Origin of the sequence: Alteromonas sp. Cnat3-28 (genome assembly GCF_022348265.1) — a bacterium.
GTDB lineage: Bacteria > Pseudomonadota > Gammaproteobacteria > Enterobacterales > Alteromonadaceae > Alteromonas > Alteromonas macleodii.
This window is the reverse complement of sequence record NZ_JAKREY010000015.1, coordinates 1-57,671: the sequence shown is the minus strand read 5'-3', so window position 1 is coordinate 57,671 and position 57,671 is coordinate 1. Positions and strand designations below refer to the sequence as shown.

The 57,671-nt window shown below is 44.1% G+C and carries 50 protein-coding genes (1 of these 50 running past the window's edge); 26 read left to right on the top strand and 24 right to left on the bottom strand.

Features of this window, described 5'->3' with window-relative positions:
- The 4 genes from MHM87_RS14920 to MHM87_RS14905 all read left to right on the top strand — a co-directional run.
- A protein-coding gene (locus MHM87_RS14920) for a histidine phosphatase family protein (protein ID WP_014949763.1) crosses the window boundary here: on the top strand, nt 1-221 show its 3' portion. The gene continues 466 nt to the left of window position 1, outside the view; 221 of the gene's 687 nt are visible here — the last part of the coding sequence; its start codon lies beyond the left edge, outside the window; the stop codon is at nt 219-221.
- Nucleotides 222-232: 11 nt separating this feature from the next.
- Nucleotides 233-1,468 carry an acyl-CoA dehydrogenase family protein gene (locus MHM87_RS14915; RefSeq protein ID WP_239259878.1) on the top strand — a complete coding sequence of 412 codons (1,236 nt, stop codon included), beginning with the start codon at nt 233-235 and terminating at the stop codon, nt 1,466-1,468.
- A gap of 49 nt (nt 1,469-1,517) precedes the next feature.
- On the top strand, nt 1,518-2,576 hold the full coding sequence (locus MHM87_RS14910) for a phosphotransferase family protein (RefSeq protein WP_239259875.1): 1,059 nt from the start codon (nt 1,518-1,520) through the stop codon (nt 2,574-2,576).
- A gap of 74 nt (nt 2,577-2,650) precedes the next feature.
- Entirely contained in the window at nt 2,651-3,625 is a 975-nt protein-coding gene (locus MHM87_RS14905) for an NADPH:quinone oxidoreductase family protein (RefSeq protein ID WP_014949760.1), read from the top strand.
- Between the two features lie 78 nt (nt 3,626-3,703).
- Here MHM87_RS14905 and MHM87_RS14900 read toward each other — a convergent pair whose 3' ends face one another.
- The 4 genes from MHM87_RS14900 to MHM87_RS14885 all read right to left on the bottom strand — a co-directional run bounded on the left by MHM87_RS14900 (nt 3,704) and on the right by MHM87_RS14885 (nt 6,091).
- On the bottom strand, nt 3,704-4,432 hold the full coding sequence (locus MHM87_RS14900; protein ID WP_239259872.1) for a hypothetical protein: 729 nt from the start codon (nt 4,430-4,432) through the stop codon (nt 3,704-3,706).
- Entirely contained in the window at nt 4,429-4,713 is a 285-nt protein-coding gene (locus MHM87_RS14895; protein WP_239259870.1) for a hypothetical protein, read from the bottom strand. Before MHM87_RS14895 ends, MHM87_RS14900 begins: the two co-directional genes overlap by 4 nt.
- An 88-nt stretch (nt 4,714-4,801) precedes the next feature.
- The gene (locus MHM87_RS14890; protein ID WP_275443743.1) at nt 4,802-5,443 is read right to left on the bottom strand and encodes a YchJ family metal-binding protein; all 642 of its coding nucleotides are present in this window, start codon (nt 5,441-5,443) and stop codon (nt 4,802-4,804) included.
- Nucleotides 5,444-5,680: 237 nt separating this feature from the next.
- Nucleotides 5,681-6,091 carry a hypothetical protein gene (locus tag MHM87_RS14885; RefSeq protein WP_014949757.1) on the bottom strand — a complete coding sequence of 137 codons (411 nt, stop codon included), beginning with the start codon at nt 6,089-6,091 and terminating at the stop codon, nt 5,681-5,683.
- Between the two features lie 328 nt (nt 6,092-6,419).
- Between MHM87_RS14885 and MHM87_RS14880 the strand changes: the two genes are divergently transcribed.
- A complete protein-coding gene (locus tag MHM87_RS14880) occupies nt 6,420-6,818 on the top strand; it encodes a YqaA family protein (protein WP_239259941.1) in 399 nt (132 codons plus the stop codon).
- Nucleotides 6,819-6,840: 22 nt separating this feature from the next.
- On the opposite strand, the gene MHM87_RS14875 is transcribed toward MHM87_RS14880, so the two are convergent.
- The 5 genes from MHM87_RS14875 to MHM87_RS14855 all read right to left on the bottom strand — a co-directional run bounded on the left by MHM87_RS14875 (nt 6,841) and on the right by MHM87_RS14855 (nt 11,999).
- Nucleotides 6,841-7,500 (bottom strand): protein-methionine-sulfoxide reductase heme-binding subunit MsrQ, encoded by a 660-nt coding sequence (locus tag MHM87_RS14875; RefSeq protein WP_239259866.1) that lies wholly within the window; start codon nt 7,498-7,500, stop codon nt 6,841-6,843.
- Between the two features lie 97 nt (nt 7,501-7,597).
- Complete coding sequence (msrP, locus tag MHM87_RS14870) at nt 7,598-8,605, bottom strand: protein-methionine-sulfoxide reductase catalytic subunit MsrP (protein ID WP_239259864.1); 1,008 nt, start codon at nt 8,603-8,605, stop codon at nt 7,598-7,600.
- 152 nt (nt 8,606-8,757) lie between these two features.
- On the bottom strand, nt 8,758-10,101 hold the full coding sequence (locus MHM87_RS14865) for an anti-phage deoxyguanosine triphosphatase (RefSeq protein ID WP_187446797.1): 1,344 nt from the start codon (nt 10,099-10,101) through the stop codon (nt 8,758-8,760).
- Nucleotides 10,102-10,177: 76 nt separating this feature from the next.
- The gene (yfbR, locus tag MHM87_RS14860) at nt 10,178-10,777 is read right to left on the bottom strand and encodes a 5'-deoxynucleotidase (RefSeq protein ID WP_012519109.1); all 600 of its coding nucleotides are present in this window, start codon (nt 10,775-10,777) and stop codon (nt 10,178-10,180) included.
- Between the two features lies 1 nt (nt 10,778).
- Nucleotides 10,779-11,999, bottom strand: coding sequence for a pyridoxal phosphate-dependent aminotransferase (locus MHM87_RS14855; protein WP_014998627.1), 1,221 nt, complete (start codon nt 11,997-11,999; stop codon nt 10,779-10,781).
- 272 nt (nt 12,000-12,271) lie between these two features.
- Here MHM87_RS14855 and MHM87_RS14850 point away from each other — a divergent pair, with 272 nt between their 5' ends.
- Nucleotides 12,272-13,066 (top strand): DUF2189 domain-containing protein, encoded by a 795-nt coding sequence (locus MHM87_RS14850; protein ID WP_239259862.1) that lies wholly within the window; start codon nt 12,272-12,274, stop codon nt 13,064-13,066.
- Nucleotides 13,067-13,483: 417 nt separating this feature from the next.
- Nucleotides 13,484-13,828 carry a DUF3718 domain-containing protein gene (locus MHM87_RS14845; protein WP_239259860.1) on the top strand — a complete coding sequence of 115 codons (345 nt, stop codon included), beginning with the start codon at nt 13,484-13,486 and terminating at the stop codon, nt 13,826-13,828.
- Nucleotides 13,829-13,954: 126 nt separating this feature from the next.
- Here the strand turns inward: MHM87_RS14845 and MHM87_RS14840 are convergent, their stop codons facing one another.
- The 5 genes from MHM87_RS14840 to MHM87_RS14820 all read right to left on the bottom strand — a co-directional run bounded on the left by MHM87_RS14840 (nt 13,955) and on the right by MHM87_RS14820 (nt 23,247).
- Nucleotides 13,955-17,134, bottom strand: a complete 3,180-nt coding sequence (locus MHM87_RS14840) for an efflux RND transporter permease subunit (protein WP_239259858.1) — start codon at nt 17,132-17,134, stop codon at nt 13,955-13,957.
- Nucleotides 17,131-20,514 carry an efflux RND transporter permease subunit gene (locus tag MHM87_RS14835; protein ID WP_239259856.1) on the bottom strand — a complete coding sequence of 1,128 codons (3,384 nt, stop codon included), beginning with the start codon at nt 20,512-20,514 and terminating at the stop codon, nt 17,131-17,133. Before MHM87_RS14835 ends, MHM87_RS14840 begins: the two co-directional genes overlap by 4 nt.
- Nucleotides 20,515-20,539: 25 nt before the next feature.
- Nucleotides 20,540-21,673 (bottom strand): efflux RND transporter periplasmic adaptor subunit, encoded by a 1,134-nt coding sequence (locus MHM87_RS14830; protein WP_239259853.1) that lies wholly within the window; start codon nt 21,671-21,673, stop codon nt 20,540-20,542.
- A 213-nt stretch (nt 21,674-21,886) separates the two neighbouring features.
- Complete coding sequence (locus MHM87_RS14825) at nt 21,887-22,279, bottom strand: OsmC family protein (protein ID WP_014949747.1); 393 nt, start codon at nt 22,277-22,279, stop codon at nt 21,887-21,889.
- An 83-nt stretch (nt 22,280-22,362) separates the two neighbouring features.
- The gene (locus MHM87_RS14820) at nt 22,363-23,247 is read right to left on the bottom strand and encodes a S1-like domain-containing RNA-binding protein (protein ID WP_061485999.1); all 885 of its coding nucleotides are present in this window, start codon (nt 23,245-23,247) and stop codon (nt 22,363-22,365) included.
- A gap of 65 nt (nt 23,248-23,312) precedes the next feature.
- On the opposite strand from MHM87_RS14820, the gene MHM87_RS14815 reads away from it, so the two are divergent.
- The 4 genes from MHM87_RS14815 (at nt 23,313) to MHM87_RS14800 (ending at nt 26,733) form a co-directional block, all read left to right on the top strand.
- Nucleotides 23,313-24,050, top strand: coding sequence for a 5-oxoprolinase subunit PxpA (locus MHM87_RS14815; RefSeq protein WP_239259851.1), 738 nt, complete (start codon nt 23,313-23,315; stop codon nt 24,048-24,050).
- Nucleotides 24,051-24,185: 135 nt separating this feature from the next.
- Nucleotides 24,186-24,926, top strand: a complete 741-nt coding sequence (locus tag MHM87_RS14810; protein WP_239259849.1) for an allophanate hydrolase subunit 1 — start codon at nt 24,186-24,188, stop codon at nt 24,924-24,926.
- On the top strand, nt 24,923-25,870 hold the full coding sequence (locus MHM87_RS14805) for a biotin-dependent carboxyltransferase family protein (RefSeq protein WP_239259847.1): 948 nt from the start codon (nt 24,923-24,925) through the stop codon (nt 25,868-25,870). The genes MHM87_RS14810 and MHM87_RS14805 overlap by 4 nt, the downstream gene beginning before the upstream one ends.
- Nucleotides 25,867-26,733, top strand: coding sequence for a D-amino acid aminotransferase (locus tag MHM87_RS14800; protein WP_014976741.1), 867 nt, complete (start codon nt 25,867-25,869; stop codon nt 26,731-26,733). Before MHM87_RS14805 ends, MHM87_RS14800 begins: the two co-directional genes overlap by 4 nt.
- Nucleotides 26,734-26,783: 50 nt before the next feature.
- Here the strand turns inward: MHM87_RS14800 and fur are convergent, their stop codons facing one another.
- Nucleotides 26,784-27,212, bottom strand: coding sequence for a ferric iron uptake transcriptional regulator (gene fur / locus MHM87_RS14795; RefSeq protein WP_014949741.1), 429 nt, complete (start codon nt 27,210-27,212; stop codon nt 26,784-26,786).
- 315 nt (nt 27,213-27,527) lie between these two features.
- Between fur and MHM87_RS14790 the strand changes: the two genes are divergently transcribed.
- Nucleotides 27,528-29,534, top strand: a complete 2,007-nt coding sequence (locus tag MHM87_RS14790) for a methyl-accepting chemotaxis protein (protein ID WP_239259845.1) — start codon at nt 27,528-27,530, stop codon at nt 29,532-29,534.
- Here the strand turns inward: MHM87_RS14790 and MHM87_RS14785 are convergent.
- On the bottom strand, nt 29,531-31,627 hold the full coding sequence (locus MHM87_RS14785; protein WP_239259843.1) for a TonB-dependent receptor: 2,097 nt from the start codon (nt 31,625-31,627) through the stop codon (nt 29,531-29,533). The genes MHM87_RS14790 and MHM87_RS14785 overlap by 4 nt on opposite strands.
- Before the next feature lie 120 nt (nt 31,628-31,747).
- On the opposite strand from MHM87_RS14785, the gene MHM87_RS14780 reads away from it, so the two are divergent.
- The 4 genes from MHM87_RS14780 to MHM87_RS14765 all read left to right on the top strand — a co-directional run bounded on the left by MHM87_RS14780 (nt 31,748) and on the right by MHM87_RS14765 (nt 35,803).
- A complete protein-coding gene (locus MHM87_RS14780; RefSeq protein ID WP_239259841.1) occupies nt 31,748-32,770 on the top strand; it encodes a hypothetical protein in 1,023 nt (340 codons plus the stop codon).
- 197 nt (nt 32,771-32,967) lie between these two features.
- Nucleotides 32,968-33,306: a hypothetical protein gene (locus MHM87_RS14775; RefSeq protein WP_239259839.1), complete on the top strand. Its 339-nt coding sequence runs from the start codon at nt 32,968-32,970 to the stop codon at nt 33,304-33,306.
- A gap of 27 nt (nt 33,307-33,333) precedes the next feature.
- The gene (locus MHM87_RS14770) at nt 33,334-35,148 is read left to right on the top strand and encodes a hypothetical protein (protein ID WP_171338280.1); all 1,815 of its coding nucleotides are present in this window, start codon (nt 33,334-33,336) and stop codon (nt 35,146-35,148) included.
- A 19-nt stretch (nt 35,149-35,167) separates the two neighbouring features.
- Entirely contained in the window at nt 35,168-35,803 is a 636-nt protein-coding gene (locus tag MHM87_RS14765) for a hypothetical protein (RefSeq protein WP_239259837.1), read from the top strand.
- An 85-nt stretch (nt 35,804-35,888) separates the two neighbouring features.
- Here MHM87_RS14765 and fldA read toward each other — a convergent pair whose 3' ends face one another.
- The 5 genes from fldA to MHM87_RS14740 all read right to left on the bottom strand — a co-directional run bounded on the left by fldA (nt 35,889) and on the right by MHM87_RS14740 (nt 39,815).
- Nucleotides 35,889-36,413, bottom strand: coding sequence for a flavodoxin FldA (fldA, locus tag MHM87_RS14760; protein WP_014998614.1), 525 nt, complete (start codon nt 36,411-36,413; stop codon nt 35,889-35,891).
- A 26-nt stretch (nt 36,414-36,439) separates the two neighbouring features.
- A complete protein-coding gene (locus MHM87_RS14755) occupies nt 36,440-36,658 on the bottom strand; it encodes a DUF2788 domain-containing protein (RefSeq protein ID WP_012519093.1) in 219 nt (72 codons plus the stop codon).
- A gap of 124 nt (nt 36,659-36,782) precedes the next feature.
- Complete coding sequence (locus tag MHM87_RS14750; protein WP_239259835.1) at nt 36,783-37,562, bottom strand: alpha/beta fold hydrolase; 780 nt, start codon at nt 37,560-37,562, stop codon at nt 36,783-36,785.
- 82 nt (nt 37,563-37,644) lie between these two features.
- Nucleotides 37,645-38,043 (bottom strand): H-NS family nucleoid-associated regulatory protein, encoded by a 399-nt coding sequence (locus MHM87_RS14745; RefSeq protein ID WP_014949737.1) that lies wholly within the window; start codon nt 38,041-38,043, stop codon nt 37,645-37,647.
- A gap of 122 nt (nt 38,044-38,165) precedes the next feature.
- The gene (locus MHM87_RS14740; RefSeq protein WP_239259833.1) at nt 38,166-39,815 is read right to left on the bottom strand and encodes an electron transfer flavoprotein-ubiquinone oxidoreductase; all 1,650 of its coding nucleotides are present in this window, start codon (nt 39,813-39,815) and stop codon (nt 38,166-38,168) included.
- 370 nt (nt 39,816-40,185) lie between these two features.
- On the opposite strand from MHM87_RS14740, the gene MHM87_RS14735 reads away from it, so the two are divergent.
- Together MHM87_RS14735 and MHM87_RS14730 are read left to right on the top strand one after the other, a co-directional pair.
- Nucleotides 40,186-40,938, top strand: coding sequence for an electron transfer flavoprotein subunit beta/FixA family protein (locus MHM87_RS14735; RefSeq protein WP_014949735.1), 753 nt, complete (start codon nt 40,186-40,188; stop codon nt 40,936-40,938).
- Nucleotides 40,935-41,861 (top strand): FAD-binding protein, encoded by a 927-nt coding sequence (locus MHM87_RS14730; protein WP_075177384.1) that lies wholly within the window; start codon nt 40,935-40,937, stop codon nt 41,859-41,861. Before MHM87_RS14735 ends, MHM87_RS14730 begins: the two co-directional genes overlap by 4 nt.
- 121 nt (nt 41,862-41,982) lie before the next feature.
- Here MHM87_RS14730 and MHM87_RS14725 read toward each other — a convergent pair whose 3' ends face one another.
- Nucleotides 41,983-42,291: an isoamylase early set domain-containing protein gene (locus MHM87_RS14725; protein ID WP_014949733.1), complete on the bottom strand. Its 309-nt coding sequence runs from the start codon at nt 42,289-42,291 to the stop codon at nt 41,983-41,985.
- 380 nt (nt 42,292-42,671) lie between these two features.
- Between MHM87_RS14725 and MHM87_RS14720 the strand changes: the two genes are divergently transcribed.
- The 4 genes from MHM87_RS14720 to MHM87_RS14705 all read left to right on the top strand — a co-directional run bounded on the left by MHM87_RS14720 (nt 42,672) and on the right by MHM87_RS14705 (nt 49,758).
- Nucleotides 42,672-43,907 carry an efflux RND transporter periplasmic adaptor subunit gene (locus MHM87_RS14720; RefSeq protein ID WP_239259831.1) on the top strand — a complete coding sequence of 412 codons (1,236 nt, stop codon included), beginning with the start codon at nt 42,672-42,674 and terminating at the stop codon, nt 43,905-43,907.
- Nucleotides 43,904-47,038 carry an efflux RND transporter permease subunit gene (locus MHM87_RS14715; protein WP_239259829.1) on the top strand — a complete coding sequence of 1,045 codons (3,135 nt, stop codon included), beginning with the start codon at nt 43,904-43,906 and terminating at the stop codon, nt 47,036-47,038. The genes MHM87_RS14720 and MHM87_RS14715 overlap by 4 nt, the downstream gene beginning before the upstream one ends.
- A gap of 47 nt (nt 47,039-47,085) precedes the next feature.
- The gene (locus MHM87_RS14710) at nt 47,086-49,248 is read left to right on the top strand and encodes a prolyl oligopeptidase family serine peptidase (protein ID WP_239259827.1); all 2,163 of its coding nucleotides are present in this window, start codon (nt 47,086-47,088) and stop codon (nt 49,246-49,248) included.
- A 153-nt stretch (nt 49,249-49,401) separates the two neighbouring features.
- Nucleotides 49,402-49,758, top strand: coding sequence for a hypothetical protein (locus MHM87_RS14705; protein ID WP_069944449.1), 357 nt, complete (start codon nt 49,402-49,404; stop codon nt 49,756-49,758).
- Between the two features lie 93 nt (nt 49,759-49,851).
- On the opposite strand, the gene MHM87_RS14700 is transcribed toward MHM87_RS14705, so the two are convergent.
- Together MHM87_RS14700 and MHM87_RS14695 are read right to left on the bottom strand one after the other, a co-directional pair.
- A complete protein-coding gene (locus tag MHM87_RS14700; protein ID WP_239259825.1) occupies nt 49,852-52,098 on the bottom strand; it encodes a TonB-dependent receptor in 2,247 nt (748 codons plus the stop codon).
- 262 nt (nt 52,099-52,360) lie between these two features.
- Complete coding sequence (locus MHM87_RS14695) at nt 52,361-53,350, bottom strand: helix-turn-helix domain-containing protein (protein WP_239259824.1); 990 nt, start codon at nt 53,348-53,350, stop codon at nt 52,361-52,363.
- 142 nt (nt 53,351-53,492) lie between these two features.
- On the opposite strand from MHM87_RS14695, the gene MHM87_RS14690 reads away from it, so the two are divergent.
- From MHM87_RS14690 to MHM87_RS14675, 4 genes are all read left to right on the top strand, one after another.
- A complete protein-coding gene (locus MHM87_RS14690) occupies nt 53,493-55,295 on the top strand; it encodes an acyl-CoA dehydrogenase (protein ID WP_239259820.1) in 1,803 nt (600 codons plus the stop codon).
- A gap of 76 nt (nt 55,296-55,371) precedes the next feature.
- The gene (locus tag MHM87_RS14685) at nt 55,372-56,139 is read left to right on the top strand and encodes an SDR family NAD(P)-dependent oxidoreductase (RefSeq protein ID WP_239259817.1); all 768 of its coding nucleotides are present in this window, start codon (nt 55,372-55,374) and stop codon (nt 56,137-56,139) included.
- Nucleotides 56,140-56,215: 76 nt separating this feature from the next.
- Entirely contained in the window at nt 56,216-56,977 is a 762-nt protein-coding gene (locus tag MHM87_RS14680) for an SDR family oxidoreductase (protein ID WP_014949725.1), read from the top strand.
- Between the two features lie 25 nt (nt 56,978-57,002).
- Nucleotides 57,003-57,461 carry a YaiI/YqxD family protein gene (locus MHM87_RS14675; RefSeq protein ID WP_014949724.1) on the top strand — a complete coding sequence of 153 codons (459 nt, stop codon included), beginning with the start codon at nt 57,003-57,005 and terminating at the stop codon, nt 57,459-57,461.
- The last annotated feature ends 210 nt before the right edge of the window (nt 57,462-57,671 follow it).

Below are 57,671 nucleotides of genomic sequence, written 5' to 3'. Positions count from 1 at the left end.
CGAAGCGTGTTCTCGTTGTGAGTTCTGGCGGTGCAATTGCCATGATGCTCAAACACATTCTTGGCTACGATGCGGCCACCGTTGTGAATATGAATTTGCAGATCCGAAATGCCAGTTTTTCTCAATGCTTTGCCAATGCGCGAGGCGTTCACCTTAATAACTTCAACAGCGTACCTCACCTGGATGTGATTGACAGGTTACACGCCATTACCTACAGCTAAATGGGGCAGTTATGAACTTTGAATATAATGAAAAGACCCAAGCACTTTTAGAAAAACTAAAAGCGTTTATGAAAGAAGAAGTGTATCCAATTGAAAAGGAATACGTTCACGCCGTAGAAAATGGCTCTGCCAACAATGGCGAAGGCCGTTGGAAAACGCCTGAAATGATGCATACATTGAAAAAGCGTGCAAAAGAAGCGGGCCTTTGGAATCTATTTTTACCTGAAGAATATAAGCCATATGGCGCGGGCTTGACTAACGCAGAGTATGCACCACTTTGTGAAGAAATGGGCAGAGTTTTGTTTAGCTCTGAAATCTTCAACTGTAGTGCGCCAGATACCGGCAATATGGAAGTGCTGGCGAAATACGGTAACGAAAGTCAGAAAAAACAGTGGTTGGAGCCGCTTCTAAATGGAGAGATACGCTCAGCCTTTGCTATGACAGAGCCTGCAGTGGCATCAAGTGACGCGACAAATATCGAAACTTCCATTAAGCGCGATGGCGATGAATACGTTATCAACGGCCGTAAGTGGTACACCAGCGGTGCTATGAATGAAAACTGTAAAATTATGGTGGTAATGGGCAAAACTGATTTCGATGCACCTCGTCACCAGCAGCAGTCTCAAATCTTAGTTCCTATGGACACCAAGGGTGTAACTATTGTTCGCCCAATGGCTGCAATGGGCTATTACGACGAGCCTATTGGTCATGCTGAAGTCTTGTTTGAAGATGTACGTGTACCGGCAGAAAACTTACTGCTTGGTGAAGGGCGTGGTTTTGAAATTGCACAAGGGCGCTTAGGCCCGGGCCGTATTCACCATTGTATGCGCCTTATTGGCTGTGCACAGCGCGCGCTCGATATGGCCTGTGAACGAGTTGAAAGCCGAGTGGCGTTTGGCAAACCGTTGTCAAAACAGCAATCGGTTAGAGAAAGCATTGCGCAGATGCACTGTGATATTGAACAGGCGCGTCTGCTTACGTTGAAAGCGGCAGATAAGATGGATCGCTATGGCAACAAAGTATCGCGCGACCTTATCGCTGCTATCAAGATAGTTGCACCTACTATGGCCTGTAACGTTATCGACCAAGCCATTCAGATGCACGGCGCTGCAGGTACAAGCCAAGATTTCGTATTGTCTGCCATGTACGCTTATGCGCGTACTATCAAGCTGGCAGATGGCCCTGATCAGGTTCACATGATGCAGTTAGGTCGTAATCTTATTGCAGAAAAAGCAGTCGCTGAATAAGTCAGTGTTGTAAATAAACAATACAAAAAATTACGGGTAAGGAGTGAAGGTGTCTAAAGACAATGCGAAAGCCCCACATGTCATAGATTTAGCAGTGCTGAATTCGTATTTATCTTCTGCGTGCCCGAGTATTGGGCGCGTCAAAAGCGCTGAGAAATTTGAGGGTGGGCAATCGAACCCGACGTTTAAGCTTACTACGGACAACGGCGTCTACGTGTTACGCCGTCAACCTCCGGGTAAGTTACTGAAATCGGCCCATGCAGTTGACCGAGAATTTCGCGTTATCAACGCGTTGCAGGGCTCAGAAGTGCCTGTGCCCAAAGCGTACCATTTATGTGAAGATGCCAGCATAATCGGTAGCATGTTTTACATTATGGCCTATGTTGAAGGTGACATTTTCTGGAATAGCGCACTGCCTGAAATAGCATCTTCTGCTACTCGTGGTGCTATGTATGATGAAATGAACCGGGTGCTTGCAGCGCTTCACAGTGTAGATATTGAAAGCGCAGGCTTACGCGATTATGGAAAGCCTGGCAGCTACTTTGAACGTCAGCTAAGCAGGTGGACAAAGCAGTATAGAGCGTCAGAACTTGAGCATGTTGAAGAAATTGAAAGTCTTATTCAGTATCTTGAGGCCAACCTGCCAAAAGATGATGGTCAAGTCTCGTTGGTCCATGGCGATTTTCGTTTAGACAATATGATGTTTGATATGTCTGACCCTAAAAACCCAAGAGTAGTCGCGGTGCTTGATTGGGAATTATCAACGTTGGGGCATCCGTATGCCGATTTGGCTTACCAATGTATGCAGTTGCGCCTTCCCTCTGACATTGCGCACGCAGCTGGGTTAGGTGGTTTAGACAGAGAGCAGTTAGGCATTCCAAGTGAACAAGAATATATCAATGCGTATTGCGAGCGAAGAGGTATTGATGCCATTAGCAATTGGAAGTTTTACCTCGCATTTAGTTTTTTCCGTTTAGCCGCTATTTTACAAGGCGTGGTAAAACGCGCACACGATGGCAATGCGTCAAGCGAGAAGGCTATGCAATTAGGCGCAATGGTGCGACCTCTGGCGCAAATTGCGAACCAAACCATTCACCAAAGCGAATAAACGCCATATAACCTATTTAATGACAGGTCATGCTATCAATAGCGTGCTCGTCGAACAAAGCAACTGGAGACAGTATGAAAGCAATTGTATGCGAATCTTTTGGACCACTTGAAGAACTTCAATTTAAAGACGTTGCAGACCCAGAAGTAAAAAAAGGGCATGTAGTCGTAAATGTTGAAGCCGCAGGGGTGAACTTTCCAGACGGACTATTGGTGCAAGGTCTGTATCAAATGCAGCCAGACTTCCCGTTTATTCCTGGCAATGAAGTGGCAGGCACCATATCTGAAGTAGGTGAGGGCGTAAGCCATTTAAAAGAAGGGCAACGAGTTATTGCGTTGTCTAACTTAGGTGGTTACGCAGAAAAAGCGCTGATCCCTGCCACTCATGTTATGCCATTACCTGATCCCATCCATGTTAATGAAGGGGCTGCGCTAGTAACTGCGCATGCGACAGCACATCACGCGTTAAAGCAGCGCGCAAAACTACAGCCTGGCGAAACACTGGTTGTGACCGGCGCAGCGGGTGGTACTGGCTTAGCGGCAGTGCAGATAGGCAAAATCATGGGCGCTAAAGTGATTGCAGTTTGCTCAACAGAAGAAAAGCTGGCGCTTGCTAAAGAGTATGGCGCAGATGTTTTAATTAACTACAAAGAAAAAGATCTAAAAGAAACGCTGAAAGAAGTCACAGGCGGTAAAGGAGTCGATGTAGTTTATGAATGCGTGGGCGGTGACACATTCCACGCTTGTAGCCGCAGTATGGCATGGGAAGGGCGTTTACTTGTGGTCGGCTTTGCAGGCGGTGAGATCCCGAAATTCCCGGTTAATTTAGCGCTGGTAAAAGGCTATTCTGTCATGGGCGTATTTTGGGGCTCGTTTACTCAGCACGATCCAAAAGGCTTCGCGGAAAACATGCAAGAGCTTTTAACTTGGTATGTGCAAGGTAAGGTTAAGGTGGTCGTAGATGAAGCATTACCCTTAGAACAAGCAACGAAAGCCATGGCCAAGGTCATGAACCGGGAAGTGAAAGGAAAGATGGTGCTTGTGCCCTGATCCTAAAAGCCTGACAAGAAGGTAACTTAACGAAAAGCCTGAACATTTGGTGTTCAGGCCTTTTTTGTTAAAATTGCTTTATTCCATAAGCCACATTCGCGCACTTCTTCCTGGTACATAGAATTTGTGCCACTGAGTTGTAATATATTGCACATCATTACTTAACGTATCGCGGTAATTTCTATACCACCACAAATTGTCCGTAGATGTATCTACCCATATATCTTGGCCGTCTGCGCATTTATTAATACCCACAACGCCTTGATGGTCACGCTTGAAGAAAATAACGCAGTCATTATGACTTACCATTTGCATGCCACTGCCCTGAACTCCGTTATGGAATTTAACCATACCCTTGATGTCATCACGCTTGTACAAATCTACCCAACGATTATCACCACTTTCATTGTTATCTGAGTACAGTAATGGAACACCACCATCACGCCCTAGTACATAGGCATTTGCCAAATGTTCGTCGGTAGGGTCAAGTAACTGGTAGCGGAAGCCGTCGTTTAGCGGGATGTCGTGAGTAATACTAAATGTGATGGCCTTGTCGCCTGATAAAGCCTGACCGTACGCACCTGGGTCAACTAAGGCATTCATCGAACCACCGAAGCTAAATGCACTGCGTATTTGCGCGAAAAGCGGGAAGTCGTAGGCCGAGTGACCTGTTGCTGATAAATAAGGTGCAAGGAAGTTATCATACTCACTAGAGCCTGCACCGCCCGTGGTAATTATTTCTCCGAAAACATGCACGCCGTTTTTTATATTGCTGTCGAACACCGCGTTGATATGATAGTTGGTCATGTAACCATCGCTTGAATGTCAGCAGTGTCACTAAGTGGATTATCAATAACTCGATAGTCCTGTGGTTGATATCGCGCCCACCACTGGTCACCTGTCGATTTATAAGCAGGCGAAACAAGTACTTTGGTGTAACCAAGGTCCGCAATTTCCTGGGCTTTTGCGGCGACGTCGTCGTAGGTCCAGTTAAATGCGTGTAGTATAACGTCGGCATAGCTTTGATAACTTAATGTACTCAGTGCTGCGCCTATTAGAACGCCTGCCGCATGTTTCTTCATCTTCATAGTGTGTCCTATTTTATGTGGGAGCGAGATAAAAGATGAACAATCAAGATGCGCAGGGAAGGGAGTAAGGTTAGCTATTGCCACTGGGTTAGCGGCTCTTAGTTGCGCAGCACTGTTTGAATTTTTTGTTGCTACCGCAAACACAAGGTAGGTTTCTCCCGTATTTAATTTTGCCGCAGTCGTCGTGTAATACGCCGTCGTGATAACGCCACTTACCGTCTTCAACACTAAAATTCGACGTTTCGTGAAGCTGATACATGCTTTTATTCTCAAAATAGTAAGCAGTGAATTCAACAATGGCATTATTGGGCTTAGAGATGGGCTTGGAGATGGACTTTAAATTAGTCTTAGAGATTGGCTCGGCGTTGGTTTGCGCTTCGACTTTAGCGTCGGCATGTACAGTACTGTCTATCGAACTATCTTCAGTACTACTGACCAAGTTACCTACCAAGCTATCTACGGAGTTATCTACGGAGCTAGCCGCTAGAGTGGGGTGTACTTTAAGTGCGAACCATGTCGCACCTTGTGCGCTTTGCGCCAAATCCTCTACAGAAAGACCCTGCTGCTTTTCTTTGGTGTAGGTTTCAAGAATATATTGATAATGCGCTGTAGCGTAGGCTGAAAAACGGGAGCGCATAAGTTGCTCTGCAGAACTAGGGTGTTTATCACCCTTAATAAAAGGCCCGCAGCATTCGTCGAAGGATTTTGATGAGCAACAGTAGCAGCGCATAAGACAACTCGCAGTTTAAGAGTAAAACAAAGCGCTACAGTATAAGTATAAGTTGCGTGAGCCCCAACTTTTTTAGACGTAAATATTGCCGATATTCAAAGATTCCTTGGCGGTCCATGCCAGAGGGTACATGTCAGAGATTCCACGCCAAAGAGTTGTATGAAAATAGATATTTAGGTTTTGTTTACGCACCGCTACTCAGGCAAACGTAAAATGTAAGCATAAACAGGCTTTGTATTACCAAGGACCTAATGCTACGTTTTGTTCGTCATTAATGCTGTTAACACGTACATTCACTAGGCTGACAGAATAAAGCTCACACAGCTTTCTGATCATTTCACTGTCGGTTGGTTGAAGGTCTAAATCAATGTTTTCCACATACAGTGTTTTACACTGACCACCTGTAATCAGCTTACTGATCCATTCAGGCATTTTTTCTTTTTCAGGTTTTTGAATACGGATAGCGTGATCTACAGTTTTCGAAAACGACACCGTATTTGAAAGCAGATAATTCCAACCTTTGTCGTTACTTCCTTTTCCATTACCTTGTTTTTCGCTAGGAAACCCTTCTATCGGCAAAGGTAGTTGAACAACATTTGAAACCGAAGCGCGTAAAGCATTGAATCGTGAAACTGAAGATGTGTTCATAGTAAAACCCTTTATGCATTTGCCCTTAAGTTCATAAATCGAACTTCAGGAATATTGTTATTGATTGATACTGGTTTCTTATACAGCGTGTATGTGTATACAGTATTCTCAAAGGAGGACTTTGGCAAGTATTTAGTTGTACTTTTTTCACACAAATTGGTGTTTTCTCAGTAACTACATAAAAGATAATGGTTTTTTTGTGCTATCGAATTCTGAAGGAAGTATTCATACTCCGATTAAGGTAAGATGCGCGCGAATTTTAAATAGAAAACTACTGTATAAAGCTGGAGGAGCGTTGAGCGCATTAATACATTTAGGCTACTTGGGGATGTTCTTATCGGCATTTTTGGCAGCCACTATATTGCCTTTTAGTTCTGAAATCGTGCTTAGTGCTTTATACAGTAGTGGGTTGAACTGGGTGTTGTTGCTTGTTGTTGCTTCGTTGGGAAATGTACTTGGCTCGGTGGTTAATTATGCATTGGGCTTCAAGTTCGGAAAAGAAATTGCGACCGATAAGTTAAAAATGAGCGAAGCGGCGTTTAAACGTGCAAGCTACTCCTTTACAAAGTGGGGGAAGTGGAGCTTGTTTTTATGCTGGGTACCTATTATTGGCGACCCTATCACTTTAGTAGCAGGTGTACTTAGAAGCCCGTTTTGGTTTTTTATTCTCGCGGTAACGCTTAGCAAAACAGCGCGTTATGCTGCGTTGCTGTACGTGCTTGTTTAAAAGGTTTTCGACTTTAGTTTTCTCACACCACTGCGTTTTTGTCTCTCGACTTCTTTTGACTTTTCTTCTGATACCTCACATACCACTGCTTCATTCTTGGGCTCATTAATATCAGTCCAATCATCCAATACCAAACGGGCTCTTGCCAAAACGTCTTCTGCGACCAGCTGAAATGAAGTAGTGCAAGGGGCAGGATCAGGTAAATGCTGTTGTGAAGCTTCTGCCACTTTCTTCCCATATTGCGCTGGATACGCCTGAACGACGTAGCGGTGAGAGCAAAAAGAAGAAGTAACGCTGCCATGCCAACAATGATGTATGGCCTGCTTACTATCTCGCTAGCCACTAGTGCCATATCAAGCTGGATTTCAAACACAATGTATGTGAGCAGGTGTGCAAAGGCGTACACAAAGGTGTATACGCCAATCATACGTCTGAATTGCATCGGTTCTGGGCTTGGTAGCCATTTAGCAAGTGGGCTAAGAGTTAGCGTTAGTAAAAGAAAGTGAATTGCCCAGGTTCCAGTCTCATTGATGAGCGTGTTTACAGGGTCTGGACCAAGCTGATCGGTTACCCCTGCAAAAAACAACCAGGCGATATAGCCCAATGCGAAAAGGTGAATAAGACCTTTTAGGCTGCGGCGTTGCCAAACAGAGAGTCGAAATGGTTTTTTTCTTAACGGCATTAAATGAACAACTTAATAATAATGTTTAATAGCTTCGGTCATGAGATATTGGTTAGAAGGGCTAGCTATTTACTCGTCGCCCTATAAAACGTACCAGCTAGTAATAACGGGATAAGTCCATATCTTTGTATAGCGGCGCGACTTCGCTGTAACCGTTGAACATTTGGGTGTCGATGCGATTTCTGGCGAGTAGCCCACCTGTGGTTATTCTACGCTCGCTGGCCTGGCTCCACCTTGGGTGCGACACGTTTGGATTCACGTTGGCGTAAAAGCCATACTCGTTGGCGGCCAGTCGATTCCATGTGGTAGGCGGTTTCTTATCGGTAAGGCGAATTCTCACAATAGACTTAATGCTCTTAAAACCATACTTCCACGGTACAACAAGCCTGATAGGCGCACCGTTTTGAGGTGGCAAGGTCTTCCCGTAAAGACCAACCGACATGAGCGTTAACGGGTGCATGGCTTCGTCAAGACGCAAACCCTCTACGTAAGGGTAATCAATACCACCACCGGTAAAGCGGCTTCGTTGACCGGGCATTTGCTCAGGGTCGTATAGGGTTTCAAACGCCACATACTTGGCTGACATTAATGGCTCGGCTTGTTTTAACAACGCCCCCAACTCAAACCCAATCCAAGGCACCACCATCGACCATGCTTCCACACAGCGCAAGCGGTAAATGCGTTCTTCAAGGGGAAAACGCTTTGTTAAGGCATCGTGATCAAGCTCAATGGGGTTTTTAACCATCCCGTCAACTTTTAACGTCCATGGATTAGTTTGAAATTCAGTCGCATTTTTGGCTGGTGCACCTTTAGATGTGCCAAACTCATAGAAGTTGTTGTAGCTGGTCACTTTATCTTCAGGCGTTCGGGTTTCCGTTATTTGAAACTTAGGGGGCTGACTAAACTCCAGCGCCTTTCCCTTAAACGCTGCCTTCTCTTCTTCATCTTCCCAAAACCAACCGGCAGCGCCTGCCGACTTCGCCAACAGCGTAGACGCTCCCACAAAGCCCATAGATTTGAGCAATGAACGGCGATTCATATAAACGCCTTCATTGGTTACGTCGTTATCAGTTAATTTTACTGAGGGTTTAAATGGTTTTGGCATTACGTCACCTAAATTATGATAAGACTATGAGAAATGGTCGTCACTTCGCCCAGTACATTTAGCTACGTTAATGTAACGAGTAAGTTCAACATAATAAAAAAGACCGAGAGTACGGTCTTTTCATTTCAATTAATTTGGAAAAACAAAACAATCTACATATGCAGACTATCTTGAATACCGCCTTGTTTAGGTGAAAAGATATTACTGTATAGGCGAGATGCGAATTCATCGGTCATACCCGATATATAGTCGGCGAGAACGCGCATACCATTGCCGCTCTCACAGGCCTTACGCCAGCGAACTTGGGTGTTTTCGGGAAGTAAGCGGTCAGGATCTGATGCAAAGGCTTCAAAAAGCTCCATAACCACCAGCTGTCCTTTGTATTCAAGAAGCTGCACATCGGGGCGGCGTATTACTTTGTTAAACACAAAGCGTTTGAAAAGCTCCAAGGCTTGTGCAAAATGTTCAGGCATTACGGCGTTGAACGCCAGTAACGGGTGAGCGAAACCCTCAACGCCTTTTATTTCAATAGCTGTAATAAAGCTATTTACCAGCGCGCCTATGGCATTTTTCCTTTCGTGATGTGCAGCGCTAAATAGCTTATTGGTTAGCACTTCTATATTGTCTGACAGCCACGGTACATCTAGCGCTTTTAGCGGGGTGGTTACATCCTCGACAAAATGATGCTTGTCGACCATATCCATTACAATGGCATCTTCTAAGTCGTGAATGCCATAGGCGATATCGTCAGACAGTTCCATAATTGAGCAGTCGAACGATTTAAATTGCGTTTTACTGTGTGCATTCAGTTTTGCAGTAAACTGCATAAACCCATCTTTATCTTCATTGCTAAATGGCGCAAGTAGCCAGTCGAATAGGGGCTCATCGCAGCGAAACAGACCTTTTGGCGGATGCCAGTCGTGGGCCTTTACCTGACGAAGTGAAACAGGGCGCTCTGGCGTAGGTCCTTTACTATGAAGGGCATCGATAAAGTTTGGATATTTAACCAAGCCTAACACGCTTCTTCTGCATAAATTCATGCCGTGTTCGGCGGTATAGGGCTCTAACTGAGTGATGATCCTAAAAGTTTGTCCGTTTCCTTCAAACCCGCCGTATTGGTGCATCATGTAATTAAGCGCAATTTCACCACCATGGCCGAATGGGGGATGACCAATATCGTGAGCCAAGCAGAGGGTTTCGATTAACGTAGGATCAAGCGCTAACGTCGTGGCGATATCTGGAAATTTCACCCAAAGTTGGGCAGTAATACCGGTGCCAATTTGGGCGGCTTCTAGAGAGTGGGTTAATCGAGTGCGATAGAAGTCGCTCAGCCCCACACCGAGCACTTGCGTTTTTGCCTGTAATCTACGAAAGGCGGCGCTATGAAGAACGCGTGCTTTATCACGTTGATACGGATTGCGGTGATCGCCGTCTCTTGTTTCACTGCGGGGTAAACGACGCTCGTGTAATGCTAATTCCCAATCGCTTGTTGCCAAAAAAACCTCGCTGCCTTGCTATGTATGCTACTTCTATTCGTCAGTATAGTGATTTATGGGCTGTTAGCCGCCTCGCTCACATATCGTCTTGCGTAATTTCATCAAGACTTAAAGAAAAGCTTGGTACGTAACGCGTTAAGAAGTAGTCCACCTCTTCAGAATGATATTCTTTAAGGGTTTTATCTAATCTTTTCTTAGCCAGCTTAAACTCTTGGTTACCAGCAGCTAATTCTTCAAGCGTTTTTAGGTAAGCGCAAAGTACGTCTGCTGCTTTCACAATAAAAGCTTCTTCTTCACTATGGTAGTGATGATCAATAAGCGCCGCATAGTCTTCTCGAAATGCCTCTGGTGCCATTTCAATTAGCTTGTTCTCTGCAATTTTTTCGATCTTTTTATATTCTTCTTTAATCGCAGGGTTAAAGTATTTCACTGGGGTAGGGAGGTCTCCGGTGAGTACCTCCGACACGTCGTGAAATATTGCCATGGTAGCAATACGATCAGGGTTTAGTGTGCCGCCAAAAAACTTATTTTTTATTAAAGCAAGTGCGTGGGCAACCATGGCCACCTGCAAACTGTGCTCCTGCACATTTTCTGTGCGCACGTTGTGCATTAGCGGCCAGCGATTAATAAGCTTTAAGCGCGCCAGGTGCGCAAAAAAGTGACTTTTATCAGACACATTACGCCCCTTGCTTATACGTTCTAAAGAAGTTGCCAATACGATGCAGAGCAGGCACCAATACATCGCTGTGCGGTAAAAATACTAATCTGAAATACGTGCCTTCAGTAAGGTTAAACGCGCGACCATGTACCAGCAGAATTTTTTCAGAGCTTAATAAGTCCAGCACCATTTGTTCGTCGTTTTGAATGTTGAATTTCTTCTCATCCACTTTAGCGAAACAATACATGGCACCTTTAGGTTTAACGCACGAAATACCGTCAATGCCGTTTAGCATATCTGTAGTCACGTCGCGCTGAATGCGAAGACGCCCGTTTTCTTTCACCAAGTCGTCAATGCTTTGATAGCCGCCTAACGCAGTTTGAATAGCACTTTGACACGGTACGTTAGCGCACATCCGCATGGAAGACAGAATATTAAGCCCTTCAATATAGTCAGACGCTAATCGCTTATTGCCGCTGACTACAAGCCAGCCAGAGCGAAAGCCCGCCACACGGTAGTTTTTGCTTAAACCGCCAAAGGTAACAAAAAAAACATCGTCAGCCAGTGAAGCGATACTGGTGTGCTTTGCTTCATCGTAAAGGATTTTGTCGTAAATCTCGTCGCTAAATACAACAAGTCCGTGTTCGCGGGCGACTTCAACTACTTCTTGCAACAGGGCTTTGTCGTAAACTGCACCGGTAGGGTTGTTAGGGTTGATCAGTACAATCGCGCGAGTTTTACTGGTGATTTTACTTTTTATGTCGTCAATATCTGGAAACCAGCCTGCTTGCTCGTCGCAGCGATAATGAACGGGTGAACCTGACGAGAGGCTAACTGCTGCTGTCCAAAGCGGGTAGTCAGGGCTTGGAATAAGCACTTCATCGCCATGATTAAGTAGCGCCTGCATTGCCATCATAATTAACTCAGATACGCCGTTACCAATATAAACGTCGTCTACACGGATGTCTTTAATGTTGCGCTGCTGGTAGTACTGCATCACGGCCACACGGGCAGCATAAATTCCTGTCGAGTCTGAATATCCTTGAGACGTAGGCAGGTTATGAATAACGTCTTTTACGATATCGTCAGGGGCTTCAAATCCAAATGGGGCAGGGTTACCGATATTCAGCTTTAATATGCGGTGTCCTTCGTCTTCCATTTTGCGTGCTTGCGCAGCGATTGGGCCTCTAATGTCGTAACAAACGTTATCTAATTTATGTGAGCGAGATACAGTTTTCATGGTCTATCTGGTTGATTTACATACCCTGAGATTATCGCAATACACAGCCATATGCGATGGCCTTTTTGCAGTATTTCTGCTTTAAGCACTACTTTTTTCACCAAGTGGCTATTTATTGACCATATAATGAGATGAATGATCCGCTTGTCACTTAAGTATAAATTTCATGTTAATAACTTGTGAACTTTTCATTCAGCGCCTATCGTAGTAGTAAGGCGTGTATAAAAAACGCGTTAGTAACAAACAGGCTAACAAGCAGAGGTGATAAGAATATGTCGCACCATTTCAAAGAAACACCAGAGAATGCAATCACGCAAAGTGGTATAGCACGCGTTATTCCCTGTAAAGAATTAGACGTTGGCGACCCTATAAAATGGTTGTCATTGGCATTACGAGACGCTATGCGCGCACCAGGTCTCACATTGTTTTATGGCGTTCTTTTCACGGTTATTCCGTGGTTCATTATGTACTTGGTTGAAATGACAGGTTGGCACTTAGTTATTTTACCCGCCATTGTTTGCTTTATGTTGGTAGGTCCATTTCTGGCTGCTGGTCTTTATGATGTGAGCTGGGAAATGGAGAAAGGCCATAAGCCCACGTTACGCCATTCTTTACGCGCAATGCGCAGAAATGCGTTTAACGAGTGGGGCTTTGCCATTTTACTTATGGTGATGATGATATTCTGGTTGCGAGTTGCATCGCTAATCCATGCACTTTATCCGCCTTACATAGAAAACGATTTAGAAAGCTTATTACCGTTTTTAGCGCTAGGCACAATTGTCGGTGCGGGTTTTACATTGGCTATGCTTTTTATTACGGCGTTTACCCAACCAATTTTGATGGAACGCAAAGTAGACCTTGCCACCGCAGTATTAACCAGTGTTAACGCAGTGTGGCTTAATAAGGTGCCCATGCTTATTTGGGGCGCGATCATCTTTACCACCGTTGCGATTGGTTACGTAACCGGGTTTATTGGTTTTATCGTGTTAATGCCCATTATCGGCTACGCGTCATGGCATGCTTATATTGATGCCATTGAAACTAAGCGCGAACGCAAATATGAGTAATCGCCCACGTTTTCTGTAATTTAATTACGGAAATGGTGAGGTTTTCTGTACATTAGATGCGCTTTACCATTAAATATTTTGTTAAAATTACAGTTTTAAGGCCCCAAAAGGGGCCTTTTTATACTTAAGTCTTATATTTCTTTCTTCCTACAAGTTCCATCGCTAGATATATTAGTAATATGTAATCTAAATTAATCTCAATAAAACAGTGATTTAGCCTAGTAACAATGGTGTAACAAACTGATTTACCACACATTTACCCCCATTACACAATCATTCAACAGAAAAGTTTTAATTCTTGATGCATAAATAAAGGGCGTTGAGCGAATTGTTGATTGTTCAGCTTTGTTCAACCAAAAACTAAGAGTTTGCCACAAACTTGATTAAAGCCTTTATCTACACATTGAGGAATTAAACATGAAACCAGTTAAATCGAAACTAGCCAACGCGGTAAAAGTTCTAGCTGTAACTGCAAGCGTAGCATTTAGCGTTAACGCAACTGCCGCAGCACCACAAAAAGACATACGCTTTGTAGGCGAAACCCAATTCGCAGGGTTTTGTAAAGCAGTGATAAATGATGACGTTAGAGTACTTCGCTCTAGTCTTTCACGTAACGTAGGACGCATTGGTGCTAGTCAGCGTGAAGTGTTGCGTATGGTAACGTCTGAAGAAGGGTTGACGTGCAATGGCAGTAGCCTAATTGAGTTTTCAGTTGAGCGTCACGCTGATGCCGTACATGAATACTTAACGTCGCGTAGCTAAGGCGTTGATTGCGGTTACGATAAATCCAGAAAAAGCGGGCTAGCTTGCACTCGTCGTCAATCACGTTGACGTAAATGGTGAAAACTAGACCCGCTTTTTGTCTTATTTTTTGCTTTAAAATGCGCCTTAATTAGCGATTTTAATATACGTGGCTACACGCGCTTTACTGGTTTTAAACAAACGTTGCGTTTTAAACCTAAGCTTTAGTAGCAACACGTAAGCAAGTGGTACTAAGAACAAGCTGGTTAGTGTTGAGAACACCAGCCCACCAATGATTGCAATGGCCATTGGTGAATAGGGAGGACCGTCGCCACCAATTCGAGTACTCCCCATCGCAAGTGGAATAAGCCCTAAAACCGTTGTGGCTACTGTCATCAGAATAGGCCTGATACGTGTCATACATCCTTCAATCACTGCGTAATACAGCGACAGACCTTCATTGATGAGCTGATTAATTCTGTCTACCAATACGATGCCATTGTTAACCACAATACCCATTAGGATCAGCATGCCAATCATCCCCATGATAGACATAGATGTACCTGTAACCATAAATGCCCAAAAAACACCTGTGAACGAAAACAGTAGTGACGTAATTACAGATGTTGGAAGAATTAGCGATTCAAACAGCGCGGCCATCACAACATAAATCATGCAAAGCGCGAGTAGCATATTCATTTGCATTACGGCATTGGCTTCATCCTGTCGAGAGAAGCTACCGTCTAGCGTCCACTTGTAGCCTGTCGGCAATTCGATATTAGCTAATGCTTTTTCTATGCGTTCACGAGCTTGTTCGGTGGTGGTTTCACCCTCTAAGTTTGCACCAATGGCTAGCGCTGTTTGACGATAGTTGCGGTTAATTTGCGAAAGCTGTGGCACCACAGAGAAATCTGCAATCATGTTCAGCGTTACCGATTGACCCTGCGTAAACCCAATATTGATGTTCTTAAGTTCGCTTAGCGAGGCTCGAATATCGCTGCCAAACTTAAGCTGCACCGCCACTTCTCCGGCGTCACCATAACGGAATGTACGTAAATTACTGCCTCGAAGTGCCGTAGAGATAAGTTTAGCCACATCGTTTACTTGTATGCCAAAGCGGTTTGCTTTCTCTCTGTCTATGCGTATTTGAACCTCATCGCGGGTAGATCCCGTGTCGGCTTTTACATCTTCCAGCCCTTCTATAGTGGAAAGAATAGGAATGATCTGCTCTGAAATAGTGAGCAAGGTTTCTGAAGACTCGCCCAACAGCGTTACTCTTACGCCACCACCGTTGCCGCTATCCCACTGGAAAGAGGGGCGAGCACGCACGAATGAAGGCATGTTTTCACGAATATCCTCTTTAATTTTTCCTACACTGACGGGGAGTTCGTCATTAAGCGTAATACCGCTAACAGCATGGCCGGCAGTAAAATAGGTATACACCTGTTTAATATGAAAACGTTCTTGGTTTTCATAAAGATATGCTTCCAATTTATTTACGGTTTTTTCCACTTCATCCAAGGTGAAGTTTTGCGTCACATGGTAATTAAGCCAAATGCGCTCTTGATTGTCGTTACCCTCATCGTCAGACGTAACCACCTGCATAGGCACAAAGGTCGACGCCAGGATAAATAACGCGATAACGCAGGTTACGCCCTGGTGTTTCAACATCCAGTTAAGCGCACGACCATAGCCTTTTATGTAGGACGGTGTTTGAGGCGTTTTTACAACAGGTATCTTTACCTTAGTTGTCAGCAAGGGAATAAGTGTTTTAGCAATGAAAAGCGACGCGAACAGGGATATACAGATAGCCACAGCAACGTGCTCTAGGAAAATAGTCACGTCTATTTTTACCCCAATAATATTAGGTAAAAACACTATTGCCGTGGTTGCAGTTCCGGCAATGACTGCAAGACTGACTTTGTTTACACCAATCTGGGTGGCTCGCTTAATGTTTCCCTCTTGTTGGCGTTCTTGAAATACGCTTTCAGTGATCACAACAGCGTTGTCTACCAGCATGCCTACCGCTAGCATGAGGCCCATTAACGATAAGATGTTGAGTGTATAACCCAAAAGGTACATCACACCTAAGGTAATACAAATCGAGAATGGTACAGAAAGCACCACGATTAAGGTAGTGGTGAGCTGGCGCAAGAACAAATACAGCACAATAACTGAAAGTAACGCACCTAAAAGACCAGCGTTTAGCAAATCGCTCAGCGACGAAGTCACGCTTTTCGCGGTGTCGTCCATTACAAATAAACTAATGCCTGTAAACTCAGGATCTTCCTTGGCTTTTTCGATAACCTTCATTACCGCGTCGGAAACTTCTACAAGATTGCTGCCCGATTCGCGAAATACGTTAAAGCCTACCGCGAAGGTGCGATCTAAATGACGTCCTTCGTTGCGTTGAGGAAGCTCGTAAGTCACGCTGGCTATATCAGACAAGCGAACGCTGCGGGTAACCCACATATTTTTAAAATCGTTTACATCGGTAAATTCGCCAGTTGGGTTAACCAGAATTTTTTCACCGTTATTGTACATGTAGCCCGCGGTTAGCGAGAAGTTTGCGTTTTGAAGCTGCTGCTCTAAGCGTGTACCGTCTATTTGGTAGGCCGCCATTTTCTTAGGATCTAAGCGAATAGTAATTTGACGCTTCATGGTGCCGTATAGCTCAACTTTCGATACACCCGGAACGCGCTCTAGCGGTCGCTTAAGGTTGCGTTCAAGCAAGTCGTAAGCATTCGATAAGTCGCGGTCGCTCGATACGCGCAGCTGGAATATAGGCATATCGTTGGTGTTAAATTTATACACCATGATCCGCTCTATATCGTCAGGAAGCTCGTGGCGAATAGCGTCAATCTTTTCCCGCGCTTCAATACTTTTGGCTTTAAGGTTTTCATCCCAGTCGAACTCTACAATGACCTCAGCCATATTGTCGTACGACCGCGCCCTTAATCGCTTTATCCCCGACATGGTAGCAACAGCTTCTTCAACCGGACGGGTTATCATCGTTTCAATCTCAACAGGCGTTGCATCAGGGTAGGGGATCTGCACTACCATTTCTGGAATATCAATCCCAGGGAATTTTTCAAGGGGTAATAAGCGGCCAGATACAATACCGAACAGCAACATAGACAAAAACAGCATTCCGATGGTAACGGGCTTATTTAACGCAAAGCGTGCAAGTCCAGCGCCTATACCTGCAATTTTTGAAAGGTACGGCTGTGAAGCTATGTCTGTCTCGCGTTGACTCGGGTCACGTGTTTGGCGCTTGTCAGTATTGGTTTCAGAACTGTTATTAGCGTCGTGAGAAGGTGTACTCATAATACACCTCCTTTCGACATTGCTCCTTCGTCACTAAAGCCCGCATTAGTGTTAACAGACGTTTTCTGCGCAACGTTTTTCTTCACGTCGAACAGGCTGTAAAGCACTGGCAGTAAAATGAGGGTGAGCAAGCTTGCAAACAGAAGGCCGTAAATAACAGTGATGGCCATTGGCGTGCGAATTTCAGCACCTTCACCAAAACCAAACGCCATAGGCAATAGACCCAACACCGTAGTAAGTGTAGTCATCACAATAGGGCGCAGGCGGGTCTTTGCAGCATCTAGAATAGCGGTGTCTTTATCTACTCCTTGACGGCGTAACTGATTTATACGGTCAACTAATACAATAGCGTTGTTTACTACAATACCGCACAGCATAATCAAACCGATAAATACCACCACGTTTAGCGGCGTATTGGTAAGCCACAATCCATACACAGAACCCGCGCCAGCTAGCGGCACTGCGAATAAAATAAGCAGAGGATGCAGCAGCGACTCAAACTGAGACGCCATAACCAAATACACTATAAACACGGCAAGTGCCAGAGCAAACTGTAGCGAACGGAAGCTGCTTTGCATGTCTTCACTTTGTCCAGTTACTGTTGCACTTAAAGATAGAGGAAGTTGGGTTTCATCAATGACTTTATTAGCAACGGCAACCGCTTCATCAAGCTTACCTTTGGCTAAATTCGCAGATACCAGCGCTACACGCTGCTGTCCAACGCGGGTGATCTCGCTAGGACCTAAACTCATGTATACGTCTGCAACGGCACTTAATGGAATAGGTTGTGCAGAGCCTGGATTAACAACAATGGCACGCACGCTGGCGATGTCATCTCGCTGGTTTTCTTGGGTTCTTACCAGCACATCTACCTTTCTGTCTTCAACACTATACTGTGTAGCGACACGGCCACCTACTTTGGCCGCAATAAGCTGAGAAACGGTTGATGCATCAAGCTCAAGGCGAGCAAGTTTGGCGTGATGGAAGGCTATTTTAAGCTCTGGGTTTCCGTCACGAATGCTGGTCGTTACGTCTGCAAAATTATTAAAACTGGCTAGCTTGGTCGCAATGGCGTCGCCATACTGCTGTAATTGATTGAGGTCGTAACCCGCAATTTCAATTTGAATAGGCGATGCAAAGCTAAATAGCTCAGGCTCTGAAAACGTTGCCTGAACCTGAGGTTTAAAGGCTAGATGATCGCGAAGGGCACGCTTTACCGCGTCCATATCGGAAGCTGTCGCCGTAGGCTGCATGACAATGTTTAAGCGGCCCCAATGATCGCCACCCTGATTAGGCGCGGCGCTTATAAGGCTACCCGTACCAGACATGGCATAGGTGCGAAGCACCTTGGTTTCGCCGCCATCATTGTTATTTACTGCAACCGCAGCAAGCTCGCTGATAATAGCGTCGGTACGCGCTAGTGGCGAGCCCGCAGGGAGGGTCACTTCTACCGAGAACTCGCCTTGAGATAGGGTTGGGATAAGTTCCATGCCTAGTTTTGGTACAAGCATTATCGCGCCAGCAGCAAGAGCAAAGGCAGTAGCTAACACCAGCGCTTTGGCTTTAAGACTTACGCGCAGCAGTTTTTCATAAGCAGAAGCGAGAAGGTCAAACCCTTTGTTAAATACCCAGATAAGTGGTTTAAAGGCAACGCTTAATAATTTTCTGACGATATGCCATGCGCCTATCACCAAGGTAACCAAGGCTGCAGGTAAAAATACAAAGATAAGTCTGAATACCCAACGAACTGGCAGGGTAACGTAATACATAACTTTGCCCAATGTTGACGTAGGAGGGGTAGGCGCTGGTGTAGTGAACACCTCTTCGTGATCGAGCTGTTGCTTTTTCTTCTTATGTGCCATCGCAGGGATAAGTGTGATGGCAACAACAAGCGATGCTGCCAAAGCGAACGACACGGTTAACGCTTGATCTTTAAACAGCTGACCTGCAATACCTTCTACAAATATTAGCGGCACAAACACGGCCATAGTGGTCAGTGTCGAAGCCACAATTGCGCCAGAGACTTCTTTTGTGCCTTCACTGGCGGCAGATGCCTCAGTGTCTGTGGCTTCTGCCGTCGTTTTTTCATTAGCTGTAGCGTTATCACTCCCAGCCACTTTTAATTTTTTATGGCGATCGATATTTTCAAGCACAACAATGCTGTTATCTACTAATAATCCAACAGCAAGCGCGATACCACCTAAGCTCATCATGTTTAAGCTTATATCGTTGGCATACATTAGATTAAAGGTAGCAATTACTGATACCGGAATAGAAACTGAGATAATAACGGTAGCCCAGAAGTCTTTAAGAAAAAGATACAGCACTAACATGGCTAAAATACCGCCCATCACTGCCGCTGATTTTACGTTATCTATAGCTTGCTTAATGAACACGCTTTGGTCATAAATTTCGCTAAGCGTGTAGTTTGAAGGCAAGTTGTTGTTGACCTCATTTAACCGGCTAGCCACTTTTTGCGCAACGTTAACCGCATTAGCATCGCCTTCTTTATAAATGGCAATTTCAATGCCTTCATTGCCGTTAAAGCGCGTTACCACATCACGATCTTTATAAGCACTCTCAACCGTTGCCACGTCTTTAAGTTGAATGTTTCTGCCTTCAAAACGCCCAATGAAAAGGTTTTCGATATCGCTCAGTGCTTCAAACTGATTCAGGGTTCTGACCAAAAACGCCTGGGCTGCGTTATCAATTCGACCGCCGGCCGCGTTAATGTTTTCGGCACTGACCCGGTCAATAATTCGGGTAATGGGAATAGACAGCTGACTGGCTTTCTGCTGGTCGATAAGAATGTGTATTTCGTTTTCTAAACCACCGCCAACGCGTACAGCTGCCACACCCTCTACCGACTCTAAAGCTCGTTTTACCTGCTGTTCGGCATATAAACGTAATCGCTTCATTTGCGCTACGCTTAAACTTGACGTATCGCTTTGTGCCGTCAGCCCCAGTTTAATTACCGGGTCTAGACTTGGGTTAAAACGAAGGAGTCTTGGTTTTTCTATATCAAGGGGAAGTTGTAATACATCAAGTTTCTCGCGCACTTCTAAGCTCGCGAAATCCATATCAGTACCCCATGCAAATGAAAGCACTACGTCAGACTGGCCTGCACGCGATGTGGACGTGACTTTACGTACGCCTTTTACTACGCCAATGGCTTCTTCAATGGGCTTTGAAACCAGTTGTTCGACTTCGCCTGGCGCTGCACCGTCGTAGTCAGTACGAATGGTGAGAGTAGGGTAAGATAAGTCAGGCAGTAGGTTAACCGACAGTCTGCCTAATGACACCATACCAAATAGCAATACCGCAAAAGTGAACATACTAACGGCAACAGGGCGTTTTACAGCAATATCTACAATACGCATTGTGTGAGTTCCTTGTTGGGCCGAATTAGCTATTAACTACTTCAACAGGGGCGCTGTCTTTCAAGTTTTGGTGGCCTGCGGTAACCACTTCTTCATTACCGTTTAAACCATTAATAACTTCAACGACTTCGTTGTTTTCAAAACCTGTAGAAATATCAACTTTTTTAACTTTGCCGTTGTCGACAACGAATACACTATGATTATTATCGATGGTAACTAGCGCTCTACGAGGCAACAACGTGGCGTTAGCATGGGTTGCGTACTCAAGTGACACATCGGTAAACATGCCGGCTTTAAGTTTGTTATCTTCGTTAGGTACTTTTAAGGTTACTTTGAACGTGCCGGTGGTCGCATCGATGACCGGGCTTATACGTTCAACACTCGCGGTGATACTTCTGTCGCCTAAAGCCGCCACGGTAAGCATTGCACCTTGTCCAATCACTACGTTAGGTAGCTCATTTTCAGGCAGATACACAATGCCTTGAAGATTACGTTGCTGAACGATATGGAACATTCTCTCCCGTTGGAACGATTCAGTCAGGTTACCTACTTTTGCGTTTCGCTCTGCAATGTATCCATCAATTGGGGCTGTGATAGTGGCTTCTTTCAAATCAAGTTCAGCCAAGCGTACAGATGCTTTTGCTGATTCAAATTGCGAAGTGAGCTTGTCGTAAGTGTCATCGCTGATAAGCTTTTTAGAATAGACTTTGTTGACCTTTTCTAGTTCGCTTTCAATGCCAGCTAAATCAGCCAAAGCTTTTGATAAGTTCAGCTCGTAGCGGCGTTTATCAAGCTGTGCCAGTACCTGGCCTTTTTCAACATAATCACCTTCTTCTACAAAAATTTCTTCGATAATTCCAGATGCTCGCGCAACCACAAATGCTTCTTCACGGGCTTCTAAAATAGCGGTTGTATCGTAAGTGGACGTAATGTCGCCAGTAACAATGGTTTGGGTTTCAACGGGAATAGCAAAAACGGTTTCTTCAACTTCGGTGGCGTTGGCTTGGTTGTTAATGGCATCAGCATCAGAACATGCTGTCATCGAGAGAGAGAGGGCAACAATACCGCTTCCAACAAGTAATTTGAGTGATGTTGGCGAAAACGGATATAAAGAATGTGATGGTGAAAAAGAGGTGTTGCTGTGCGTTGTAGTTTCCATGGTCAATAACCCTAACGTAATTGTCGTTATATAATAATGACCATATACAGCAGCTAATATGCCAAAGATGTTAACTAATGTTAATTGTTAATTATTTCAATGATTTACGAGTGTAACAAACAGTTTCAACGAAAAAGCCAACCCAAGTGGTTGGCCTTTTCTACTAATGCTTAGCGAGAATCGCTAAAAAGAGGCTGGTTCTACTATAGTTTATTAAACCAAAGTATAGCTTGTAGTGATCTCAACATTACCCGTTAGCATTAGCATGACGGAACAGTATTTTTCTGCAGAAAGCTGCACAGCGCGAGCAAGGGCCTTTTCACTAATGCCTTCACCTGACACTGTGTAATGCGCGTGAATTTTAGTAAATACACGAGGCGGCTCTTCAGCGCGTTCAGCTTCTAATTCACAGTTACAGGCTTCAATGTTAAAGCGCCCTTTTTTAAGAATATCTACAACGTCAATACTTGAACATGCACCAACTGCCAACAGCACTGACTCCATTGGAGATACGGCCTTTCCGCTGCCGTCCATCACCGTTTTGTAACCGCTGTCTGTAGTTCCTGTAAAAGTTAAATCTTGATCCCAAGAAACACGTGCTTTCATTGTTTGTCCTAATGTCATAAAAATAAAAAGGAAGCTGCAAGACAGGCCAGTTTAGCGCTTCAATACAGCTGTGACATGTGCGTTTATTTGTTAAGGCGAACTGCATCTGGGCTAAGCGTGATTTTCTTTTGCTTATATAACGCCCCTAACGCTTTTTTATACGCGGCTTTACTCACGTTAAAATGAGAGTAAATGGCTTCTGGCGCACTCTTATCTGTTAGCGTAGAAATCCCACCGTGGGCTTCTAAGTCATCCAAAATGGCTTGTTGAAGTGCATCACGGCCACCTTTGTCTACGCGCTGAAGGGCTACGTCCACTTTGCCGTCGTCACGAATTGTTTTAATTACCCCTTCAGTAGCTTGCCCGACTTTAAGTGGCTTAAAGGCATCGCTATGGAAAATAAGACCTAAGCTTTTTTCATTGATAACTACCTTAAAACCTAAATCAGTTTTGGCATAAACCAAGCATTGCACTGTGTCGCCCTCGTTGAGATAGGCACTACTTTCCTTTAGAAAATAGTGAAGCTTGGTAGCACCTAAAATACGCTGGGTTTTATCATCAAAAAAGGTGTGAACAACATAGTACATACCTGGATTAACAGGTTGGGCTTGGTAGTCGTTGGGCATTAAAAGGTCGTTGTCTAAACCCCAGTCGAAAAATGCACCAAAGTTAGTGGCAGATACCGCTTTAAGTACCTTAGTTTCGCCAACTTGAATCAAAGGTTTCTTCATGGTGGCATAGAGATCGCCGCGCTGATCTGTGGCTACAAATACGTCTATCTGTTGTCCTTCTGCGAGGGAAGTTTCTACTTCGTCAATCGCAAGCGTAACAGTTTGCAGCTCTTCAGCATCATCTATTTCTATTACGCTGTCGTTTTCGTCGTTGTTTTCGACAAGTGGCGCTAAAGCGTAGCCAAAAGGGTATTGGGCTACCACGCGTAATGTATTAATTTTTCCAATATTTATCATCAGCACTGACTTTTTAAAAAGAACAGGTAACATGATACTGGAATGAACGTAAGAGCTAAACCATTATGAAGTTAAATTGCGATTTAGGTGAGAGTTTTGGCGCATGGTCTATGCCGGTGGAATCGGCCATTATGGCAGAAATTGATCAGGCCAACATTGCGTGTGGTTTTCACGCTGGTGACCCATTAGTGATGAAGCAGGCTATTCGGTTAGCCAAACAACATGACGTGGTCATAGGTGCCCATCCAGCCTATCCAGACTTACAGGGATTTGGTCGCAGAAGTATGGCGATTGCCGCTGATGAACTCAGCGCTATGATTCAATATCAAGTAAGTGCATTGAGTGGAATGGCAAAGGTTTGTGGGGCCAACGTGAGCTATGTGAAACCTCATGGCGCCCTTTACAATGACATGATGAAAGATACAGCTGTCATGCGCACAGTAATGCAAAGCATAGCCGAAATAAATATGCAGTCGTTAAATTCGCCCCTCGCACTAATGGTACAGGCTACGTCGCAAAATGCAGCGATTAAAGACGCTGCGCAAGAGTGGGAGCTGCCGTTGTATTTTGAAGCATTTTCAGACAGGCGTTATACCGATGAAGGTTTACTGCAATCTCGCTTGATCGAAGGTGCCGTGTTAAGCGAGAGCGACGCATTGCTCCAAGCTAAACAACTTATATCATCGGGAACAGTAACGACAGCCTCAGGCGCAACACTTGCAATAGAAGCGGATTCTCTGTGTGTACATGGCGATACCAAAGGGGCGGTGAGTATTGCAAAGAAAATCAGAACATTTCTATAAACCTGCCTCATAAAAAACACATTTTACAAGAACAATACAAGAGGCTGTTACCCATTGTTGTGCTGAGAGTGGTATATCTAAATCTAAGTACTCAGAACCAAGCACTGACAGCCGTTTAAATAACAAGGACAGTAGATGCAAGCTTTCGGTCGCATTAAGCGAATAGTTACAGCAAGTGCAGACGCCATTATTTTGTACTTTGATGGCGCAAACCTGGACGACGCGAATAATGCCTGTCATCACATGCTGGCAGCGATAGATAGCAAAAAGGGAAGCGATTCGTGGGCTTGGCTGCGTGAGTGTGTGCCTTCCTATGACAGCCTGTTGATTATTTTTGATATGGCATTAATTGATAGCCACGGTGTATACCGTGCCATAAGTAATCTAAGCGCTGAAGACATGAGCCTGCAATCATTCTCTTTGCAAGCAAAAGAGAATGAAAGTAGCGCCGTGATTGAAATTCCTGTTTGGTACGGTGCGCCTAATGCAAGTGATTTAAGTGTAGTGAGTAAGAAAACGTCACTGTCTATTGAAGAGATTATCGAATTGCACACTAGCACGACTTATAAAGTATACGCAGTGGGTTTTTCTCCGGGCTTTGCCTACATGGGGGATATTCCAGAAGCGCTCAAATGTGCGCGACTAGGCACACCGCGCAAACGCGTACCCAAAGGTGCGGTTGCAATCGCTGATAGGCAAACTGCCGTTTATCCCAGTGAATCACCAGGAGGCTGGAACCTATTGGGACTTACGGCATTTGACATGCTCATTCACAGCGAAGAGCAAAGTGAAGCGCGGTTAAAAGCAGGTGATGTCGTTAAGTTCGTTTCGGTTACTGAACAGGAATATAGAGCAGGATTGCAGGTTGAACGATGAAAATTGAAGTACTCAATAAGGGACTGTATAGCCTTATTATTGATAACGGGCGAGTAGGGCGGCAACGGGATGGATTTTGTGAATCAGGCCCTATGGATAGTAACGCCTATGATTGGGCCAATTTTCTCGCCTTCAATTTAGACGGTACGCCATGCTTCGAAGCGATTGGTGAAGTGCGATTACGGGTTGATGAAGATTGTATTATTGCTGTGACTGGCAGGGAGCCCTCACTCGATGTAGATGGAAACGCTAAAGCAACATACCAGAGCCAACATGTACCGGCAGGCGCAACTATTACGTTTGGCAGCGCTCTACTTGGTAGTAAAGCCTATTTGGCAATAGGTGGAAATTGGCACGTGCCAAAAGCGGTAGGGAGTGCATGTACGGTAGTACGCGAACAACTTGGTGGGTTGGATGGTAAGGGATGCGCGTTAAAAGATGGCGATTGCATCGACATTTCAGCTAACAGCAGAATTAAAAGCACCGCTAGAATGCGCACTCTCTCGCGGCAGCACATAGACAACTATGGTTTTTTAGAGTCTATTCGGGTTATTCCCGGGTATCAGTTTTCGAGTTTTAGCGCTGTTGCTTTACGCACGTTTGAAACAAGCAGCTATACGGTTTCATCGGCTATCGATCGCATGGGCTTTAGGTTGACCGGTGAATCAGTTACGGCCGATATAGAAAACATGCGCTCAGAGGCAATTCATTTAGGTGCAATTCAAGTTCCCGGTGACGGGCAGCCTATTGTAATGATGCGCGACAGACAAACATTAGGGGGTTATCCAAAACTTGGCTGTGTAAGCCCCTGTGATATAAGTCGCTTGGCCCAAGCCGTGCCAGGCGAAAAAGTGAATTTTGTTTTTCAACATGAAGAAGATGCAAGGGCAGACTGGCTACTGATGACAAGTAGGCGTCGCCGACTACAAGGAGAAATATTGTGACGATTGCGTTTTTAAACGGTGAGTATATGCCTCTTTCTGAGGCTAAAATTTCTCCGATGGACAGAGGCTTCCTTTTTGGTGATGGTATTTATGAAGTCATTCCAACGTATTCTGGTAGCGCAGTAGGCTTCAAGGGGCACACTTCGCGTATGGCGCAAGGCCTTAAAGCTATTGAAATCGCTAACCCTTATTCAGCAGAAGAATGGCAAGACATTTTGACCAGCTTGGTCGAAAAAAACAAAGCATTTATAGAAAGCGGAAACATTGGTGTTTATTTCCACGTAAGCCGTGGCACCGATACAAAACGTTTTCATGCATATCCTAAGAATATAGCACCTACGGTATTCGGGTTTGCTTTTGAAATAGCGCCACCACAGCCCACAGCAAAATCTGAAGCAAGGCCTTTCAAAGTTGCGCTTCAACAGGATAAAAGGTGGCAACGATGCCATATCAAATCCACATCCTTGTTAGGCAATGTAATGCACTACCAAGCGGGTGTTGACGCAGGCGTTAACGAAACTATTTTGTACAACAGCGAAGGTATGATAACCGAGGCAAGCTCATGCAACGTGTTTATGGTGAAAAACGGATGTATATCTACGCCGCCCTTAAACCATGAACTTCTTCCCGGTATTACTCGCGCCATTGCAATTGAAGCATTTAAACAGGCAGGCCTGGTTGTTACTGAAACTTGGTTTAGCAAAGATGAGTTGCTGGAGGCAGATGAAGTATGGTTAACCTCTTCAAGCAAAGAAGTTGCCCCGGTAGTTGAAGTAGACGGAAAACCTATTGGCACAGGGGAAGTGGGTGACGTGTGGGAGAAAGCCATTAAGGCTTACCACGCATATAAGTTTAAAGCGTAACGAAAAAAGGCCCGCTTAAAGCGGGCCTTTTGCTAGAATAAAACTGCTACTTATTCAGGTAAGTTGTCGCAGTTACCGTCTGTACACTCACCATATAAGTAAAGGCTGTGATGCGTTAGCTTCATCTTGTGTTGCTTTGCAATCATCTCTTGGCGTTCTTCGATAATGTCATCTTCAAACTCAATGACCTTGCCACACTTCAAACACACAAGGTGGTCGTGGTGATCTTTGTGACTGATTTCAAATACAGATTTTCCACCTTCGAAATGGTGGCGATTGAGAATGCCTGCATCATCAAATTGGTTTAACACGCGGTACACGGTAGCAAGACCAATTTCTTCACCCTGTTCGATAAGGATTTTGTAAACGTCTTCAGCGCTGATGTGTTGGTTTTCTGGCTCTTGCAGAATTTGTAAAATTTTAAGGCGAGGCAGAGTGACTTTTAGCCCTGCTTTTTTCAATTCTTTATTTTGATCCATTACAACCTACTAAGAACGAGTGAATAAGTATTTGGTGGTTATTATAGGTAAGTTGAAACAATTTAAAAGCAAAACCGTGGAAACTTTGTTTTCTCGCTGAAAATTTATCCATTGCACTGGTGCGATAAAAATTGTTACTTCGATACAGCCCGCATGGTGTCTGGCCTGACCAGATTGTAAGTGCAAGATTTATCTAACAAATGTGCAAAATAAATAAAACTTTTGATGCATTGAATTAACATCCTGTTAAACTAAACTTAAAAAGGCGATACAACCCTTTTTATTTTTTGGCATGTTTTTTTGGTGGAAGTGCCCATGCAGTTAACAATTATAAATAAAATCACGTTAGGCTTTGGCTTATTCGGCTGCTTATTATTACTTACCAGTATTCTTTCCTATTTTGGTCTTAGCGGAATAAAAGATTCTGCACAAGACGTTGTAGAGCAAAAGATGCCAGTTCAGACCAGCATGGTAAAAGTAAAGACTGAGATCCTCTCTTTATCAGTGATTACTGCCAACGGATATCATGTCGAAAATAGAGAAGAGCTGGTCGCAAACAAAGAGACGTTTGATACTTTATCTTCCGCATTCTCTGACGACTTGTCTCGTTTAAACTCACTTATGCCAAACAACGCGGTAGCCAGTAACGCTGTCGACGTTAGTCTAGCCTACGTTAATAGTAGTAACGACATGTATACCGCTATCAACGAGCGAATGAATATCGAGAAGGCTCTTGCTGCACAGCTTGAAAAAGTCTTAATGACGGCCGATGAGGCTAGTGCGTTAATGCTAGATCTTTCCTATTTAGAGGGAAATAACCCCAGTATTGAAACGCTAATTGGTGCGGGTACTGCAATAGACAACAAATTGCTCACAATGAATGATTCATTCATTGAACTGGCTGAAACCGATAACGCTACGCAAAGTGCGAGTATTATTGAAGATTTAGAATACCAATTGAGTAATTTGCAGGTAGATAAAGACTATGTAAATCGTTTGGCCACAGGGGTAGATGATGGCGGTACGATAGCTTCTTTTAACGAACAGTATGATTTACTGATGGAAGCGGTAAACGGCACAAATGGATTAATTGCTTTGCAGCGACAAAAACTTTCTGAAGTAGACAAAGCGGCGAAAGCTCAGAAGGAAGCAAAAGAAGCGTTAGAAACCGCACTTGCCGACATTAATACTTTGTTTGACGCTGTCCAGAAGCAATCTCTTGATGGGCAGAACGCCATTCTTGAATCTGTTCAGGCCAACCTTGTGCGCAATATCATTGTCGCGGCACTGGGCTTGGTTGCTGCAATATTTTTAGCGGTTATTGTAACCCGTAGTATTTCCAAGCCCCTTGGCCGTATCAATAAAGGCTTAAGTCAGCTAAGTAAAGGGGATTTAAGCACCAAATTGCCTCAAGAGGGCAATGACGAGTTTTCTGCCCTTTCCGCAAAAGTGAACAGCCTAACCGATAGTTTACGAGAGCTAGTGGGCAATATATTAGAGCAAGAAAAACGCCTTATAGACATTACAAAAGAAAGCGTAGAGCTGGGTAATAAGAGCTTATCTGAGGTAGACAAGCAACGTGAGCAAGTAACGGTAACGTCTACGAATACAAAACATGTACAGGAAAAAAGCCGCAGCAACCTCGCCCAAATTAATGAAGCAATGGACGCCCTACGCGATATAACAAAGCAAAGTACAGATATTGGTCAATTGGTACAAAAAAGCAGTCAGCAGGTGGGTAATCAAGCCAAACAGGCGGAGTCTTCGGCGCAGATCATTAATCGTTTGGACGACAACTCTCGCAATATTGGCAGTATCTTAGACGTGATTAAAACGATTGCAGAGCAAACCAACTTGTTAGCATTGAATGCAGCCATTGAAGCTGCAAGAGCTGGTGAACAAGGTAGAGGCTTTGCGGTTGTTGCGGATGAAGTGCGAACGCTAGCTAACCGCACCCATGACTCTACGGAAGAAATTGAACAGATGATTGGGAATTTACAAAAAGATGCTGCGCAGGCAGTAAAAGCTATTAATGCAGGGCGCGAACAAGCGCAAGAAGGGGTGGAAATTACCCAGCAAGTATCTCAACAAGTAGAGAGTATTAGAGAAATCATTGAGCGGTTAAGCGATATTAATGAACACATTGTGGCTGATACCGAACAACAAGATGTTTTACTTGGTGATGTTGCGAAAAGTTTGAACCGCATAGTTGCTTTAGCCGACTCCAGTGCGCAAAGCACGCGCCAGTCGAACGAGTCGACAATGTTGTTGGATGCGCAAACTGAGAGCTTGAGAAAAGCAGTAGAGCGGTTTCAGCTTTAATCAAATTCGACATCCCAGTTAAGCGCTACACTGATGTTCCTGCCTACTTCATTTTGGCCAGAACCATGGATGCGATAATCTTTGTCGGCAACATTTTCAATGCTTGCAGCTAAGTTCAGCGTATCTGAAACTGTGTAGCCTGCCCGTAAAGACACAATCACATGGCCTGGCGTACCTTCAGGGGGGATTCTGTCTGTATCTCTGATATCGCGAGTTGAAAGCCTATCGGCTCTCTGTTGAGCTAAAATTTCAGCTTGGGCATACCAACGTTTATCACTAGACTCATAGTTAACGATACCTCCTACGTTATGCGGCATTAGCCGTCCAATGTACTCTTTCTTAGGCTCGCTCAATGACTCTGGAAATTGGAACGTCTCTCCATAGTTAAGAGAGCCAAAAATTCTAAATGACCACTGTTCGTTTAACTGAGCTAGAAAATCAAACTCCCAACCATAGACTTCTCCGCTAGTGGCGTTAGCTTTACTAATCTCAAATTCCCCATCAAAGTTTACGGTCCCTGTTGGAAATCTAACAATTTGGTCTTCTATATCAGTGTAATAAAAACCTGTGTTGAGCTTCCAGCTTTGATAAGCCAGGCGAAGTCCAAGTTCTGTACTCAAGTATTGTTCAGGCTCGAGATTGGTGGATGGCACTTCAAATTCGTTGCTTCTTGCAGAGTCAAAGCGACTTAAATCAGAAAAATTTGGCGCTCTGAAACCTTCAGCTACTGTGAGATATGCACTCGCGTTATGGCTCAAGGCGTAGATACCTTCTAATGCTAGTGCAACGTTATTCCACGTTCTATCAAGCGAAATGACATCTGAAGTAATAGGGCTTTGAATTTTATCTGATTCTGCAGAAATGTAGGTATATCTTGCCCCTAGCGCTAACGTGAGTTGTTCCATTGGGTTACCGACAACTTTGGCAAAAAGACCGCTATTTAGGTAATCGGCATCCCCAGCAACAGGCCCTTGAATGGGATTATTACTGGCGTAACTTTCTATATCATCATGGTAGACATCAAGTCCGTAATTGAAACGAAGAGCATCGTTGATGTGTTTAGAGAGTGTAGCGCTTATGCCTGTCGTTGCTACATTCGTTTCTTGTCGATCAAACCTGTCACCTGTTCTCAATCGCGTGCGCTCTTCATCTTGCTGATGATAGGATAAAGTAAGGTCTAGGTCGGTATAAAAAGGGTTTGATAATGGCTGATGACTAAATTTAGCATAGGTAAGGTTTCGAGTTTGGTCGTGATCTCTTTGTAATTCGTTGCCAATTGTCGTGCCAGCGAAAGAATGGCCAAATATTGTTTTATGCGTTCTTGGAACATCATCTTGTTTAACCGCGTAATGCGCAATTGTGACTGTGCTGTTAGCCAATTGCTTTTGCCACTTGATGTCGTAAGCTAGTTCGTCGTAGCCGCTGTTTTGTAGCGTACCGCTAGCCATTTCGAAGTCGCCAAAGTCTTTTTTCGTAACCCCCGTGGTGAGTGCGCTATCTGCTGAACTTGAAAGATTTAATCGAGACCCGAATATATTCGAATTTTCGCCTTCGGCGAGTCGCGTCATAAAGCGCAGTGAGTTTTTATTAAACGTTGGTGTTATTGTTGAAGCATTAACGATAGCGCCAATTCCATCAGATCCGTATTCGACGCCTTGCGGGCCTTTAATTATTTCAATCCGCTGCACAGAACCTATGTCAATGGTACTCCAATATTGGTTGGGGCCAGAGCGAAATGTAGAGTTATTCAGTCTGATCCCGTCTATCAGCATCAAATTTCGGTATCCAGTGAAACCACGAATGAACGGAGAGCCTTGGCCGTGAGAGGTTTTTTGTACAAGAACGCCAGGTACTAACTTGAAGTTGTCAATGATATTTCTGAAATTTGCCTTTTCTATTGGCTGTCTATCTAACACGTAGGCGGTATAGGGGAGTGTTGAAATAGTGTCAAAGGTCTTACTTCCAGTAATTTCAATAACTTCGACGTCATCTTCTAGCAAAACGTTTGCGTAAGAGCTTGAGGAAATACCTAAATAACTGGTTAAAATTAACGTGTAAAATTTAACTTTAGAGGTGCGTAGTTTCGTATTCATCGTAACTTCCTTTGTTGTAAATGATATCAATAAAGCAACGACTCTTTACTAAATTGTATTTTTTTTGTACAACAAAATGGAAATGTTGGCAAGTTTACTTTTATCTACAGGGAGAGAGAAATGACAACGCGTAAATTGACACTACTTTTTTTTTCGCTTTGCGGTTTAATCGGTTGTGGCGCGACAGATGAGCGCTCAGCAAAAGTGGGTGACAGTGAGCAAAGCGTGGCCTACTTGTCTAATGCAGATGGTAATTTAGATATTTATATCAAAAACATAAAATCTCAGGAAGTTAACCAAGTCACAAACAATGAGCTTGACGACCTCAATCCTACATGGAGTTTCGATGGAAACCACTTGGCGTTTCTGGGTAGAACGCTTAATTCAACATTTATTGAGCTTTATAACGTTGCTAGCAAAAAGCGAAAAACACTAGTAGACACGGTGCATAGTCCAACTTGGATAGAGTTTTCTCCCAATGAGAATCTTTTAGTATTCATTGGTACTGATGACGAAAAACAATCAGTGAAAACAGTGGATTTAATGTCCAATATCCAAACAGTTTACACCTCAGAGAAATCCGAACTTATATCACCTAAATTTTCACGGGACGGAAACCGAATAGCAGTTATTGAAAATGACAATATAACGATATTAACCAAGCAAGGTATAAAGTCAGAAATAGTACCTACTCAGTACAGAATATTAGACTTTGATTGGGGCGAGTCTGATTCTTCGCTGTACGTAACGGCTAGGTATGAAAAAAACATAAACATCTACCACCTAGATATTTCTAACAATCAATTAGATTTAATCGTTGAAAGTCCCTTCATCGATATTGAAGGTCGGTTTTTCCCTCCGAATAATTTGTTATTCTTGAGCTCCAGGCTAGATGGTACAACTAGACAGCTGTACTTATTAAACTTAGAAAGCAAAATATCCGAACAACTTTCACCTTCCGGTATAGAAATAATGAATCCATCTTGGTCAAGTGATGGAAAGGCCGTAACCTATACGCAGTATGTAAAAGGAAGGTTCACGAGCGTTTTATTTGAGATTAATACAGATACTCACACCCCAGTTTCGCCTACAGATAGCGGATTCCATTTATTGCCAAAAGTAAGGCCAATTCCTAGAGAGTAGCTACTGTAGATACCTGCAAAGTTTTCCTAACCCTAATGCTGTCAGCTTTTTTTGCATTTTTTTAATTAAAGGTTTACCGAAAAACTGTAAGTGGTTAAAAATTGAGCTGTTTATCGATATGGCTTGGTATATGCATTAGGTCTAATGTCTTAGTAGTGCGTTAAGACTTACTTAAATATTGCATAAAGGACTTTCCAATGAAGCGAAAATTACTGGCCCTTTCGGGGATAGTTTTCGCAGCACACTCGATAACGTTGTACGCGTATGCTGCAGAGGCAGCCTGGCTAAATTCCCCATCCGTATTATCCGTGAACGAAGACATTCAAGTCAGTGGAGGAGGTGCACCTTCTAGCACTTACATTGATATCAAAGCCTTAGATGATACTTCTGGTGCACTCTTATCTGAAGAGACAGTGTATACAGATAGCTCTGGCCAATTTGAATTAACGTTCAGAGCATTGAGTGACGCGAATACAGTGAGGATAACTGCTGTTATTGATGGAAAAGAAGTGTCATCAATTAGTGCACGTCAATAAGGCATAGAGAAAACAGAGGATGTAATTATGAAAATGATTAGAAAAGCAAAACCATCACTTTTTGTTTCTTTAGGTTTGACGTTAGCAATTGCCTCAAGTGCAGTTTCTTCTCAGGAAGTGGTTTACACCATAGATAGCGACTTTGTGCAGGGTAGCCTTAATTCGCTGGAATACGATGCACTTACAGAATCGCTGGTACTTAGTGAAACAGGCTCTACTTTTCCAGTACTTTGGGTAGCAAATGCAGGTGAGGACTCGGTATCAAAAATAAACACAGATACTGATTGCGAAGAAGCACGGTACAGTACTTGGTTTTTTACTAACTTTCATGGAGCCTACTCAGGACCTGCTCCTTCAAGAACAGCAGTCGATATAGAAGGCAACGTGTACGTTGCTAACCGTCATTTCGACAACAAGCCACCTAGTGTTATGAAAATTTTGGCTGAGGGCGGTATTGACAGAAATGGCAACGGGGTCATTGACACGTCAAGAGATGTAAATGGAGATTGCTCTATTGATAGAAACGATCCGAACGAAATGCCAATGCCTGTTGATAGTAATGGTAATGGTATATATGACGCAGATGAAATAGTTGATGAACGAATTGCTTGGGTCAAACAGATAGGTGGGGACCGTGGGTTAGGCCGTTCACTATGTATTGCCCCAGATGGAAATATCTGGTTGGGAATGTATAACGCTTCTGAATATTATCGAGTCGATTCTGACGATGGTACGGTACTGAACGGACCTATTGGAACCCCCGGCCATAGGCCTTATGGTTGCTTGATTGACGGCGATGGAATCTTGTGGAGCGCAACGCTTTCTTCAGTTATGGCTGTAGTTGATACAAACTTAGTGAACACTGCAAGTGATCCTTTCTTGGGGACAAAGTCTATTCGCGCCAGTGGATATGGAATAGCGTTGGCTAACGATAAGGTGTACTTCGGGCGCTCAGGTCGAGATTTTAATGAATATGATCCTAACGCACCTGAGGGAGCCGCTCCTGCCAATGATGGAAACCCTCTAACTGGTGAGTTTACGCTAGCTCCAAATTTTAATACTCAATACGGAATATCTTCAGATGGAGATGGTAACTTAATAGGTGGATTATCCACTGTAATTAAAACACGGCCCGACGGCACAAGAGTCTGGTCTACGCCGAACCCAACTTCAACATCAGTAGGGGTAGCTGTGGACAGTAACCAAAATGTTTGGGTTATGGGCTTAAATAGTAATAATGTGGCGAAATTTGATGGAGCAACAGGTAATCAGTTACTCATTAAACCCGTCGGTGCAAACCCTTACACCTACAGTGACTCTACAGGCTTTGCTGCACGAAATGTAACCGATAGAAGCGGTATTTGGATAGTGACAAGAGATAGTGGTAGCCCCGGTACTGAATGGGACATGGTTTCTTGGAACAATGAACCCGATGGCGATATCCCTCCAGGTTCAAGCATTCGAGTACGTTACAGAGCGTCAGATGTTGAAAACCAGTTAGAGCTTATCAGTTATCAAGATGCGTCGAATGGCAATCCTGGTTTGGGAGCAGTGGGCCGATTCATGCAAATGAGGGTAGAGCTTCGTCCCAATGATGATGGTGATAGCCCCCATTTTTCAGACTTAGCGCTAGCTACGCTGGCAGAGGTTGGTGCGTGTGATGTTAATGAAGATGGCTTCGTTGATAGATTTGATTTAAACCTGATTATTTCGGCGTCTGGACCTGCAGCTGCGAATGATCCGTTAGATATTGATAACAATGGAGTAATAAACAGGCTCGATGCAAGAGCGTGTGTAGATTCTTGTACCAATGCGCGCTGTGCAGTGACTGCTCCGCAATAAAGACTATAAGGAAAGTGTTATGAAAAAAATCATTAAAGCAATGCTGTTTTCGATTACTGCTTTATTTGCGACGGCTTCGTTACCTGTGCACGCTGTATTTATTGCACTGTCACCCTCTATTCAGGTTTCGGGTACAGGGCAAGTGGTTACTGTTGACCTCATAGCAGGTGATCTTGGCGACCCAATCGATACTACGATAGGCGTATTTGATGTTGACGTTTCATTTGATAATACGGTGCTTAGCTTTGTTAGTTTTGACTACAGCGACGCGCTAGGAAGTATAATTACAAATGATTTCTTTGATTTAACTGCTGATGCTTACACCGATGACACCATGAGCGGGCTTAACGCAGCAGGAAACTCAATAAACTTGAATTTATTAAGTTTTCTATTTTCAAGTGACCTTGAGTTTTTGCAATCAACCGTAACTACACTTGCTTCTCTAACTTTTAACGTGATTGATTTAGAAATGGGGGAGTTTACCGATCTTGACTTGACGGTTTTGTTATTGGGCGATGGCCAAGGAAATGACCTTACCAATGTTGACGCGAGGAGTGCAAGAGTAACTACACAGGTTTCCGCACCGTCATCTGGCATCATCTTTTTAATGATGATGATTGCTACAGCACCTTTCGTAAGACAGATTAAACGCTAGGAGGGATTGCTTCAGCATGCACCGGATAAAAGAGAAGTAATGAAAAAGACCGCAGATCGATAGAAACGCGGTCTTTTTTTTAAGCTTATGCAAGTTCGGCCAAGCAAAGTTCATCGTGAATTTGCTTACACCACGCTTTAACGCGAGATTCTGTTAGTTCTGGTTGACGGTCTTCATCGATACCAAGACCAACAAAATGATTGTCGTCAGCCATACCTTTAGACGCTTCAAAATCATAACCTTCAGTCGACCACTGACCCACTAAGATAGCGCCTTTGGCTTCTACGATATCGCGTACCATACCCATAGCGTCTAAGAAGTATTCCGCGTAGTCTTCTTGGTCACCGCAGCCAAAAATAGCAACTAACTTGTCGTTGAAGTCAATTTGCTCTAGTTCAGGAAAGAAATCATCCCAATCGCATTGCGCTTCACCGTAGTACCACGTAGGGATACCAAAGATAAGCAAATCAAATTCAGCGATGTCTTCTTTACTGCTCTTGGCAATGTCTTTAACATCAATTAGCTGTTTACCCAATTCCTTCTGGATCATTTTCGCAACATGTTCGGTATTACCCGTGTCACTTCCGAAAAATAGGCCAACGCTTGCCATATCTAACCTCTATTAATCGTTACTAATTAAACGCCTGTGCTTAGCCAAAACCATTCAATAATGCCCTTCGCAAGAAACCCTAATGCGCCTAAACCTAGCACACCGTACGTTACCACTCGTCCAATAAGTGGCACATCGTTCTTACGCAGTACATCGTGTACAGCAAAACCCATCAACCCAAAAAGGATAGATAAGCCGCCATACAGCATGATGGACTCAATGAGTTCGTAATTTTCTGCAAGCATAGTGTTGTTACTTAAAAAAATCTGGCGCAACTATATCACAGTATATACGCCTGTAAGAGCCTAAAACGTTCAAAAATAGGTAATAATAGTCATTCTCATCTTAAATGATGATGAAAACCCTTCTTTAAGACGATTTATTGAGCGTTCTTTCTACAACGGCGTTAAAGACCGCTGGCTTTTCTGCATGTAACCAGTGGCCAGTACCTTCTATTACATGTGCTTTAGCCTTGGGAAAATAACGCGTTATGTCATCGCGATAGGCTGGCGTAATATAATCAGACTCACTGCCCTTGATGAATAAGGTTACGCCATCAAATGTTTGATTTGTTTGTTCCCAATCAATAATGTGTGAATAACTGGCAATTAATCCATCGACATTAAAACGCCATTTCCAATCACCATTTTCATCTTGATATAGGCTCTTCAATAAGAATTGTCGAACGCCTGGCTCATTCACATGTTTAGCCATTTCTTTTTCAGCATCTTTTCTACTTTGAATTGCATCTAAAGGAACGGCCTTGAGTCCATCAAATACGGTTTGGTGGCTATGGTCGTAAGATACTGGTGCAATATCGGCGACAATGAGGTGAGAAACAACGTCGCCGTGGTTTAAGGCTAATCTCATGGCTACTTTGCCGCCTAATGAGTGGCCTAAAACCGCGCTTTCTCTAATATTAAGCGATTGCATAATCTCGAACACCCCATTTGCAGCATTGTCGACAGAAAATGAAGATGTCCATGGGGATTCACCGTGGTCAGGCAGATCAATGCTGATCACGTTGTAATTAGACTCAAAGTGGCGCTTAATGCCGGCTAAATTATCGGCATTTCCAAATAGTCCATGAATGAGAATCAGCCAGGGAGAGGTAGAAGCGCATTCCGAAAGTTTGTAGTTCAACTTCACAATATACTTATCCGTTTCTGAACATGCTGTTCAAACAAAATAAGGCCTGTAAAAACAGGCCTTGTTTAATTCACAATTTCAATTAATTAATGGCGTAATCGTCGAGTGACTTACCGCTATCTAGCGCTTCTTTATAAACGCGAGGCATACGTCCAATACCTGTCCAAAGGTGTTCTTCACCCTTGCTATCAACAAGCTTGTATTTAACCGGACGTTTTTTGCCAACCTTTTTGTTTGTTTCTACATTTAATGCCTGTAGATCTTCAACATTTAAACCCGCTTCTTCCATTTGCTTTTTAATAGCAGCGAGCTTCTCTAATTTTTCTTTCTCAAGCTTTTCTTGTTCTACTAATTTTTCTTTTCTTTTCTCAATTATACCGCTAAGTTTTTCTTGAACTTGTTCAAGTTCTTCAATGCTTAATTCCTTAACAGCACCTTGTAAACGTCTTCCATGGGTTAAAATATCTAAAAAATCGCTCATTAATTAACCTTAATACGTTGTACTTAATTTCTATTGGATAATAAATAAAAGTAGCACAAAAAAAAAGCGAGCCAAGCTCGCTTTTTAAAAATATCCGTTAAATAGCAAATTAATACTTTAAATTACATGTTCGGGTAATTTGGTCCGCCGGCACCTTCCGGAACTACCCATTTAATATTTTGACTTGGGTCTTTTATGTCGCAGGTTTTACAGTGAACACAGTTTTGTGCATTAATTTGGAACCGTTTTTCACCTTCCTCTTCAATTACTTCATATACACCAGCAGGGCAGTAGCGCTGTGCTGGCTCTGCAAATTTAGGTAAATTAACCTGCAAAGGAATAGACGGATCTTTTAATTTTAAGTGGCAAGGCTGGTCTTCTTCGTGATTTGTATTAGATAAAAACACAGAAGACAGTTTATCAAAGCTTAACACGCCATCTGGCTTAGGATATGAAATCTCTTTTGCATCTTTCGCTTCTTTAAGCTGTGCGTAGTCTTTATGTTCGTCTTTCATGGTGAAAAACAAATTACCATTAAAGATATTTTGCTCTAGCGTGTTAAATGCGCCACCCCAGAAATTTCCGAGTTTGTGGATAGCGGGGCCAAAGTTACGAGAGCGGAACAATTCGTCGTATAGCCACGATGATTTAAATTTCTCTGTAAAGTTTGTTAACTCTTTTACTGGTGCCTCAGCATTTTCTGAAATGGCTTCAAAAATACTCTCTGCTGCAAGCATGCCCGACTTCATGGCCGTGTGATTACCTTTAATTTTGGCAAAGTTTAGCGTTCCGGCTTCACAGCCGACGAGTAAACCACCTGGGAAGGTCATTTTAGGCAACGAGTTAAACCCACCTTTAGCGATAGCTCTTGCGCCATAAGAGACACGTTTACCGCCTTCAAGGTACTGTTTAAATACGGGGTGGTGCTTTAGGCGTTGAAATTCATCAAACGGGCTTAGGTATGGATTGTCGTAGTTTAGGTCTACGATTAGGCCAACGAACACTTGGTTATCTTCAGCGTGGTACAAATAGCTACCGCCTGTTGCATCGTCAAGTGGCCAGCCGGCACTGTGAACCACAAGTCCTGGCTGGTGCTTAGATGGGTCTATATCCCAAATTTCTTTAAAGCCAATGGCATAATGTTGCGGTGAACTGTCTTCGTCCAGCTTAAAGTGCGAAATGAGGTCTTTCCCTAAGTGACCGCGACAGCCTTCTGCAAACACTGTGTATTTAGCGCGTAGCTCCATACCTGGCATGTAGCCGTCTTTAGGTTCCCCGTTTTCACCCACGCCCATGTCGCCGGTAAGTACACCGCCAACACTGCCATCTTCATTGTAAATAACTTCAGAGGCCGCAAAGCCAGGGAATACTTCAACACCTAGTTGTTCAGCTTGTTCTGCCAACCAGCGACACACATTACCCATAGACACAATATAGTTGCCATCGTTGTGCATGGTTTTCGGGGTAATAGCGTTTGGTAACTTTTTCGCTGAAGTCTCATCATTAAGTAGGTAAATGTGGTCTTCAGTTACGGGTGTATTGAGAGGTGCGCCTTTTTCTTTCCAATTAGGGAAAAGTTCGTTTAGTGAGCGCGGCTCAAACACGGCACCAGAAAGAATGTGTGCACCTACCTCGGAGCCTTTTTCGACCACACAAACCATTAGCTCTTGGTCTTTTTCATTTGCAAGCTGCATAAGCTTACAAGCCGTTGATAATCCAGCTGGGCCGGCACCGACGATGACTACGTCAAACTCCATCGATTCTCGTTCCACGGGAGGCTCCTTATGTTTGTATTTTTATAATGCACTATTGATGAAACAAATAATGCTTTGTGTCAAAAACATGTAAATTAATTGTCGTTTTGCAAGGTAATGCAGGTTGACGTTTACGTCAACAGTAAGTACATTGCAAAGCAGTTTACGTTAACGTTAACTGGCAGTGTATTATAACTGCTCGTAAACGTGGTGTTAACGGCGTTTTAAGGCTAGCCTTTAAAAAACGTACGTTCCACGGATTCTTTTTTAACGTAGAGCACATTGTTAAAGTTTCAAAAAGCGTGGTGAAGTAATACGTTTTAATTATTAATAGTTAATTATTAATGAAACGTAATAGACACCGACGAACTCAACAATTGAGGTAAATATGAAAATACTCGTACCGGTCAAACGCGCGATCGACTACAACGTTAAGGTAAGAGTGAAGGCCGATGAGTCTGGCGTAGATCTTACCAACGCAAAAATGGCCATTAACCCTTTTTGCGAAATTGCTGTTGAAGAAGCCGTTCGATTAAAAGAAAAAGGTGTGGCCACTGAAATCGTTGTTGTTTCAATTGGTGATAAGAGCTGCCAAGAACAAATACGTACAGCACTAGCCCTAGGTGCTGACCGTGGTATTCAAATCGATACCGACCAAAATCTTGATTCACTTCAAGTGGCGAAGCTGTTATCTAAAGTAGTTGAAGAAGAGCAACCACAGCTTGTTATTCTTGGTAAGCAGAGTATCGACTCTGACAATAACCAAACAGGACAGATGCTTGCTGCATTAACTGGCATGCCGCAGGGGACTTTTGCGTCAGAAGTCGTTGTTGACGGCGAAAAAGTAAATGTAACCCGTGAAATTGACGGCGGTCTTCAAACTGTTGCACTTTCGCTTCCAGCGGTAGTAACTACAGATCTTCGCTTGAACGAGCCGCGCTATGCATCGCTTCCTAATATCATGAAAGCAAAACGCAAACCGTTAGACGTTAAAGCGGCTGCGGATTTTGGTGTTTCACTTGACTCAAACGTTAAGGTGCTAAAAGTGACGCCTCCGCCTCAGCGCGAGGGTGGCATTAAAGTGGCAGATGTTGCTGAGTTGGTAGACAAGTTAAAAAATGAAGCAAAGGTGATCTCATGAGCGTACTCGTATATGCAGAACACGACAATGCAAGCTTAAAGACTGAAACGCATAAGCTTGTGAATGCCGCGCAGAAAATGGGTGGCGATATTCACGTGCTAGTCGCAGGTGAAGGTTGCCAAGCAGTAGCTGAAGCTGCGGCGCAAATTGATGGTGTTGCAAAAGTACTTGTTGCTGACAATGCTGCTTACAAGCATCAGCTTGCTGAGAATACGGCTGATCTAGTAGTAGAACTTGCTGCTGACTACAGCCACATTGTTGCTGCTGCAACCACGACAGGTAAGAACTTCATGCCTCGCGTAGCGGCTTTATTAGACGTAGCGCAAATCTCTGACATCATTGGTGTAGAGAGTGAAGACACGTTTGTACGCCCAATTTACGCAGGTAACGCTATTGCTACCGTACAATCATCTGACGCGAAGAAGGTAATTACAGTTCGTGCCGCATCGTTCGATGCAGCTTCAACAGGCGGCAGCGCAGAAGTTGCAGCAGTGGACGTTGTAAAAGGCAGTGATAAGTCTGATTTCGTATCGGCAGAGCTGACTGAGTCTGAGCGACCTGAATTAACTGCAGCAGAAGTGGTAATTTCGGGTGGTCGCGGTATGCAAAACGGTGACAACTTCAAGCTTCTTGAGGGCATTGCTGACAAGCTAGGTGCTGCTATTGGTGCATCACGCGCCGCAGTAGATGCTGGGTTCGTTCCGAATGATATGCAGGTAGGTCAAACAGGTAAAATTGTTGCGCCTCAGCTATATATTGCTGTAGGTATCTCGGGCGCTATTCAGCACCTTGCAGGTATGAAAGATTCTAAAGTCATTGTTGCTATCAACAAAGATGAAGAAGCGCCAATCTTCCAGGTTGCTGACTACGGGTTAGTAGGTGACTTATTTGATGTACTTCCAGAGCTGGAAAATTCGTTGTAAATCGAATTTTAAGGTTAAGCAAAATAAAGACAAAAGGCTGCGTATACGCAGCCTTTTTTGTAGGGAATCGTTATAAAATACCTAGAGTAGTTACGGGTATGTTTTTTAATGGAACAATAATTTAAACGCGCACCACTGAGTTGTCTTCTATGCTCACAGGTGAGGGAATATAAGCATCTGCTTCCCAATCGTTTTCCCATTTTTCACCATCAATGAGATAGCGAAACTGGTACTCGTGATCCTTCTCTAAATCCACCGTTAACGTGAAGTCTCCACTTTTCAGTTTCTTCATCGTTAGTGGCTGTGATTTCCAGTCAGTAAAGTCACCACACAACGCTGCTTCTTTGGCGTCTTGCGCCGCTTCCGCATTTAGTCGAAATGTCACTTTGCACAGAGGTTTTGATTTAAGGTATTGTTTCTTAAGACTCATAATGTGTTTTCCCTTCAACGTAGCGAAATCATTCCCGAGGCTACTTCGCATTAAAGACTAAGCTCAAATAACAACCGCCGGTTAACTCATAACCAATGAGTGATTAAATAATCAACGAAAATCTGATAATTATCAATCTTACTTTGTATTCTTTTGATAATTTTTTATATTAGGGCGGCTGATTTTTATGTGTATTTTAAAAACAATTAACAGACACAAAATTTAACAATCTTAAGTGGGCACAATAACCACAAATCAGTACACTAGTGTTGAAACAATAATAATAGATTTTCGTGGGTTATCAGGTGGTATGTGAAAGTGCAATACATCGTTGCGTCCGTTTCACTCGCGTGGATTTCCTTCGTTCCTAGGGATAGTAAATGAAAAACTCCATCTTGATGAAAAGTGGCATTCCACTAATCATAGTTTTGGTCGCGTTTATCGCCGCGACAGTCATGATCAAATCACGTAAGCCACCAGAGCAAGTACCCGTGGAAATTCCTGCTTTTTTGGTTGAAGCGAAAGAAGCAACAGCAGAGGCCGTGAGCTTTATCGTAAAATCTCAGGGTAACGTTGTTCCACGAAATAAAACTGCGTTAAGTGCGCAGGTCAGTGGCCAAGTAGTAAGTTTGTCTGATGTATTTATAGCTGGCGGTACGTTCAAAAAAGGGGATGTGCTGGCAACACTTGAACAAGATGATTATCGCACGGATCTTAAGCTTGCAGAGGCTGAATTAGCTCAAGCGCAAGCAGCGCTTCAAGAAGAAATAGCTCGCGGCAAAGTAGCAGAGCAAGAATGGCGATCGGTAAGTAGCGTTGCACCGCCTGAGTTGGGTTTACGTAAGCCGCAACTGGCAAAAGAACAAGCAAACGTTAAAGCTGCAGAAGCCAAACTAGAGCGCGCAAAACGCAACTTGGCAAGAACGCAAATTACAGCCCCTTATAATGGCATTGTGGTTGAACGTAATATTGACCTGGGTCAGTTTGTATCAATGGGCGCAGTACTTGGTACAGTGTACTCCACCGATACTGCAGAAGTCAGGCTGCCTATTACTGACAGCGATTTAATGTTTATCAATATTGCCGGACAGTCCAATGACGGCGCTCCGGTTTCGTTAACGGCCTCTGTGGGCGGTGTGAAACGTACTTGGGAAGGTAAACTGGTGCGTTCAGAAGGTATTTTAGATACAGGCAGCCGAGTAGTATATGCCATTGTGGAAGTACAAGATCCTTACAATCTGAAATCTTCACACAATGCCCCCCTTCGTTTTGGTCAGTTTGTAGAAGCAGAAATCACGTCTCGTCAGAATGAAGAATTGGTGGTGTTGCCTCGTAGCATTTTACGTTTAGACAATACCGTACTGACTGTTAACGACAATCGTGAGATTGAAATAAAGCCTGTTGAGGTTGCGCGCACAACCGCTAAAGAAGTGTTTATTCGTTCTGGTATTGAGCATGGAAGCCTGGTAGTGAGAAGTGCCGTACCAAACCCGTATAATGGCATGAAAGTTCGTCTACTAGGTGATGAACCAGTGCTATCTGATGCCGCTGAATCGGATGCTAGCGAAGATACTGATAAAGTAGAGAGCACGTCCACGGAAGGTGATAGCGAATGAGCCGTATTGATACCAATAAAGGGCTTATTGCCTGGTTCGCGCGTAACAGCGTAGCTGCAAACCTTCTGATGTGGTTGCTTGTAGTTGGCGGATTATTTGGTGCCTTCAGTATTCAGAAGCAAGTATTTCCCAATTTCGAGATAGACGTTATTAATGTTCGCGTGCCGTATTTGGGGGCCGCACCACAAGAAGTAGAAGAGGGCGTACTGCTTAAAATTGAAGAGTCAATTAAAGACTTAGAGGGTATTAAGCAGCTTAATTCCACAGCCGTTGAAGGTATGGGTACGGTAAGTATTCAGGTGGAAGAAGACTATGATGTTCAATCTTTACTTGATGAAGTAAAAGTACAAGTTGACGCTATTCCGAGCTTCCCCGCAGACACTGAAAAGCCCGTTATTTACCGTCAAAAAATACAACAAGACGTAATTTGGCTCTCGGTTTACGGTGACGCGTCTGAACGGGAGTTAAAAGAGTTTGCCAAAGATTTGCGCGACGACATTGCTAATCTACCTGGTATTTCAAGTGTTCAAGTTGTTGGGGCAAGGGACTATGAGATTTCCGTTGAGCTTTCGGAAGTTGATTTGCAAAAATACAACCTTACATTCGCCGATGTCGTTGCGCGTTTAAGTCAAACCAGCGTCGACTTACCTGGCGGCTCAATTCGAACTGAAAATGGCGATATTCTGCTTAGAACGAAAGGGCAAGCCTATACGGGCTGGGATTTCTCGCAGATTGTTTTAGTAACAAACGGTAACGGCACGCGCGTGACATTAGGTGATGTGGCGTATATCAACGATGGTTTTATTGAAAATAACCAATATGCGCTATTCGACGATAAACCCGCTGTTAGTTTGCGAGTGCGTGCGGTAGGTGATCAAAACGCATTAGAAATCTCTGAGCAAGTTAATACCTATATTGAGAGTCAGAAATCGGAATTTCCGGCGCATATTACAGCTGATACGTGGGGCGACAGTTCGTTCTACTTAGCTGACCGACTCAACATGATGCTGGAAAACATGTTCTTCGGCGCGCTGCTGGTTTTCTTGGTACTTTCTTTATTTTTAAAAATTAAGCTCGCGTTTTGGGTCATTGTGGGCTTGCCGGTTTGTTTTCTTGGCACCTTATTAGTTATGCCGCTAGATATGGTTGGCGTGTCTATCAACATGCTTAGCCTGTTCGCGTTTATTCTTGTGCTGGGTATTGTGGTTGACGACGCCATTATCATGGGGGAATCGGCGTATTCTGAAATAGACAAAAAAGGCCATAGCGCTGAAAACGTGATAGCGGGCGTCAAAAAGGTCGCTATGCCAGCGACATTTGGCGTGTTGACAACCATTGCCGCATTCTCGCCCATGCTGATGGTATCTGGGCCGTTTGGAATTATTTGGAAAACCATCGGTATGGTGGTTATCGTATGCCTTATTTTCTCGCTCATTGAGTCCAAATTAATATTGCCGGCTCATTTGGTACACATGAAGCTTAAGCCATACGATCCTGAAAAGGCGAACAGATTTCAAAAGTTCCGAGATTTCTTCAGCGAAGGTATTAAGACGTTTATAAATAATAAATACGCGCCATTTTTGGCTAAAGCTGTACGAAATCGCTACACCACGGTTGCTGTGTTTACGGCTATGCTGATCCTCACAGTAGGCCTGTTCGGTGGTGGTATTGTACGTTTTGTATTTTTCCCGAATATTCCCAGCGATTTTATGATTGCAAGTTTCGAGCTTGAGCCAGGCTCATCGCTTGAACAGCGTGATAATGTACTGACTACGCTTCGCGAGGCCATGCACCGTATGGATGACAAAGTAGCTGAAGAGTCGGGTGAAAACGTTATAAAGCACGCCATTGCCTTTGATAACGGCAATCTTGGGGGCGAGATTTTCGCAGAGCTCACCAAAGGTGAAACCCGAACGCTGACAGACTTTGAAATTCAAGACATGTGGCGTCAAGAGTTACCAGAAATCCCAGGTGTTAAGTCGTTTAATATTAGCTCTCCGGGTGGCCCAGGTGGTGGTTCAGACCTGAGCTTTGAATTTAGCTCAAGCGATATTAAGGCCCTTCGTTCGATAAGTGATGAACTTAAAGAAGCGTTGGATAAATACGAAGGTGTTACCGACATTAACGACACCTTCTCAGGCGGAAGCGAAGAAATTCAACTCGCGCTGAAACCTCAGGCTGATGCGCTAGGTATTTCTTTGCGTGATTTAGGTCAGCAGGTTCGCTTTGGTTTCTATGGTGCGGAAGTACAGCGTATCCAGCGTGACGATGAAGAAATCAAAGTGATGGTACGTTATCCGAAAACGGAGCGTAGCTCTATCGAGCATCTTGAAAACATGCGTATCCGCGCGCCAAATGGGCAAGAAATTCCGTTCGAGCAGGTGGCGACATTTACAGTTGGTCAGGGCTTTGATTCAATTATTCGTGTCGATGGTAAACGCTCGGTAACCGTAACTGGTGCAGTGGATAAAGCGTTGCTTGACCCGTCAGAAGTTACCAATGATGTGATTGAAAATCTGATGCCGGATCTACTAGCGCGGTATCCTAAAGTGGACTTCCAGCTTCAAGGTAACTCGAAAGAGCAAGCTGACGCAATGTTCAGCCTAATGCAGGGGCTTCTATTTGCACTCTTTGCCATTTACACCTTGCTTGCTATTCCGCTTAAATCGTACAGCCAGCCGTTCATTATTATGTCGGTTATACCTTTTGGTATCGTAGGCGCCATTGTGGGGCATTTGGTATTAGGTATGGCGGTAAGCGTACTTTCTATCTGCGGCATAATTGCGTTGTCTGGGGTTGTAGTTAACGACAGCTTGATCATGGTGGATTTTGTTAACCGTGCGCGCAAAGAAGGCATGTCGCTAATGGATGCTGCTATTAGCGCAGGTACTCAGCGTTTCAGAGCAATTATCCTCACCTCACTAACAACGTTTATGGGGCTAATGCCGATTGTTTTTGAGCGCAGTTTACAGGCTCAAGTTGTGATCCCAATGGCTGTTTCATTGGCCTTCGGTATTTTGTTCGCCACGGTGATCACCTTGCTGCTTGTCCCAGCGCTGTACCTTATTTTAAATGACCTTAAAAGCGTGTTTAAAGGTCGAAAACATACGCAAGTTACGACAGAAAGCTAAATAGAAAATGCCGGTTGAAACCGGCATTTTTCGTTTAAGGAATAAAAATGAAGAAAAATCTAATATACGCTGCCATAGTAGCGGCATCAGCAGGTTTAACCTTGGCGTGTACAAGCTCGTATACCGAATCTACTAGTTCAGTGCAAGGTGAATCACAAAGTGGCGGCATGCCCAAAGTGTCTGACTATCCAGAAACCAAAACTGTGACTCAGCAAGATAACTATCATGGCACTGTAGTGAGCGACCCATACCGCTGGCTAGAAGAAGAAAAGAGCGAAGAGGTAAGTGCTTGGGTTGAGTCTCAAAACACCCTTGCTCGTCCTTACCTGGCTGAATTGTCCTCTAGAGAAAGATACAAAGAACGTCTAACAGCGCTGTGGGACTACGAAAAATACTCAACGCCATATATGGTAAACGGCAAGCTGTTTTATTCTTATAACGACGGCTTGCAAAACCAATATGTGCTTTATATGGCTGACGGCGTTAACGGTGAGCCTGAAGTACTGATTGACCCAAATACATTGAGTGAAGATGGCACAGTGTCTATGGCGTCAACTGAACTAAGCCCCAAAGCCTCGTTCTTGGCCTACATGCTTTCTGACGGTGGTACTGACTGGAAAACTATTCACGTTCGTGACACCAGTAAGAAGTCGGATTTAACTGACACTATTAAAGGCATTAAGTTTTCAAATATCGCGTGGTTGCCCGATGAAAGCGGCTTTTTCTATTCACGTTACCCCCAAAATGAAGCTGGTAAGTATGATGATAGCCAAACCGTATCTATCTATTTTCACGCAATAGGTACAGCGCAAAGTGAAGACAAAAAGGTTTTTGCGTTTGACAATAAACCTACATGGAACCCTTATCCTTCGGTTGTTCAAGATGGCAAAACACTGCTCATTTCTGTGTTCGAGGGATATCAGGCGAATGGTGTTTATGCTAAATCGCTGGTAAATGATAACAGTGAGCTCGTTCCGGTTTTCGACAAATGGGATGGCCGTTACGACCTAATTGGCGAGCATGACGACGAGCTATTTTTCTCATCTACAGCAAATGCCCCTACAGGTAAGGTTATTAAGGTTGATTTCAATGGTGGCGTTAAAGCAACGGAAACCGTAATTGAAAGTACATCTGATACCTTGTCGAGCGTTTCACTATTGGGTGAAAAACTTTTTGCTCAGTATCTAAAAGATGTAAAAGGGCAGGTAAGTGTATTTGATTTAAACGGCAAGAAAGTAGATGAAATTGCGTTTACTGATATTGGAAGTGTAAGCGGGTTTTACGGAAGCAAAAATGCCGATACAACGTTCTATAAACTTACGGGATTCACAAATCCTGGCCAAGTATTTGCGTACGACGTAAAAAGCGGCGAGTCATCATTATTTAAATCCATCGATACAGGTGTTAATTATGATGATTACGAAACAAAGCAAATTTTTTACACCAGTAAAGATGGAACAAAAGTTCCCATGTTTATCGTGCATAAAAAAGGCTTGAAGTTAGATGGAAATAATAAAACGTTACTGTACGGGTATGGTGGTTTTAATATTTCACTGCTGCCCCGCTATTCAGTATCGCGCATGGTATGGGTAGAGCAGGGCAATGTACTGGCCATAGCTAACTTACGTGGTGGTGGTGAGTATGGGCAACAGTGGCACAATGCTGGGACTAAGTTAGATAAGCAAAACGTATTTGATGACTTTATCGCAGCGGGTGAGTATTTGGTTGAAAGTGGCTACACCACGCCTGAGAAAATGGGTATTCAAGGTGGCTCGAATGGCGGTTTGCTTGTTGGTGCGACCTTAACACAGCGTCCGGATCTCTTTTCTGCTGCCTTACCTGCAGTTGGCGTGTTAGATATGCTTCGCTATCACACACCTAGTGCAAATGCGCGAGCATGGTCCTCTGATTATGGGTTAAGTGAAAACAAAGACGAATTTGAAGCGCTTTATGCTTATTCGCCACTTCACAACACCAAGCCCGGCACGTGCTACCCGGCTACATTAGTCACTACCGGTGATCACGATGACCGTGTTGTGCCGTGGCATAGCTATAAATTTGCAGCTCAACTACAGGCTGACCAAAGCTGCGATAACCCAATTCTACTTCGTGTTGAAACTCGAGCTGGTCACGGTGCGGGTACGCCAACGTGGATGCAAATAGAAGGGTATGCCGACCAGTGGGCCTTTTTGGAGTCCGCTCTCAACTAGCACATATATACTGCTATTAAATAGAAGCCGCTTTAAAAAGCGGCTTTTTTGTTTGCATTTTAAACAAATGAACATATACTGTATAAATATCAGTATGGTTTATTTTGAGTCTTATCTTGGTTCGCTAAAAAGCGCAACGTTTAGGAGATAGTTATGCAAACAGGCATTAAAGCGGTTGATCAGCTTATTTCAAAACACGGCATTATGGCAGAATTCGGATCAGACACGTTTCAACGCCGTAGCCGCTTGACTGGGGGCGACGAGCGTGCAAATGGGTTGCCTTTCTGTATGTATCAAAAGGTGGTACATGCCCCTTTGTCTCATCAATTTACCGTGCATCACTTTTATATGCCGGGTAATAAGGGGAAATTAGCGAGCTTTTTGTTTAATGAAAAAGGGCAGTTAATTGAGCAGGTCTACTACCAGAAAGTTGCCCGCTGGGTGGAAGTGTGCAGAAAATTACAGCAGCTAGTACAAATGCCTACGTCTGATATTCATATGGCGGCGTAACAGATAAAAAAGCGGTAACGTTTCTCAACGTCACCGCTTTTCTACTAAATAGATAGGTAGCTACAATGGAAGAGAGTAGCTACTTAACTTGTCTTAGTAATATGTGTACTTGAACTCAACACCCCAAATACGAGGTTCGTTTACAATACCCGTTAAGTTTGCAAAGTCGATTGCACCTTTAACGTTGTCTTCGTCTGTTATGTTACGACCGAATAGCGCTACCGTGTAGTTGTGCGCAAAGTTCTCATAACCAATGCGTAGACCGCCTTCGAAATTGTCGTCTGTAGTAAACTCAACCGCTTCATATAGGAAGATGTTGGTTTCACCTTGGAACGCCCAATCAGTAAACACGAAGAACTCACCGTCATCACCCATAGGGATAGTGTAACGTGCAGTGAAGTTAAAGATTGATTCAGGTGCTTGCGGGAAAGGGTTTCCGTCAATGATTGCATTGAATCCATCAGGGCGCTCGTCAGTTACTGTACAGTAGCCAGTGAAGCCATCAGATGCGCTTGTACCACAAGGTGCAACCGTTAGAGAATCATCTTTGATTTCAGTGTGGTTGTAGCTGTAGCCAGCAGTAAAGGTAAGTTCGTCAGTCGCTAGCCATTGAGCGTCTACTTCAAAACCATAAGCTTCACCTTCGTCAGCATTCACTAGCGCAGTAAAGTTGTTACCACCACCAATGGCCGAGAACTGCATGTCATCAACGGTATAGTAGAACGCAGCAGCGTTTAGACGTAGCGTGTCGTCGAATAGGTCTGACTTAATACCCACTTCAAAAGAGTTGATCGTTTCTGCGTCTGCAACTGAAGGTGCACCTTCAAATGCAACGTCACGACCTTGGATAGTTTGCGCTCTGAAACCATTAGCATAGCGAGCAAAAACAGACATGTCGTCAGTTACACGGTAGTTTGCACTTAGTTCAAAGCTTGTTTGACCGTCATCTACGTTGATGTCTTCGTAATCCTGAACGGCAGCAATGCCTAGAACAACGGCAAAGCCGTCAACGTTCTGTTCGCCAACCACAAGAGACTTCTTGTCGTGAGTGTAACGGATACCACCTGTAACGTTTAGCTTGTCGTTAACTTGGTAAGATGACTGACCGAATACCGCCCATGTTTGGTTTTCATGGAATACCGTAGTCGCGCCAAAGAAACCGTCGATGCTGGTTACGTTGAACGATGCATCGTAATAGAAAGCACCTACTTGCCAGTTCATTGGATCGCTGGTGTTGCTTGCTAAACGAAATTCTTGCGTGTACTGCTCTAGATCGTCAAGGTTATCTTGAGTTACAAAGTTTTGTGAAGCAATCGCGTCGCCGTCGATGTCGCCAAGGCTTGAACCTTCAGCGGTTTCGATTGCAGAGATTGAAGTAAAGGTTACATCGTCCATGTCGTATTCTAGTTTAAGTGATGCACCTAAACCTTCGTAAGACTGTGGGTTGTTATCTGTACCGTTACCTTCTAGATCGCCATCGTAGCTTACTGTTTCGCGGTCGTAGCTATCGTTAAGGTCATTGCTGCCTTTATTAAAAACGTTTCCACGGAAAATTGAAGCAGTACCGTCTAAGTCGCGGCCGTGTACGTTGAGAAGTGCAGAGAAGTCCGCTGATGGCTCCCATAGAAGCTGTAAGCGCCATGCTTTTTCGTCGAAGCCGCCTAATGCGTCGTTTTGACCTGTTGCTGCGTTGTCGATGTAATCATCACGCTCTTGTGACAATACCGAAAGACGGGCAGAAAGTTCGTCAGTAAGACCGCCGCTAATAGCGCCTTCAAAGTTCATTGTACCGTATGAACCGAAGCCTGCTTTCGCGTAACCTTCAAGATCTTGTGTTGGTTTTACTGTATCAAATTTGATGATACCAGCAGTGGTGTTACGACCAAATAGTGTACCTTGTGGGCCACGAAGTACTTCAACTTGCTGAACGTCGAAAAGCGGGAAGCTTTTAAGTACCACGTTTTCCATTACCACTTCATCCATGATAATAGAAACAGGTTGTGATGCAGCAAGGTCGAAGTCGGTGTTACCTAGACCACGAATATAAAAACGCGGTGCAACACGACCATTTGATGACTCAGCATAAAGACCTGGTACGCGAACCGCTAGAGCAAGAATATCTTCACCGCCAGAGAATAGGCTTTCGAATTTCTCACCGCTTAGTGTCGCAACAGAAATAGGTACTTCCTGGATTGACTGAGTACGCTTTTGCGCAGTAACGGTAATCTGTTCAAGTGAGGCTTCTTTTTTTTCTGTCGTCGCGGCCTCTTGTGCAAGAACTGAAGAGCTGAACGCAGCACTAACGGCTAACGCTAGTGTGGCGATTTTGTGTGTTCTCATGTTTCCACCAAGATGATTTTAAATTTATACTTTTGTAGTGTTTTTAGCACAAAAAATAACAATCTATGCTTGGCGCTGCATTTTACACAAACTTTTACATAAAAACTTCAAATTTGTGCAAACCAAGGTGTTTTTCATCGAAAATGCACAATATTAGTTAGATTGAATATAATTAAAAAGCCTGTGTGCACAGGCATGGAACATCAAACTTAATAGAGAGATATTTTTTGGTGCAAGTAGTCTACTAACCATCTAAATCAAATTAGCCTCGCTTGAATTTCGCTCTGTATTGAGATGGTGATAATCCAGTAGTTTTTTTAAAGAGACGTGTGAAAGAACTAAGATCTTCATATCCCACCGCGCTGATTAAGCGCTCTAACGGCATCCCGGAGGTTTCCAAAAGCTTTCTCGCATGCTCAATGCGTAGCGACTGTAAATACTGACCTGGTGTAATATCACACGCGTTTTTAAAACGGCGTATAAGTGTACGTTCGGTCATATTATGCCTTTGTGCTAATTCGCCTAGCGTACATTTGTTCTGTACGTTTTTCTCTAAGAAGGATTGAACTGCTTTAATGTCCTTGTCTGAGTGGAAATGCCTCTGACGACTGCTCGCGTAAACAGTTTGGCTCGTTCTAGACACATCTAACACGTGGGATTTTGCCGTATCGCTCGCAATCTGATGACCACAGTAGCGTTCTATCAACAAGATAGATAAGTCAATCCACGCCATGCCGCCGCCTGCACAAAACACCGTATTGTCTTCAGTAACCATTTTCTCGGGTTGTAAGTTTACGGTAGGGTACATGGCCTTAAATTTATCTGCATATCCCCAATGTGTAGTGGCAATTTTATTGTCCAATAATTCAGATTGGGCCAAAAGGAAAGTGCCGGTGCAATTGGCGGCAATGTCGGCCCCCATTTTCTGCAGACGCCTTATGTGTACAAGCAGAGGCGCTGTGCTTTCTAGCACTTCATCAATATCGCCACCAATGGTGGGAATTAATAAGACATCAGTCTGTGAGACTTCTTCGATGGCGATATTGGGCTGTAGAACAACTTGATTAGAGCAAAGAATAGGCTGCCCATGGTGACTGGCCAACTGTACTTTGAACTGTGGTTTGGTTGGTAAGTTGTGTATTCGCTGCCAACTAATACCTGCGAAAGCAAATACATCGAGGGCTCCTGTAATGGCAGATGCCAAGGCTTGGTTAAAGCCGAGTACGGTAACGGTGAACTTCGTGTCATTCATAAAAATAATTCGAGTTATAAAATAAGATAAAACTCAGTGATTGTTGGCGCGATTGACCATTATTGTGTCATTAATGACAATAATGGCACGATAACGAATATGACACAATGTGTTAACAAGTTTTCGTAGAGGACAGGACACCATGGCCGACCAACTTATTCCCCGCCGTGAAATGCAATTTCAGCTGTACGAAGTATTAAACACCGCAGCCTTATGTGAAAAAGCTCGCTTCGAAGAGCACAATGTAGAAACCTTCAACGCTGTTATTGATATGGCCGAGAAGATGGCAGAAGAGTTATTTCTTCCTCATAATGCCGTTGCTGATAAAAACGAGCCTACATTCGATGGCACTAAAGTCTCTATGATTGACGACGTAAAAGTGGCCTTCGATACTTATAGAGAATCGGGCTTTATCGCGGGTCACTTCGATTTTGAAGATGGCGGCATGCAGCTTCCTGTTACCGTGATGAATGCCTGCGCGGGCTATTTTTTAGCGGCAAACCCATCGTCAACCGCTTATCCTTTCTTAACTGCGGCGGCCGCCAATGTCATTAAACACTTTGCCTCCGAAGATATCAAAAGTGCGTTTCTATCAAAAATGCTAGCGGGTGACTTCACTGGAACCATGGCACTTACCGAGCCCCATGCCGGTTCGTCACTTGCTGATATTCGTACATCAGCAAGGCCGCAAGATGATGGTACGTACCGAATCAAAGGCAGCAAGATTTATATCTCAGGTGGTGAGCATGAGCTTTCTGACAACATCGTACATTTGGTGTTGGCGAAAATTCCAGGTGGTCCAGCTGGTGTAAAAGGCATCTCCTTATTCGCTGTACCTAAATACCGTCTCGACGCTGACGGCAATCCAGATGTGCGCAACGATGTAACCCTTGCTGGTCTTATCCATAAAATGGGCTACCGAGGTACAACTTCAACCGCACTGACCTTTGGCGAAAATGGTGACTGCCACGGCTACCTGATTGGCGAGCCGCACCAGGGTTTGCGCTACATGTTCATGATGATGAACGAAGCACGCATTGGCGTGGGCTATGGTGCTGCCATGATAGGGTATCGCGGGTACCGTTACTCACTAGAATACGCAAAAGATCGTACCCAAGGTCGCGCTGCGCCTAATCTTGCGCCAGAAGACGAGCCTACACCTATTATCAATCACGGTGACGTGCGACGTATGTTGCTAGCGCAAAAGGCCTACTGTGAAGGCGGTATGTCCCTCTGCTTATACGGCAGCATGCTCATCGATGAGATGGAAACAGAAACTGACAGCGAAAAGCGCACCGAGCTTTCTCAGCTTTTAGATCTTTTAACACCCGTGTTCAAAGCATGGCCTTCGGAGTTTGGCCCTAAAGCCAACGATTTGGCAATTCAAATTCTAGGTGGTGCGGGCTACACCCGTGAATATCCTGTTGAGCAGTGCTGGCGCGATAACCGCTTAAACCCAATTCATGAGGGCACGAATGGTATTCAGGCGTTAGACCTGCTGGGAAGAAAGTTATGGCAGCACGACGGCAAAGGCCTTCAGGTGCTTCTTTCTCGTGTAACAAGCGATATGAAGCGCGCAGAAACACCGCGAGCGCAGGCACTAGCTGCAAAATTAAAACCTTATCTAGACCAGCTTGGCGGTTTAATCCAACAAGCAGCGGCAGATCTGCGCTCTGATAAACAGCCTGTTTTACTAACTAACGCGAGCTGCTTTTTAAATATCTTTTCAAGTTGTGTGGTGAGCTGGATTTGGCTGCGCCAGGCAAATGTTGCCGAACAAGCACTCGCTAATGGTGCTGGCGAGCAAGACGTTGACTTTTATGAAGGTAAGTTATCAGCAGCTGAATACTTCTTAAATTGGGAGTTACCGCTAGTCAGTCGCGATATTGAGGTGCTTTCTTCACGCGAGGCGACGTGTAACAACGTAAAAGCGAGTTATTTTTAATCGTTCAAATCAAGAAGCATGCGCAGTGACCAAAATTAACGGCGTTGCGCTTGTTCACTAAATTGGAGTACAGCTAATGAATGTAGCTGCAAATGTCGAAGGCAAGCATATTCTTATTACTGGTGGTGGCTCGGGTATCGGTGCTGCTTCGGCTCGCGTATTGAGTGCGCGTGGTGCAACAGTTGGTATTGCAGATCTAAACGAAGAAAACGCCAAAGCATTGGCTGAAGAAATTGTTGCCTCAGGTGGCAAAGCCTATGCGGTGGCAGTGGATGTTACCGAACCGGCTCAGGTAAAAGCGATGTTCGACACGGCGCTTTCTCATAACGACAAGATTGACGTAATTATTAATAACGCGGGTATCGACCATTTTCCAGCTCCGCTAACTGAAGTCGATGACGCCATGTTTATGAAGAATATTCAGGTCAACTTAGCTGGCGTGTGGTATTGCATGAAAAACGCCCTTAAGCATATGACGACGACAGGCGGTGGTCACATCATCAATATTGCCTCTGTAGCTGGATTGCGGTCTGCGCCTATGATTAGTGCTTACAGCGCTTCAAAACATGGGGTAGTGGGGCTTACTAAATCGGCGGCAGTGGAATACGCAAGGGCGAACATACGAATAAACGCTGTTTGTCCAAGCTTTGTAGATACCCCTATGGTGCAAGGCGTTTTATCAAAATTGGATGAAAGAGGCCAAAAAGGGCTTATTGGCGCAAATCCAATGAAGCGTTTGGGTAAACCAGAAGAGATTGCTAACGCCATTGCTTGGTTGTGTAGTGATGAATCGTCATTCATGACGGGTCAGTCCGTAGTACTCGACGGTGGTATGTTGGCCTAGAGCAGGCACCGCAACAAGCGTTAATAATAGAAATTAAGCACACAGCACTTTATCAGCAAGAATTAAGGATATGACAATGAAGAACCTTTTTGATTTAACAGGAAAAGTTGCACTGGTTACAGGTGCAAGTCGCGGTATCGGTGAGTCTATTGCCCGTTTGCTTGCCCAGTATGGCGCGCATGTAATTGTATCAAGCCGCAAAATTGACGGCTGTGAAGCTGTTGCTTCTTCAATTCGTGACGCAGGTGGTAAGGCGACAGCGCTAGCGTGTCATGTGGGTGAGATGGAGCAAATTACAGAAGCATTTAATGTCATTAAACGCGATTTTGGAAAACTGGATATTTTAGTAAACAACGCGGCAGCCAATCCTTACTTTGGGCATATCTTAGATACAGACCTTGGCGCCTACAATAAAACTGTAGACGTCAATATTCGTGGCTACTTCTTCATGTCGATTGAAGCTGGAAAAATGATGAAAGAGCAGGGTGGTGGCGTCATTCTCAACACGGCATCGGTAAATGGCGTAACACCAGGCGACATGCAGGGTATTTACTCTATTACGAAAGCTGCGGTCATCAGCATGACTAAGTCATTTGCAAAAGAGTGCGGTAGCTTGAACATTCGCGTAAACGCATTACTGCCAGGTTTAACCGATACTAAATTTGCGTCAGCGTTAACAACTAACGAGCAAATCTTGAAGCACGCGCTTAAAGTTATTCCACTAGGTCGTGTCGCTGACCCAGATGAAATGGCGGGCACGGTATTGTACTTAGTATCAGACGCTTCAACCTACACGACCGGCACGACAGTGGTGGTAGATGGTGGTATGCTAGCGTAATTAGATACAGTTACGAGATACGACCATGCATATATGGGTTGACGCCGACGCGTGCCCTGCAGTGATCAAAGACATTCTTTTTAAGGCAGCCAGACGTACCAAGCTGCCTTTGTCTTTGGTGGCTAACCATTCCATGTCTGTTCCACCAGACAAGCACATAACCTTAACGCAAGTGCCGTCAGGCTTCGATGCCGCTGACGATTATATAGTAGAGAAGTGTGAAGCGGGTGACTTGGTGATTACCAATGACATTCCATTGGCCGCTGATGTACTGGCAAAAAATGCGCTAGCGTTAAATAACCGTGGTGAAGAATACGACAAGTCGTCTATCAAGCAGATACTAGGCATGCGTGATTTTATGGAAACCATGCGCTCAAGCGGCGAACACACAGGCGGACCAAAAGCCTTCTCACAACGTGACAAACAAAACTTCGCCAACGCACTAGACCGACTCCTCACCCAAGGCCTCCGCAACCTCAAATAAAATAATGGGGTCAGAGTACATTTCTACAGGGTTATCTGATCAGAGAAAATTTTGGGGTCAGAGTACTTTAAATACTGAAAAAAGTACTCTGACCCTGAGGGATCCCCACGAATTTAATTTCATATGCCTCCGGCCCAGGCTGCGTCAACTATGGAGCTGTACCATTTGAGTGCAGCTTTCCACTGTCGCATAGTAAATCGTATTCGACAA

Coding starts and splice junctions, on each gene's coding strand:
- MHM87_RS14700 (WP_239259825.1), bottom strand. CDS start 52,098: ATGAGAACACACAAAATCGCCACACTAGCGTTAGCCGTTAGTGCTGCG.
- MHM87_RS14905 (WP_014949760.1), top strand. CDS start 2,651: ATGAAAGCAATTGTATGCGAATCTTTTGGACCACTTGAAGAACTTCAA.
- MHM87_RS14780 (WP_239259841.1), top strand. CDS start 31,748: ATGACAACGCGTAAATTGACACTACTTTTTTTTTCGCTTTGCGGTTTA.
- MHM87_RS14875 (WP_239259866.1), bottom strand. CDS start 7,500: ATGCCGTTAAGAAAAAAACCATTTCGACTCTCTGTTTGGCAACGCCGC.
- MHM87_RS14915 (WP_239259878.1), top strand. CDS start 233: ATGAACTTTGAATATAATGAAAAGACCCAAGCACTTTTAGAAAAACTA.
- MHM87_RS14690 (WP_239259820.1), top strand. CDS start 53,493: ATGGCCGACCAACTTATTCCCCGCCGTGAAATGCAATTTCAGCTGTAC.
- MHM87_RS14840 (WP_239259858.1), bottom strand. CDS start 17,134: ATGAGTACACCTTCTCACGACGCTAATAACAGTTCTGAAACCAATACT.
- MHM87_RS14885 (WP_014949757.1), bottom strand. CDS start 6,091: ATGAACACATCTTCAGTTTCACGATTCAATGCTTTACGCGCTTCGGTT.
- MHM87_RS14810 (WP_239259849.1), top strand. CDS start 24,186: ATGCAAGCTTTCGGTCGCATTAAGCGAATAGTTACAGCAAGTGCAGAC.
- MHM87_RS14710 (WP_239259827.1), top strand. CDS start 47,086: ATGAAGAAAAATCTAATATACGCTGCCATAGTAGCGGCATCAGCAGGT.
- MHM87_RS14735 (WP_014949735.1), top strand. CDS start 40,186: ATGAAAATACTCGTACCGGTCAAACGCGCGATCGACTACAACGTTAAG.
- MHM87_RS14895 (WP_239259870.1), bottom strand. CDS start 4,713: ATGAAGATGAAGAAACATGCGGCAGGCGTTCTAATAGGCGCAGCACTG.
- MHM87_RS14835 (WP_239259856.1), bottom strand. CDS start 20,514: ATGCGTATTGTAGATATTGCTGTAAAACGCCCTGTTGCCGTTAGTATG.
- MHM87_RS14845 (WP_239259860.1), top strand. CDS start 13,484: ATGAAACCAGTTAAATCGAAACTAGCCAACGCGGTAAAAGTTCTAGCT.
- MHM87_RS14815 (WP_239259851.1), top strand. CDS start 23,313: ATGAAGTTAAATTGCGATTTAGGTGAGAGTTTTGGCGCATGGTCTATG.
- MHM87_RS14805 (WP_239259847.1), top strand. CDS start 24,923: ATGAAAATTGAAGTACTCAATAAGGGACTGTATAGCCTTATTATTGAT.
- MHM87_RS14695 (WP_239259824.1), bottom strand. CDS start 53,350: ATGAATGACACGAAGTTCACCGTTACCGTACTCGGCTTTAACCAAGCC.
- MHM87_RS14825 (WP_014949747.1), bottom strand. CDS start 22,279: ATGAAAGCACGTGTTTCTTGGGATCAAGATTTAACTTTTACAGGAACT.
- MHM87_RS14755 (WP_012519093.1), bottom strand. CDS start 36,658: ATGCTTGCAGAAAATTACGAACTCATTGAGTCCATCATGCTGTATGGC.
- MHM87_RS14890 (WP_275443743.1), bottom strand. CDS start 5,443: ATGCGCTGCTACTGTTGCTCATCAAAATCCTTCGACGAATGCTGCGGG.
- MHM87_RS14855 (WP_014998627.1), bottom strand. CDS start 11,999: ATGAAAACTGTATCTCGCTCACATAAATTAGATAACGTTTGTTACGAC.
- msrP (WP_239259864.1), bottom strand. CDS start 8,605: ATGCCAAAACCATTTAAACCCTCAGTAAAATTAACTGATAACGACGTA.
- MHM87_RS14775 (WP_239259839.1), top strand. CDS start 32,968: ATGAAGCGAAAATTACTGGCCCTTTCGGGGATAGTTTTCGCAGCACAC.
- MHM87_RS14675 (WP_014949724.1), top strand. CDS start 57,003: ATGCATATATGGGTTGACGCCGACGCGTGCCCTGCAGTGATCAAAGAC.
- MHM87_RS14685 (WP_239259817.1), top strand. CDS start 55,372: ATGAATGTAGCTGCAAATGTCGAAGGCAAGCATATTCTTATTACTGGT.
- MHM87_RS14830 (WP_239259853.1), bottom strand. CDS start 21,673: ATGGAAACTACAACGCACAGCAACACCTCTTTTTCACCATCACATTCT.
- MHM87_RS14720 (WP_239259831.1), top strand. CDS start 42,672: ATGAAAAACTCCATCTTGATGAAAAGTGGCATTCCACTAATCATAGTT.
- MHM87_RS14880 (WP_239259941.1), top strand. CDS start 6,420: ATGTTCTTATCGGCATTTTTGGCAGCCACTATATTGCCTTTTAGTTCT.
- MHM87_RS14785 (WP_239259843.1), bottom strand. CDS start 31,627: ATGAATACGAAACTACGCACCTCTAAAGTTAAATTTTACACGTTAATT.
- MHM87_RS14765 (WP_239259837.1), top strand. CDS start 35,168: ATGAAAAAAATCATTAAAGCAATGCTGTTTTCGATTACTGCTTTATTT.
- MHM87_RS14850 (WP_239259862.1), top strand. CDS start 12,272: ATGTCGCACCATTTCAAAGAAACACCAGAGAATGCAATCACGCAAAGT.
- MHM87_RS14680 (WP_014949725.1), top strand. CDS start 56,216: ATGAAGAACCTTTTTGATTTAACAGGAAAAGTTGCACTGGTTACAGGT.
- fur (WP_014949741.1), bottom strand. CDS start 27,212: ATGGATCAAAATAAAGAATTGAAAAAAGCAGGGCTAAAAGTCACTCTG.
- MHM87_RS14730 (WP_075177384.1), top strand. CDS start 40,935: ATGAGCGTACTCGTATATGCAGAACACGACAATGCAAGCTTAAAGACT.
- MHM87_RS14790 (WP_239259845.1), top strand. CDS start 27,528: ATGCAGTTAACAATTATAAATAAAATCACGTTAGGCTTTGGCTTATTC.
- MHM87_RS14715 (WP_239259829.1), top strand. CDS start 43,904: ATGAGCCGTATTGATACCAATAAAGGGCTTATTGCCTGGTTCGCGCGT.
- MHM87_RS14705 (WP_069944449.1), top strand. CDS start 49,402: ATGCAAACAGGCATTAAAGCGGTTGATCAGCTTATTTCAAAACACGGC.
- MHM87_RS14770 (WP_171338280.1), top strand. CDS start 33,334: ATGAAAATGATTAGAAAAGCAAAACCATCACTTTTTGTTTCTTTAGGT.
- MHM87_RS14725 (WP_014949733.1), bottom strand. CDS start 42,291: ATGAGTCTTAAGAAACAATACCTTAAATCAAAACCTCTGTGCAAAGTG.
- fldA (WP_014998614.1), bottom strand. CDS start 36,413: ATGGCAAGCGTTGGCCTATTTTTCGGAAGTGACACGGGTAATACCGAA.
- MHM87_RS14745 (WP_014949737.1), bottom strand. CDS start 38,043: ATGAGCGATTTTTTAGATATTTTAACCCATGGAAGACGTTTACAAGGT.
- MHM87_RS14900 (WP_239259872.1), bottom strand. CDS start 4,432: ATGACCAACTATCATATCAACGCGGTGTTCGACAGCAATATAAAAAAC.
- MHM87_RS14820 (WP_061485999.1), bottom strand. CDS start 23,247: ATGATAAATATTGGAAAAATTAATACATTACGCGTGGTAGCCCAATAC.